Source organism: Methylobacterium sp. E-005, from assembly GCF_022829725.1.
Lineage (GTDB): Bacteria > Pseudomonadota > Alphaproteobacteria > Rhizobiales > Beijerinckiaceae > Methylobacterium.
This window is the reverse complement of the sequence record NZ_JAKSYG010000256.1, coordinates 391,853-448,767: the sequence shown is the minus strand read 5'-3', so window position 1 is coordinate 448,767 and position 56,915 is coordinate 391,853. Positions and strand designations below refer to the sequence as shown.

The 56,915-nt window shown below is 67.5% G+C and carries 51 protein-coding genes and 1 pseudogene (1 of these 52 cut by a window edge); 26 read left to right on the top strand and 26 right to left on the bottom strand.

From position 1 onward, the window contains the following. Positions 1-1,236 precede the first annotated feature (1,236 nt). The gene (locus tag MKK88_RS33105) at positions 1,237-2,166 is read right to left on the bottom strand and encodes an AEC family transporter (protein WP_244007913.1); all 930 of its coding nucleotides are present in this window, start codon (positions 2,164-2,166) and stop codon (positions 1,237-1,239) included. Beyond that, complete coding sequence (locus MKK88_RS33100; RefSeq protein WP_244007911.1) at positions 2,121-3,272, bottom strand: pyridoxal phosphate-dependent aminotransferase; 1,152 nt, start codon at positions 3,270-3,272, stop codon at positions 2,121-2,123. Before MKK88_RS33100 ends, MKK88_RS33105 begins: the two co-directional genes overlap by 46 nt. A gap of 143 nt (positions 3,273-3,415) precedes the next feature. On the opposite strand from MKK88_RS33100, the gene MKK88_RS33095 reads away from it, so the two are divergent. From MKK88_RS33095 to MKK88_RS33070, 6 genes are all read left to right on the top strand, one after another. After that, complete coding sequence (locus MKK88_RS33095) at positions 3,416-4,309, top strand: LysR family transcriptional regulator (RefSeq protein ID WP_244007909.1); 894 nt, start codon at positions 3,416-3,418, stop codon at positions 4,307-4,309. A 690-nt stretch (positions 4,310-4,999) separates the two neighbouring features. After that, on the top strand, positions 5,000-6,064 hold the full coding sequence (locus MKK88_RS33090; RefSeq protein ID WP_244007907.1) for an ABC transporter substrate-binding protein: 1,065 nt from the start codon (positions 5,000-5,002) through the stop codon (positions 6,062-6,064). A 4-nt stretch (positions 6,065-6,068) separates the two neighbouring features. Continuing rightward, positions 6,069-6,995 (top strand): ABC transporter permease, encoded by a 927-nt coding sequence (locus MKK88_RS33085; protein ID WP_244007905.1) that lies wholly within the window; start codon positions 6,069-6,071, stop codon positions 6,993-6,995. Further along, complete coding sequence (locus MKK88_RS33080; protein WP_244007903.1) at positions 6,985-7,791, top strand: ABC transporter ATP-binding protein; 807 nt, start codon at positions 6,985-6,987, stop codon at positions 7,789-7,791. Before MKK88_RS33085 ends, MKK88_RS33080 begins: the two co-directional genes overlap by 11 nt. A gap of 28 nt (positions 7,792-7,819) precedes the next feature. Next, positions 7,820-9,361 carry an amidohydrolase family protein gene (locus tag MKK88_RS33075; protein WP_244007901.1) on the top strand — a complete coding sequence of 514 codons (1,542 nt, stop codon included), beginning with the start codon at positions 7,820-7,822 and terminating at the stop codon, positions 9,359-9,361. A gap of 6 nt (positions 9,362-9,367) precedes the next feature. Continuing rightward, complete coding sequence (locus tag MKK88_RS33070; protein WP_244007899.1) at positions 9,368-10,126, top strand: aspartate/glutamate racemase family protein; 759 nt, start codon at positions 9,368-9,370, stop codon at positions 10,124-10,126. An 11-nt stretch (positions 10,127-10,137) separates the two neighbouring features. On the opposite strand, the gene MKK88_RS33065 is transcribed toward MKK88_RS33070, so the two are convergent. Continuing rightward, entirely contained in the window at positions 10,138-10,839 is a 702-nt protein-coding gene (locus MKK88_RS33065; protein WP_409566740.1) for an aspartate/glutamate racemase family protein, read from the bottom strand. Between the two features lie 275 nt (positions 10,840-11,114). Between MKK88_RS33065 and MKK88_RS33060 the strand changes: the two are divergent. Continuing rightward, positions 11,115-11,648, top strand: a pseudogene (locus MKK88_RS33060) (acetamidase/formamidase family protein); the annotation flags it as partial. Here MKK88_RS33060 and MKK88_RS34360 read toward each other — a convergent pair. The 7 genes from MKK88_RS34360 to MKK88_RS33030 all read right to left on the bottom strand — a co-directional run bounded on the left by MKK88_RS34360 (position 11,600) and on the right by MKK88_RS33030 (position 17,834). Beyond that, positions 11,600-11,983 (bottom strand): SDR family oxidoreductase, encoded by a 384-nt coding sequence (locus MKK88_RS34360; RefSeq protein WP_409566743.1) that lies wholly within the window; start codon positions 11,981-11,983, stop codon positions 11,600-11,602. The pseudogene MKK88_RS33060 and the gene MKK88_RS34360 overlap by 49 nt on opposite strands. 25 nt (positions 11,984-12,008) lie before the next feature. Beyond that, positions 12,009-12,245, bottom strand: a complete 237-nt coding sequence (locus MKK88_RS34020; RefSeq protein WP_279602739.1) for an SDR family NAD(P)-dependent oxidoreductase — start codon at positions 12,243-12,245, stop codon at positions 12,009-12,011. Between the two features lie 34 nt (positions 12,246-12,279). After that, complete coding sequence (locus MKK88_RS33050; protein ID WP_244007895.1) at positions 12,280-13,494, bottom strand: ABC transporter substrate-binding protein; 1,215 nt, start codon at positions 13,492-13,494, stop codon at positions 12,280-12,282. Between the two features lie 486 nt (positions 13,495-13,980). Beyond that, on the bottom strand, positions 13,981-14,901 hold the full coding sequence (locus tag MKK88_RS33045) for an acetamidase/formamidase family protein (RefSeq protein WP_244007893.1): 921 nt from the start codon (positions 14,899-14,901) through the stop codon (positions 13,981-13,983). Positions 14,902-14,948: 47 nt separating this feature from the next. Further along, entirely contained in the window at positions 14,949-15,785 is an 837-nt protein-coding gene (locus MKK88_RS33040) for an ABC transporter permease (RefSeq protein WP_244007891.1), read from the bottom strand. A 1-nt stretch (position 15,786) separates the two neighbouring features. Beyond that, a complete protein-coding gene (locus MKK88_RS33035; protein WP_244007889.1) occupies positions 15,787-16,647 on the bottom strand; it encodes an ABC transporter ATP-binding protein in 861 nt (286 codons plus the stop codon). 11 nt (positions 16,648-16,658) lie between these two features. Further along, a complete protein-coding gene (locus MKK88_RS33030) occupies positions 16,659-17,834 on the bottom strand; it encodes an ABC transporter substrate-binding protein (RefSeq protein WP_244007887.1) in 1,176 nt (391 codons plus the stop codon). A 614-nt stretch (positions 17,835-18,448) separates the two neighbouring features. Here MKK88_RS33030 and MKK88_RS33020 point away from each other — a divergent pair. After that, the gene (locus tag MKK88_RS33020; protein WP_244007885.1) at positions 18,449-19,648 is read left to right on the top strand and encodes a major royal jelly family protein; all 1,200 of its coding nucleotides are present in this window, start codon (positions 18,449-18,451) and stop codon (positions 19,646-19,648) included. A 10-nt stretch (positions 19,649-19,658) separates the two neighbouring features. Here MKK88_RS33020 and MKK88_RS33015 read toward each other — a convergent pair whose 3' ends face one another. Together MKK88_RS33015 and MKK88_RS33010 are read right to left on the bottom strand one after the other, a co-directional pair. Then, a complete protein-coding gene (locus MKK88_RS33015; protein ID WP_244007883.1) occupies positions 19,659-21,158 on the bottom strand; it encodes an alpha/beta hydrolase domain-containing protein in 1,500 nt (499 codons plus the stop codon). 234 nt (positions 21,159-21,392) lie between these two features. Then, a complete protein-coding gene (locus MKK88_RS33010; RefSeq protein WP_244007881.1) occupies positions 21,393-22,088 on the bottom strand; it encodes a VIT family protein in 696 nt (231 codons plus the stop codon). A 521-nt stretch (positions 22,089-22,609) separates the two neighbouring features. On the opposite strand from MKK88_RS33010, the gene MKK88_RS34015 reads away from it, so the two are divergent. The 7 genes from MKK88_RS34015 to MKK88_RS32980 are packed head-to-tail and all read left to right on the top strand — an operon-like array spanning position 22,610 to position 30,284. Next, on the top strand, positions 22,610-22,738 hold the full coding sequence (locus MKK88_RS34015; RefSeq protein WP_279602691.1) for a hypothetical protein: 129 nt from the start codon (positions 22,610-22,612) through the stop codon (positions 22,736-22,738). Between the two features lie 11 nt (positions 22,739-22,749). After that, positions 22,750-22,839, top strand: a complete 90-nt coding sequence (locus MKK88_RS33005) for a K(+)-transporting ATPase subunit F (protein WP_244007879.1) — start codon at positions 22,750-22,752, stop codon at positions 22,837-22,839. Between the two features lie 23 nt (positions 22,840-22,862). After that, on the top strand, positions 22,863-24,578 hold the full coding sequence (gene kdpA / locus MKK88_RS33000; protein WP_244007877.1) for a potassium-transporting ATPase subunit KdpA: 1,716 nt from the start codon (positions 22,863-22,865) through the stop codon (positions 24,576-24,578). Position 24,579: 1 nt separating this feature from the next. After that, positions 24,580-24,771, top strand: a complete 192-nt coding sequence (locus tag MKK88_RS32995; protein WP_244007875.1) for a hypothetical protein — start codon at positions 24,580-24,582, stop codon at positions 24,769-24,771. 56 nt (positions 24,772-24,827) lie between these two features. Continuing rightward, a complete protein-coding gene (gene kdpB, locus MKK88_RS32990; RefSeq protein ID WP_244007873.1) occupies positions 24,828-26,918 on the top strand; it encodes a potassium-transporting ATPase subunit KdpB in 2,091 nt (696 codons plus the stop codon). A gap of 22 nt (positions 26,919-26,940) precedes the next feature. Beyond that, positions 26,941-27,546: a K(+)-transporting ATPase subunit C gene (locus tag MKK88_RS32985; RefSeq protein ID WP_244007871.1), complete on the top strand. Its 606-nt coding sequence runs from the start codon at positions 26,941-26,943 to the stop codon at positions 27,544-27,546. A gap of 20 nt (positions 27,547-27,566) precedes the next feature. After that, a complete protein-coding gene (locus MKK88_RS32980; protein WP_244007869.1) occupies positions 27,567-30,284 on the top strand; it encodes a sensor histidine kinase in 2,718 nt (905 codons plus the stop codon). A 12-nt stretch (positions 30,285-30,296) separates the two neighbouring features. On the opposite strand, the gene MKK88_RS32975 is transcribed toward MKK88_RS32980, so the two are convergent. The 3 genes from MKK88_RS32975 to MKK88_RS32965 are packed head-to-tail and all read right to left on the bottom strand — an operon-like array spanning position 30,297 to position 35,199. After that, positions 30,297-31,637, bottom strand: coding sequence for an NCS2 family permease (locus MKK88_RS32975; RefSeq protein WP_244007867.1), 1,341 nt, complete (start codon positions 31,635-31,637; stop codon positions 30,297-30,299). Continuing rightward, positions 31,634-34,378 carry a molybdopterin-dependent oxidoreductase gene (locus tag MKK88_RS32970; protein ID WP_244007865.1) on the bottom strand — a complete coding sequence of 915 codons (2,745 nt, stop codon included), beginning with the start codon at positions 34,376-34,378 and terminating at the stop codon, positions 31,634-31,636. The genes MKK88_RS32975 and MKK88_RS32970 overlap by 4 nt, the downstream gene beginning before the upstream one ends. Beyond that, the gene (locus MKK88_RS32965) at positions 34,369-35,199 is read right to left on the bottom strand and encodes an FAD binding domain-containing protein (protein ID WP_244007863.1); all 831 of its coding nucleotides are present in this window, start codon (positions 35,197-35,199) and stop codon (positions 34,369-34,371) included. Before MKK88_RS32965 ends, MKK88_RS32970 begins: the two co-directional genes overlap by 10 nt. 154 nt (positions 35,200-35,353) lie before the next feature. Here MKK88_RS32965 and pucL point away from each other — a divergent pair, with 154 nt between their 5' ends. Next, complete coding sequence (gene pucL, locus MKK88_RS32960; RefSeq protein ID WP_244007861.1) at positions 35,354-36,196, top strand: factor-independent urate hydroxylase; 843 nt, start codon at positions 35,354-35,356, stop codon at positions 36,194-36,196. Positions 36,197-36,620: 424 nt separating this feature from the next. Here the strand turns inward: pucL and MKK88_RS32955 are convergent, their stop codons facing one another. Continuing rightward, the gene (locus MKK88_RS32955; protein ID WP_313902369.1) at positions 36,621-37,217 is read right to left on the bottom strand and encodes a sensor histidine kinase; all 597 of its coding nucleotides are present in this window, start codon (positions 37,215-37,217) and stop codon (positions 36,621-36,623) included. A gap of 15 nt (positions 37,218-37,232) precedes the next feature. On the opposite strand from MKK88_RS32955, the gene MKK88_RS32950 reads away from it, so the two are divergent. The 4 genes from MKK88_RS32950 (at position 37,233) to MKK88_RS32935 (ending at position 42,740) form a co-directional block, all read left to right on the top strand. Continuing rightward, positions 37,233-37,649: a hypothetical protein gene (locus tag MKK88_RS32950; protein ID WP_244007987.1), complete on the top strand. Its 417-nt coding sequence runs from the start codon at positions 37,233-37,235 to the stop codon at positions 37,647-37,649. Positions 37,650-37,874: 225 nt separating this feature from the next. Further along, positions 37,875-39,002: a glycosyltransferase gene (locus tag MKK88_RS32945; RefSeq protein ID WP_244007857.1), complete on the top strand. Its 1,128-nt coding sequence runs from the start codon at positions 37,875-37,877 to the stop codon at positions 39,000-39,002. Positions 39,003-40,009: 1,007 nt separating this feature from the next. Beyond that, positions 40,010-41,719: a methyl-accepting chemotaxis protein gene (locus MKK88_RS32940; protein ID WP_279602690.1), complete on the top strand. Its 1,710-nt coding sequence runs from the start codon at positions 40,010-40,012 to the stop codon at positions 41,717-41,719. 34 nt (positions 41,720-41,753) lie between these two features. Next, complete coding sequence (locus MKK88_RS32935) at positions 41,754-42,740, top strand: substrate-binding domain-containing protein (protein WP_244007853.1); 987 nt, start codon at positions 41,754-41,756, stop codon at positions 42,738-42,740. Between the two features lie 70 nt (positions 42,741-42,810). On the opposite strand, the gene MKK88_RS32930 is transcribed toward MKK88_RS32935, so the two are convergent. From MKK88_RS32930 to mdcA, 8 genes are all read right to left on the bottom strand, one after another. Beyond that, the gene (locus tag MKK88_RS32930; protein ID WP_244007852.1) at positions 42,811-44,292 is read right to left on the bottom strand and encodes an aldehyde dehydrogenase; all 1,482 of its coding nucleotides are present in this window, start codon (positions 44,290-44,292) and stop codon (positions 42,811-42,813) included. A gap of 63 nt (positions 44,293-44,355) precedes the next feature. Next, the gene (locus MKK88_RS32925) at positions 44,356-45,339 is read right to left on the bottom strand and encodes a GDP-mannose 4,6-dehydratase (RefSeq protein WP_244007851.1); all 984 of its coding nucleotides are present in this window, start codon (positions 45,337-45,339) and stop codon (positions 44,356-44,358) included. Positions 45,340-45,500: 161 nt separating this feature from the next. Next, the gene (locus MKK88_RS32920) at positions 45,501-46,427 is read right to left on the bottom strand and encodes an acyltransferase domain-containing protein (protein WP_244007849.1); all 927 of its coding nucleotides are present in this window, start codon (positions 46,425-46,427) and stop codon (positions 45,501-45,503) included. After that, the gene (gene mdcG / locus MKK88_RS32915) at positions 46,424-47,083 is read right to left on the bottom strand and encodes a malonate decarboxylase holo-[acyl-carrier-protein] synthase (RefSeq protein ID WP_244007847.1); all 660 of its coding nucleotides are present in this window, start codon (positions 47,081-47,083) and stop codon (positions 46,424-46,426) included. Before mdcG ends, MKK88_RS32920 begins: the two co-directional genes overlap by 4 nt. A gap of 8 nt (positions 47,084-47,091) precedes the next feature. Beyond that, a complete protein-coding gene (gene mdcE, locus MKK88_RS32910) occupies positions 47,092-47,808 on the bottom strand; it encodes a biotin-independent malonate decarboxylase subunit gamma (protein ID WP_244007845.1) in 717 nt (238 codons plus the stop codon). Next, positions 47,795-48,724 carry a biotin-independent malonate decarboxylase subunit beta gene (locus MKK88_RS32905; protein WP_244007842.1) on the bottom strand — a complete coding sequence of 310 codons (930 nt, stop codon included), beginning with the start codon at positions 48,722-48,724 and terminating at the stop codon, positions 47,795-47,797. Before MKK88_RS32905 ends, mdcE begins: the two co-directional genes overlap by 14 nt. Positions 48,725-48,726: 2 nt before the next feature. Beyond that, positions 48,727-49,035 (bottom strand): malonate decarboxylase acyl carrier protein, encoded by a 309-nt coding sequence (gene mdcC, locus MKK88_RS32900; protein ID WP_244007841.1) that lies wholly within the window; start codon positions 49,033-49,035, stop codon positions 48,727-48,729. A gap of 62 nt (positions 49,036-49,097) precedes the next feature. After that, positions 49,098-50,744: a malonate decarboxylase subunit alpha gene (gene mdcA, locus MKK88_RS32895; protein ID WP_244007839.1), complete on the bottom strand. Its 1,647-nt coding sequence runs from the start codon at positions 50,742-50,744 to the stop codon at positions 49,098-49,100. Positions 50,745-50,971: 227 nt separating this feature from the next. Between mdcA and madL the strand changes: the two genes are divergently transcribed. From madL to MKK88_RS32880, 3 genes are all read left to right on the top strand, one after another. Next, positions 50,972-51,430, top strand: a complete 459-nt coding sequence (gene madL / locus MKK88_RS32890) for a malonate transporter subunit MadL (protein WP_244007984.1) — start codon at positions 50,972-50,974, stop codon at positions 51,428-51,430. A 17-nt stretch (positions 51,431-51,447) separates the two neighbouring features. After that, positions 51,448-52,212 (top strand): malonate transporter subunit MadM, encoded by a 765-nt coding sequence (gene madM / locus MKK88_RS32885; RefSeq protein WP_244007982.1) that lies wholly within the window; start codon positions 51,448-51,450, stop codon positions 52,210-52,212. A 112-nt stretch (positions 52,213-52,324) separates the two neighbouring features. Next, complete coding sequence (locus MKK88_RS32880; RefSeq protein WP_244007838.1) at positions 52,325-52,993, top strand: GntR family transcriptional regulator; 669 nt, start codon at positions 52,325-52,327, stop codon at positions 52,991-52,993. A 180-nt stretch (positions 52,994-53,173) separates the two neighbouring features. Here the strand turns inward: MKK88_RS32880 and MKK88_RS32875 are convergent, their stop codons facing one another. Both MKK88_RS32875 and MKK88_RS32870 read right to left on the bottom strand, forming a co-directional pair. Then, positions 53,174-53,542: a cell division protein ZapA gene (locus MKK88_RS32875; RefSeq protein ID WP_244007836.1), complete on the bottom strand. Its 369-nt coding sequence runs from the start codon at positions 53,540-53,542 to the stop codon at positions 53,174-53,176. Positions 53,543-53,580: 38 nt separating this feature from the next. Then, on the bottom strand, positions 53,581-53,865 hold the full coding sequence (locus tag MKK88_RS32870) for a DUF4164 family protein (RefSeq protein ID WP_244007834.1): 285 nt from the start codon (positions 53,863-53,865) through the stop codon (positions 53,581-53,583). A 446-nt stretch (positions 53,866-54,311) separates the two neighbouring features. Between MKK88_RS32870 and gap the strand changes: the two genes are divergently transcribed. From gap to MKK88_RS32855, 3 genes are all read left to right on the top strand, one after another. Further along, entirely contained in the window at positions 54,312-55,316 is a 1,005-nt protein-coding gene (gene gap / locus MKK88_RS32865; RefSeq protein ID WP_244007832.1) for a type I glyceraldehyde-3-phosphate dehydrogenase, read from the top strand. Between the two features lie 90 nt (positions 55,317-55,406). After that, on the top strand, positions 55,407-55,853 hold the full coding sequence (locus MKK88_RS32860; RefSeq protein WP_244007830.1) for a hypothetical protein: 447 nt from the start codon (positions 55,407-55,409) through the stop codon (positions 55,851-55,853). Between the two features lie 23 nt (positions 55,854-55,876). Further along, positions 55,877-56,915 carry the 5' portion of a phosphoglycerate kinase gene (locus MKK88_RS32855; RefSeq protein WP_244007828.1) on the top strand. 164 nt of this gene lie beyond the right edge of the window, so the window shows 1,039 of its 1,203 coding nt (coding positions 1-1,039); it begins with the start codon at positions 55,877-55,879; its stop codon lies beyond the right edge, outside the window.

Genomic DNA, 56,915 nt, shown 5'->3' with positions numbered 1-56,915 from the left:
TTTCGAACCGGCGCCGGATCCGCCCACGCCTTTTCGTGGGCGGGGGAGCGTCCGATCTCAACAGCGTGTGAGCTAAGCAAATACGCGACGTGGCTCTAACGGGACGCACCTGTGGCCGATGGACCGGCGGCGACTGCCACGGGATCGGTTCACTAGTTGGTGCCTTCTACTCATGTGAACCGCTTGGCACTCGTCGGCGTCTTTGCAGCCCTGTTCGCTGGGATCGTCCTGTTGGACAGGGAGCGTGCTTGATGCCGACTGTTCTTGATCCGATCGGCTGTCAGACTCTTAAGGGCGAGAGATCGATACCGTAATCATTCGAACCATCCAGCCGGTAGCGGGCAATCCAACGATGTAGAGGTACAACGAAGACAGAGCCCGGCCGACCATTCGTTGAGTCCTACGTCTATAACAATGCCCAGACGACCCACGTACTACCGCATCTTGATGGAGATGCCTTTGCAACTAAGCGTGGCCATTGAGCGTTCGAATTACAGACCTATAAACCTCGATGCCGCTGCGGAAGCCGACTCGTTCCTCGTCGATCTACCGGAGCGCGCGTTCGCTTTTTCCGTCAGGCGAATTCACGCCGTTGTCCGGCAGGCCCCAGGCTGTGGATCGGCGGTGAAGCGGGACCCCGACCATAGTTAAGGCAGCGCGTTGTCATCACTAGCGAAATCGAATAGGGAGCGGGGTCCCCGTCGGTGCCGATCGGGACCCCGCTCGTAGGCTAAAAACGTTCGTTTGTTGAGGACGTTACCGTACTTTAGAAAAGGATCCCGGTTCGGCGCTTATTCACGTGCTTGGATGCCACGACGTTCCATACCGTCCCCTTATGCGGACGCGCCACCGCGCCCGTCACGGGGAACGTCCGCTATTGAGGAGCGTCCGCGGCTCAATTTATGACGGAGATGGCCGCCAAGCCGAATGTCCGGTCTTGCGCGTTCCGATGAGCCAGCGTGACGTAGTATGGCCGTAAGCGGAATGGCCGCTTCGGAGCAGCCTCGCCGGAAAAGCAGACCTGCTGCTGCCGACCCAACCCAGCCATTCGGACCGCTGCCGGCGCTCCTCCAAAGCGGCCGTTTTGTCAGCCGTTTGAGAACTTCCGGCTTGGGGCGGGGAGCAGCTGTTGGCTGGGCATCAGCAAACGGACGTGGACTGTCGCCTTGGGGAGACGGTGACACCACTGTGCTACATCTACAGGTCGCGCGGGTTAGACCTTCGCCGGCCCTTCCCTCAGAGGGGCACGACCGTTGTCAGACCGGCCAGTACCAATGGGATCACTGCCAGAGCGAGCACGGTCTGGGTCGCCGTGATGCCCGCCATCAACGCGGCGTCGCCACCTAGCTGCCTCGCCATGATGTAGGCCGAGGAGGCGGTCGGTAGCACCTGGAAGAGAAGAGCGGTCGTCAGCGCGGGACCTTTCAGGCCGGTCAGCACGGCCACAAGGACCGTGGCGACGGGCATCGCCAGGAACTTCATCGCAGATGACGAGGCGACCGGCCCCACCCACTGCCGCGCCGAGCGGAACTCCAGTGCGGCGCCGATGCACAAAAGACCGAGAGGCAGTGAGGCCGCGCCCAGCGCCTTCATGGCAGGCTCCAGCCCCGGCGGAAGGCCCAGGCCGAGCATCTGGAATGCGATGCCCCCTGAAGAGCCTACGACGAGTGGGTTCGTCACCAGTTGCTTGATGAGGCCCCGGCCGCTCAGCTTCGCCGAGCCGTGACGGGCGAAGACCAGCACGCAGAGCACGTTGACGGTCGGCACGATTGCGGCGTTGCAGATGGCCGCCAATGCAATGCCCTTCGCTCCGAACAGACCGGCGGCCAGGGTCACGCCGACGTAGTTGTTGAAGCGCACGCTGCCCTGAAACACCGACGTGAAGGCCGGGCCATCCACCTTCATGAGGGGGCGCAGTGCGAGGACGAGCGCGGCGACGCTGACGGTCGAGAGGATCAACGTCAGGGCGATTTCGCCGACGGGCAGCGCCTCAAGCTGCGCGGTCGCCAGCCCGTGGAAGAAGAGGCACGGGAGTAGGACGAAGTAGCCCAGCCGCTCCGCCTGCGGCCAGAAGCCGTCGTCGAGGAAGCGGCGGTGCCGCAGCACCATCCCGAGCGCGATCAAGCCGACAATGGGTAGAAGGGCCAGAAGGACGGCGCCGGACATGCCTGCTCTCCCAGGGCCGCGACGATGCGGCGGCAGCCTTCTTCGAGGCTGGCGGTGCCGGTGGCGAAGGACAGGCGCAGGTGACCCGGGGCACCGAAGGCGCTGCCGGGCACGGTCGCGACACCTGCCTCCAAGAGCCTGTCGGCAACCGCCACGTCGTCAGCGGAGCCGTTGAGTCGCGGGAAGAGGTAGAAGGCACCCTCCGGAACCGGCACGGTCAGGGCCGAGCTTCCTGCAAGGACGGCCACGCCCGCATCACGGCGCTCGCGGTAGACGGTGTTCCGCTCAGCCAGAACGTCCTGCGGGCCGTCCAGCGCGGCAATTGCCGCGATCTGGCTCAGCGTCGCAGTCTGAGTGCAGTTCTGACCCTCGACGGCCGTGATGCGGGCGATCAGCGCCTGTGGTCCGAACCCCCAGCCCACACGCCACCCGGTCATGGCGTAGGCTTTCGAGACACCGTCGACGAGGAGGATGCGGTCACGCAGATCGATCGCGACCGCGGCGATGCTCACGTAGGGCTCCGCGGCGTAGCGGATCGGGGCGTAAATCTCGTCCGACATGACGAGCACGTGCGGATGAAGCCGCAGCACCTCCGCCAGAGCTGTCATCTGGGCATAATCATACAAGGTGCCTGAGGGATTGCCTGGAGCGTTGAGCACGACCCATCGCGTCCTCGGCGTGACGGCCGCGGCAAGCGCAGACGGCGACAGACGAAAGCCCTCTACCATCGGACAGGGTATGATCACGGGCCGTCCGCCGCAGAGCCGGACCATGTCGGGATAGCTGGCCCAGTAGGGCGCCGGGATGATCACCTCGTCCCCTGGCTCTATGGTCGTCAGAAAGGCGTTGAAGATCACCTGCTTGGCACCACAGCCGACCGCGACTTCTGCGTCCGCGTAGTCAAGACCGCGGTTACGTGCGACCGCCTGTCTCGCAGCCCCGCGTAGGGCGGGCATGCCGTTGGACGGGGTGTAGCCCAAAGGTCCTCGTGCGGCCTCGATGGCGGCATCCGCAACATGGCTCGGTGCGGCAAAATCCGGCTCGCCGAGTGTGAGATCCACGATGTCGTGCCCGGCAGCGCGAAGCTCTGCGGCACGGCGCGCCATGGCGAGGATGGGAGACCCCTTCACGGCGGTCGGCTGGTTCGGTGCAGCGGTCTTCATGACTCGCTGCGTAACAGTTTGCTTTGACGAGCAGAAATTCTTAAATATCGTCGTCTCGATGACTTTTTCTCATCGGTCGTTGGACCATGTCACTCCGCGTTCTCAGGACCCTGCAAGCCATCGCCCAGCACGGATCATTCGCTCGGGCCGGTGAAGTGGTGGGACTGACGCAATCGGCCGTCAGCTTGCAGATCAAGGCCCTGGAGGATGAGTTCGGGGCGCAACTCTTCGACCGATCTCGACGGCTGCCTCGGCTGACGCCTGCTGGGCGGATCGTCTTGGAGAAGTCGGCGGAGGTGTTGGAGCTCTACGATCAGATCGCGTCGGCCTTGAGCGATGAACAATCGCTTGCAGGGCGGCTGACACTCGGAGCCATCCAGACCGCCTTATCCGGTGCCGTGCCGGAGGCCCTGGTCGATCTCAACAAAGCCCATCCCCGGGTTCGCGTCCACGTCGCCGCCGGCATGTCAGCAGAACTGGCTCTGCAAGTTTCGAATGGGGATTTGGACGCCGCCATTACGACGGAACCCGTCCGCCCTCATCCTCAGAACCTCGTCTGGACCCCGCTCTACGAAGACCGCTTCTGGCTCGTCGCCCCCACGGGACACGCGGATCTCAGCCCGCGCAAGTTGCTGGAAGAGCTTCCGTTCATCCGCTTCGACAGCCAAGCCTGGGCAGGGCGGGTGATTGACCGGGAGTTGCGGCGGATGCGTCTGACAGTCCGCGAGGAGATGGTGCTGGACAGCCAGGATGTCATTCTGCGGATGGTCGAGCGGGGATTGGGCGTTGCGGTCATCCCGCTCTCCGACGATTTGCGGGCGACCCTCCACCTCACCTGCCTGCCCTTTGGCGAGCCTCAACTGACCCGGCGCGTCGTGCTTCTTGAACGGCAAGATCGCCGCAGTGGGCGTCTTGCCGGAGCCCTGGCCGAGGCGGTGATGAAGATCGCGCGGACCACTTCGAGATCGGAGTCGCGATGAGGTGGTGTGGACGCGCGACCGCGAAGTAGACGTTCCGAGCGTCAGAAACGGATTGTGTTCGTTCGTGCGCGAGGTCCGCTTCGATACATCAGGCGCCCGAAAGCGGAAGGGCAGGAAGCCACCCATCTCAGACGTTCATGCAGGTGAACTGCGGTAACCGGGATTGGTCGGAAGCGGACCGGCCGCTGCGGAGAAGGCGTGCCGCAAAACCGGACGGCCTCCTGCCGACCCGAGCGGGACGTGTGGACCGTGATCAACTCTTCCGGAAAGGTGATGAGATGGACGCCCCCAACGGCATCGAAGCGCTGGAGTGGGGGTCGTGACGCAAGAACGTTAGATTTGACGTTTCGAATGCGCGCATGTCCCGCCGTCTCCAGAAGGCGCGACATCGTTCAAAGATCAAAGACGGTGGCGCGGCGGCCAAGACAATTGGCCAAGACAAATTCCTGGAGGGCTCGACCGGACGCCGGATTCTAGCTGGCATGCTTCTTGTAAGCTGTCCGCCAGCGCAGCGTCGCCCCCCGGCGGCCGCTACAGGTTGGCGTGCCGTCGAGGCCGCGAGGTTCCGGGTGGCCCGATCTCATCGATCGCCATGACCCTGTTTCAGACCTCAAACCCCTGCGTGACCGGTTGGAAGCCGCCACGCGCTGCCTGAGAGATTCCGATATCCGCCTCCTAAGGAGAGTCGATATGTGCGACCGTCACGGCGATTATCGCGTTCCCGATTTCACGCCCGACTTCTCGCGGTTCAAGCCCAACCGCAGGCGCTTCCTCGGCGGCACCGCCGCGGCCCTGACCTTCGCGGTCGGACCCGGCATGATCGGCCGGGCCGCAGCCGCCACCGACATCCGGGCGACCCACGGCACCGGCTTCTGCAACCTGAACTTCTTCCTGGCCGAGGCGATGCAGCTCGCCAAGGATGACGGGCTGACGATCGACTTCGTCAACACGCCGACCTTCTCGGATCAGGTCACCTTCCTCGGGATGGGCCAGGTCGATGCCGGCGTGATGCCCTATACGAGCTTCATGGCGCTCTACGACGCGGGCGCCCCGGTGAAGATCGTGGCCGGCGGCGGCATCGAGGGCTGCGTGCTCGTGGCCCAGCCCGGCCTCGACAGCCCGGAGAAGCTCAAGGGCAAGACGCTCGGCACCTTCCAGCTCGATACGCTGGAGGTCCTGCCCTACGACTGGCTGAAGAAGAACGGCGTCGCCTTCAAGGACATCACGGTCCGCTACATGGGCTCGACCCCGGAGGCCGTGGAGGCGTTCCGCGCCGGGGCGCTGGACATCATCTCGACGATCGAGCCCTACGGCACGGCGCTGCTCACCGACGTGAAGGGCGCGGTGAAGCTCTCCGACGGCACCGACATCTACGGCAAGGGCTACACCGACTGCGTGCTGGCGGTCCGCAACGAGCTGATCGCCAAGAACCCGGGCGCCGTGAAAGCCCTGATCAAGGGGATGATGAAGGCCCAGGCCCTGGCCGAGAGCGATCCCCAGGCCGCCCTGAACAAGCTCGTCGGCTCCTACTACAAGACCTCGATGAGCAACGCCCAGCTCGCCATGGGCCGGCAGCCCTCGGTGGTGGACGCCCGCAACCAGACGCAGTTCATCCTCGACCGGACCGATTCCGTCGCCGAGATGGGCTACATCAAGAAGAAGCCCGGCCGCGACGCGATCGACTGGACCCTTCTGGAACAGGTCATCGCCGAGAACCCGGATCTCTACGGCAAGCTCAAGCTGAAGTCGGCCTGAGCGGATGGCCGTCGATCTCGCCCGCGCCGCCGTCCCGCACGTCCGGCCGCGCCTCCCGTTCGGTCAGCGCCTCGCGCTGCCCGACGGGTTCATCCCGCTCCTGCAGCGGACCGGCTGGATGCTGGTCTCGGTCGGCTGCTTCGCCGGTCTCTGGGAGCTGCTCTGGGCGTTCGGCATCGCCGATGCCAAGCTCCTGCCGCCGCCGCACATCTTCCTCGGCAACCTCGCCGAGCAGGCGCGCTTCTTCAACACCGCGCAGCGCTGGCAGATCGGCACTGGGATGAATGCCGGCCCGAGCCCCGCCATGGCGGTGCTGATCACCGTGCTCGCCTCCACGGGCCGGGTGCTGGCGGGCCTGGCCCTGGCCGCCACCCTGTCGATCCTGGTCGGCGTGGCGATCCGCTACGTGGTGCTGTTCGAGCGGCTGACCCTGCCGACCATCACGCTGCTGGCGCCCGTCTCGCCGATCGCGTGGCTGCCCGTGGCGATCTTCATGTTCGGGATCGGCAACGCCCCGGCGATCTTCATGGTGTTCATCGCCCTGTTCTTCACGATGGTCCTCTCGACTATCCAGCAGATCGACGGGGTCAACCGGAACTACATCAACGTCGCCCGGACCATGGGGGCGTCGAAGCGACAGATCTACGCCCGGGTGATCGTGCCGGCGATCCTGCCGGGGCTCCTCGCGGTGCTGCGCCTCAACCTGTTCGGCGCCTGGATGGTGGTGCTCGTCGCCGAGGCGACCGGCGTCGGCTACGGGCTCGGCCAGGTGATCATGCTGGCGCGCAACACCTTCAATCCGTCGCTCGTGTTCTTCACCATCACGCTGATCGGCCTGCTCGGCTTCGCCTTCGACCTGCTGTTCCGGCTGATCCAGCGGCGGCTGCTGTACTGGCTGCCGCGCGACACGGGGGCCGCCCTTGGCCTTTGATCTCAGCTCCGACGACGCCGTCTCATGCCACGGCGTCGCCAAGGTCTGGTCGGCCGGCACCGCCCGCGCCCACGAGGCCCTGCGCGACATCGACCTCACCGTGCGGCCCGGCGAGTTCGTGGTGTTCCTCGGGCCCTCGGGCTGCGGGAAGAGCACGCTGCTCTACCTGATCGCCGGTCTTGAGGCCGCCTCCGGGGGGACGCTTCTTTCCTTCGGCGAGGCCGTCACCGGGCCGTCTCCGGAGCGCAGCCTGATCTTCCAGGAGACCTCGCTGCTGCCCTGGCTCAGCGTCTGGCAGAATGTCAGCTTCGGCCTGTCGCTCAAGGGCGTGCCGGAGGCCGAGCGCCGGAGCGTCGCCCGGGCCGCGCTCCAGCGGGTCGGCCTCGCCGAGGCCTTCGACAAGCGGCCGGACGAATTGTCCGGCGGCATGCGCCAGCGCGTGGCGGTGGCCCGGGCGCTGGCCATGCGCCCGAAGGTGCTGCTGATGGACGAGCCCTTCGCGGCGCTCGACGTCCAGACGCGCCAGAAGATGCAGGACTTCCTGCTCGACGTCTGGCGCGACAGCGGCGCCTCCGTGCTGTTCGTGACCCACCACATCGACGAGGCGGTGGCGCTCGCCGACCGGGTGGTGGTGTTCACCGCCCGCCCCGGGCGGATCAAGACGATCGTGCGCAACGACCTCGCCCGCCCGCGCGACCCGTTCTCGCCCGAGGCCGAGGCGATGCGGCGGCATCTCACCGAGCTCCTGCGCGACGAGGTCGACCGGGCCTTCGCCGAGCAGGAAGCGCTCGTCTGACCTTTTCCCAATCAAGACGGACCCAACCATGGCCACATCGCTGATCCGCAGCCGGCGGATGATCACCCGTACCCTCGACCACGATCGCTGGGAGGAGATCGCCGACGGCGCGGTGCTCCAGAAGGACGGGATCATCGCGGCGGTCGGCACCTACGCGGACCTGCACGCCCGCTACCCCGACGCCCCGGTGATCGGCTCCGGCCGGGAGATCCTGCTGCCGGGCTTCGTCAACGGCCACCACCATGTCGGCCTGACGCCGGTGCAGCTCGGCTCCCCCGACATGCCCCTGGAGCTGTGGTTCGTCACCCGCATGGTGGCGCGCAACCTGAACCTCTACCTCGACACCCTGTACTCGGCCTTCGAGATGGTCGGCTCCGGGATCACGACGGTCCAGCACATCCACGGCTGGATGCCCGGCAGTCTGGAGGAGGTCGAGGCGCGCTCCAACGAGGTGCTGCGCGCCTATCGCGACATCGGCATGCGGGTCTCGTACTGCTTCGCGGTCCGCGACCAGAACCGCCTCGTCTACCAGGCGGATAAGGACTTCGTGGCGAGCCTGCCGGCTTCGCTTCAGGACCCGATGAAGCGCTGGTTCGAGCGCTTCCAGATGTCCCTGGAGGATAATTTTTCGCTGTTCCGCAGCCTGCACAGCGGACAGGACGGCGCCAGCCGGGCCAAGATCCAGCTCGCGCCCGCCAACCTGCACTGGTGCTCGGACGCGGCCCTCGAAGGGCTCGCCGGCCTGTCCGAATCCTACGACGTGCCGATGCACATGCACCTCGTCGAGACCGCCTACCAGAAGGCCTACGCCGAGAAGCGCGGCGGCGGCACCGCGGTCGAGTACCTCGACCGGTTCGGCATGCTCGGCCCCCGCCTGACGCTCGGCCATGGGGTCTGGCTCAACGAATCCGACATCGACCGGGTCGCGGCGACCGGCACCTGCATCTGCCACAATTGTTCCTCGAACTTCCGGCTGCGCTCGGGCGTGGCGGCGCTCAACCGCTTCGAGGCGAAGGGCATCAACACGGCGATCGGCCTCGACGAGGCCGGCATCAACGACGACCGCGACATGCTGCAGGAGATGCGCCTCGTGCTCCGCGCCCACCGGGTGCCCGGCATGGACGAGGCCGAGGTGCCGAGCATGGCGCAGGTGCTGCGGATGGCGACTGTCGGCGGCGCCCGCACCACCCCCTACGGCGACAGCCTCGGCACGATCGAGGTCGGCAAGGGCGCCGACATGGTCCTGATCGACTGGGACCAGATCGCCTACCCGTATCTCGACCCGGAGACACCTCTCCTCGACGCGGTGGTCCAGCGGGCCAAGACCGGGGGCGTCACGACGGTGCTGTGCGAGGGCGAGGTGCTCTACACGGACGGGCGCTTCACCCGGGTCGACCGCGACGCCGCCCTTAAGGCGCTGCACGATGACCTGTCGCGGGCGCTCTCGGACGACGAGGTCGAGCGGCGCCAGCTCTCCAAGGCGCTGCTGCCGCACGCGAAACGCTTTTACGCCGACTACATCGACCCGTCGCGGCACGAGCCGTTCTACCGCCCGAGCTCCCGCGTCTGAGCAGACGTGCGGCTCCTCCTCCTCAACCCGAACACCTCGGCCGCCATGACGGCCCGGATAGAGGCCGCCGCCGCGGCGTCGCTCGCCCCCGACGCGGCGCTCACCGCGCTCACGGCCGCCCGGGGCCTGCCCTACATCGCGAGCCGCGCGGAGGCGCAGCTCGCGGGCGCCGCGGTGCTGGAGACCCTCGCGGAGCATCAGGCCGGCTTCGACGCCGCCGTGATCGCGGCCTTCGGCGATCCCGGGCTCATCGCGGCGCGCGAGCTGTTCGATCTGCCGGTGGTCGGCATGGCCGAGGCGGCGATGCTCACCGCCTGCCAGCTCGGCCAGCGTTTCGGCATCGTGACCTTCTCGGGCACGCTGTTGCCCTGGTACGAGGATGCGGTTGCCCTCGCTGGCCTGTCGGCCCGGTGCGCCTGCGTCCGGGCGGTGGCGGCCGGCTTCCGCTCGGTCACGGAAGTCCAGCACGAGCTGGAGGCCGAGATCGTCGCCCTGGCCAACCGGGTCGTTGCCGGGGACGGGGCCGACGCGGTGATCCTGGCCGGGGCTCCGCTCACCGGCCTCGCCGCGCGGGTCGTCGACGCGGTGCCGGTGCCGCTGATCGATCCGCTGGCGGCCGCCCTCGGCCAGGCGCAGGCCCTGGTCCGCCTCGGCGCGCGGCCGCCGCGTGCGGGCCGCTTCGCCCGGCCGCCGGCCAAGCCCGCCACCGGGCTCGCGCCGGCCCTCAGGCGCTGGATCGAGCGGGCCGACGGGGACGACGCCTGACAGACGCCGCGTCAGGCGCCCGCGAACACGCTGCCCCAGCCGGTGATCGCCGCGGTGTCCAGTCCGGCGAGGTCCATCGCCTTCCAGAGACTGACCGCCACGGAATCGTAGACCGGGATTCCGAGCTCCGCCTCCAGGGCGGGCGCCAAAGCGGCGCCTGGGAGGTTGGTGCAGACGATGGCAGCCGCCTCGACGCCCGCGGCGGCGACGGCGCGAACCATCCCGGCAATCTCGGCCTCATCCGCCTCCGCGAAGGAAAAGTTTTCCGACAGACCGAGATGCCGTTCGGCCGAGCAATCGAGCCCGTCGGCCTGCCAATTCGCCTGGATCCGCGCCTGGACGTCGCCCGTATAGGGCGTCACGAGCCCGACACGCCGGATCCTGCGCCGCCGGAACAGGTCGCGGAAGGCCAGCGTCGAGGTTGAGGCCGGCACGCCGGTCCGCTGCGTGATCGCCGCGGACAGGGCCGTATCGTTCGCGAAGCCGAGCCACGCGCCCGCCGTGCCGTTCCAGACGATCGCGGCGACGCGGGCATCGGCCAGCAACGCGGCGGCGTCCAGCATGGGTGCCTGATCGAACTGGTCGAGGGCGGCCGTCGACAGCCCGATCTGCGTCACCCGCAGGCGGGCGAAATGGGCGCTGATCCTGGGCTGGTTCGCCAGCAGGCGCGCTGTCACGGGTTCGAGAACGCTGTTCGACGACGGCGTCAGCATCCCGAGTCGGACTGTTGGCTGTGTGTTTACCATCGACACCCTCACCGCTGCGGCTCGGCGCGCGCCCGGCCCACCCCCGTGGCAAGGATCGTTCCGGCGCGGGCGCGACATGGAACTGGCAGGATGGCATCGGCGCGGTCCGCCCCGGAGCCGCGCGCCGGGAGCATCGGGTGAACAGAATCTCGGCGATCGCCACGGCGGTCCCCGCGCAGCGTGACCGGGTCGAGGCGCGGTTCGATGACCGCGCGCGGTGCGGCCGGGCGGATCCGGGCGTCATGCGGGACTCCTACAGACCGGAGGAGCGTGTGGCGCACGCGGTGGCGTCGCGCTGCTCCGCCGATCTCGGCCTTGCGATCGCGCGGAACGCGGCCGCCAACACCACGCAGCCGCTGCCCGGACGGGACCGGGGCCTGCCGCCGATCCTGATCGGCTCCCACCTCGATACCGCGGCCCATGGCGGTAATCTCGACGGGGCTGCCGGGGGTGATGGCCGGCCTCATCACCGCCAGCGACACCGCGCTCCTCAACCCGTCTCTACCCGAGCGGGTGCGCAAGCTCGAAGTCACGGCCGAGACCGGCATGCGCCGGAACGATCGGATCACGCTGCCCTACCAGCCCTTCATCGGCACGATCGGTACCGCGCGGAGAGTGAGGCAATCTCCGCGCTGCAGCCCGACTATGATGGCGGCAACATGGACCTGTCGGATGTCAGGGTCGACGCGGCGATCTACCTGCCGATCAATGCCAAGGGGGCGATCCTCTACCTCGGCGAATGCCTCGCCGCGCAAGGGGACGGCGAACTCTGCGGCGTCGGGGTGCAGCATCCGACCCACGCGATGGTGCAGATCGACTTGATCCAGGACCGGATGCCGTGTCCGCATTCCTCCTGGTTCAAACTCTCCAACAGCGCTACAAGCCCATGCCTGTCCGCAGAATACGCAGGTCCCGTCAGCTTGGACACGTAACGGCCGGCCCACGAGGAGACGTGGATGATCAGGCCGTCTCGCTGGGCGCGCATCGTCGGCAGCACCGCCCGAGACGCGTAGAAGGGTCCGTTGAGGTTGGCGCCGACCACGGCGTCGATGCCCGATGGCGTGATCTCGCTCCAGCCTCGTTGCGGCATGTTAAGGCCCGCCGAGTTCACCAGCACATCGCAGCGCCCGCAGGCGTCATAAACGGCCTCCCAGGCACGCTGCACGTCGTCGGCCACGCCCCATGTCGGCAGGAGCGACCAGTGCCTCGCCACCCGCCGCACGGACGAGATCCGCTGTGTGCTCGAGATTGTCCCGTCCCCGACCCGTGACTGCAACGCGCATCCCCGCTTGTGCCAGTGCCAGAGCGGCCGCCTGTCCGATACCGGATCCGGCCCCCGTGACCCAAGCGACCTGCCCCGTGATATCGCGCATCATGTCAGCCGATCCTGCACTTGAGACTTGATCCCTACGGCTTGCTGACGAGCGGGCAGCCGCCCTCTGCCAGGGGGCGGAAGGCCTGGTCGGCGGGGATTGTGTCAAGGAGCTTGTACAGATCCCACGGTCCCTTCGACTCGGCCGGCGCCTTCACCTCGAACAGGTACATCGGGTGGATCTTGCGTCCGTCCGCGCGAACCATGCCCTTGCCGAACAGCGGGTCGTCGGTCGGGTTGGCCTTCATCCAGGCCATCGTCGCCTGCGGATCCGTCGACTTCGTCGCCGCCACCGCCTTCAGGTAGTGCAGGAGCCCGGCATACACGCCCGCATGGTTCATCGTCGGCATGCTGTTGCCGTTGCGCTTGTAGAAGCGTTCGGAGAACGCCCGGGTGTCGGGGTTGAGATCCCAGTAGAACGACTCCGTCAGGACCAAGCCCCGCGCGGTCTGCAGGCCGATCGCGTGGACATCGACGGCATAGATCAGCAGGGCGGCGAGCTTCTGGCCGCTGTCGGTGAGCCCGAACTCGTTCGCCTGCTTGACGGCATTAACCGTGTCACCGCCCGCATTGGCCAGACCCACCACCTTCGCGCCGGAAGCTTGGGCCTGCAGAAGGAACGATGAGAAATCGGTGGCGGGGAACGGGACCCGGGCAGCGCCAAGAACCCGACCGCCGCCTTTTTCGATCACCGCCGTGGCCTGGCTCTGCAGGGAAAGGCCAAACGCGTAGTCGGCCGTGAGAAAGTACCACGTGTCCCCGCCCCGCTTGAGCATGGCGCCGGCCGTCCCGTGCGCCAGCGCGTAGGTGTCGTAGGTCCATTGAATCGTGTTCGGCGAGCATTGCTTGCCGGTCAGCTCCGTGGTCCCGGCGCCTGAATCGATGAAGATCTTGTTCTTCTCGCGCGTGACTTGGCTGACCGCAAGCGCCACCGAGGAGGTCGGCACGTCGAAGATTGCGTCGACGCCGTCGCGGTCATACCATTGGCGAGCCACGGCCGCGCCGACATCCGGCTTGTTCTGGTGATCGGCCGAGACGATCTCGACTTGGACATCGGGGTTTGTCTTGGCGAAATCCTCAACCGCCATCTGTGCGGCAACAACAGAGCCTTTGCCGCCGGTATCCGCGTAGACGCCGGACATGTCGTTGAGCACGCCGATCTTGACGCGGATCGGCTGGGCTGCAGCCGGCCCGACGATGGCGGCGAGGCTGATCGCGGCGGTCAGTATGCAGCACCGGAACAACGCCATGTGGACCGTCCTCCGCGGTATATTATGTTCAGGACAGGAGGCACGCCCGGTATTCCAGCGTCAAGCGCTGTTCTGCGGTGCGGCCCGCTTCTCATCGGGGGGTGGGGGCATTTTCGGGTCCTTGAGACATGCAGGCAGGTTCGGGTGCAGCTGCCGTCGAATCCGGCGGAGCCTGCGACCGTCATGTTAGCTCACGCCATTCGGCTGGCGGAGTTTGGCCAAAAGCCGCTTCGGGGAAGAACAGCCGGGCAAGCGGACAGGCTTCGACTCGCTTGATCTGGTTGTCGAAGTCAATGTACGCCGCCTCTGTTAAGCTTTACCACGATATCCCGGCGGTTCACCGTCGCGTCCTTCAACCTCCAGGGCGACCGCTATGCGGGTCAGGTCGAGGCTGACACCGCGCGCACCGATGATCTACAGGCCGAACTGCCTGGTTGAGTCAGGCCGCATCTGGCACGCGACTGGATCACAGCTCTTCAATACAGCTCACCCGAAAGCGGCGAGCACGGCCTTCGGCACCTTGCAAATGTACGTGTATTTCGGATTGACCATCTGCGTGCATCGCGCCTCGGCAATCTGTGCGAGCAGCAAGTAACCCTCCGGCTCGGGGATGTTCCACTCGTCCGCGAGCCAGTAGATCATATCGGCGAACGCGATGCGCATCGCATCCTCGAGCGGGCGGGCACAGCCGAGCGTACACAGATGCGTGGGCGTCTCGATCCGCGGATGGCCGAGCCGCACCGGCGCCGGCACGAGGCTCACCCGCAGGGTCACGTTCGCTCCAATCTCGATCGCCCCCATTCCCACCGCTTCACCGTCACCTTGGAGCGCGTGACAGTCGCCGATGAAGAAATGCGCGCCGGGCTTCTCGACCCGCAGCATCACAGTGTTGCCTGTAGTGACCTCTTGAACGTCGAGATTGCCGCCATGCGTACCGTTGTCGACGGTCAGGACCGCACCATGGACGGGGGCGACGCCGATGACGCCGGCCATCGGCTTCACCGGTAGCCGGAGCCGGTCGTTCCAGATGACATGACCATCATGCACATCGACGACCTTGGTGCGGATGCCCCATTCCTTGCGGCGCACCCAATCCGGGAACATACCGTGCCCGGGCCATAGGGAGCTGTAGCCGCGCTGGCCGAGTTCCATGTCGAGGATCTCGACCTTAAGCATGTCGCCCGGCTTCGCGCCCGCGATCTCGATCGGGCCGGTCGCCCCGTTCACGAACGGGAAGGTGACGTCGGCCTCGGTCAGGTTCTGCCCAAGCTCCTTGATGACGCCGTCGCCGATGTTGATCACACACTCGACCGTGACGATCTCGCCCGGTGCGATCGTGGCGACGAAGGGCTCGTCGCCCGAGAGGGCGTACTTGATCGTTCCTTGTTTGCTGATGCGCTGCGTCACATGGAACTCCTGATGGCGAGGTCGGTGGTATCGCGGTCTAGCGTGGGTCAGAGATGATCCCGCCAGGGCATGAGCGCCCGTTCGGCCCGGCCGACCAGGAAGGTCAGGACGAGGGCCAGCGCGATCGTGCCGACCAGCGCGGCGAAGACCTTCGGGATCGCGTAGAGGGAGCCCGCCTGGAAGATGGCGTGGCCCAGCCCCACAGACGACGACATGAACTCACCGACGATGGCGCCGATCAGGGCGAAGCCGACGGTGAGCTTTAGGCCGGCGAAGATATCGGCGAGGCTCGACGGCACGACAAGCTTGGCAAAAATCTGGGGTTTCCGCGCCCCGAGAGTCCGCAGGAGATTGATCTGGTCCGGATCGACGCCGAGCGCGCCCTTGTAGGAGGTCACGAGGGCAACCACGACGACCGAGAGGGTCGACATCGCCACCTTCGAGGCGAGTCCCGTGCCGAACCAGATGATGATGATCGGGGCGAGTGCGATGATCGGGATCGAGCCGATCGCGACGATGAAGGGTTGGAAGACCCGCGAGACGAAAGTCGAGTACCAGAGCGACAGGCCGGCGAGCGTGCCCACGACGTTGCCGATCAGGAACCCGAGCCCCGTCTCGAGGGCGGTGACGCCCGCGTCGCGCAAGAGCGTGCCGTCGGTTAGACCCGTCCAGAGGAACCGGCCGATCGCGGAGGGTGAGCCGAACAGGAAGGACGCTTGCGGGCTTTGGTATGTCTGCCACTCCCAGACTGCCAGCAGGGCCGCAAGAAGCGCAACCTGCACCAGCAGGACGAGCGCGCCCGCGCGCAGGCGCGCCTTGTCCCGCGGAGGAGCATCGCGGCTCTTTCCAGCGATAGTTGCCAGCCCGGTCACGGCGTCCGACATCTCAGGACCTCGCTGCAGCACGACTAGTGATACGCCCAGCGTGGTCGAACGTGGAGCGTGGGATGTCGAGGTCAGCCCAGATCTGGCGGACGTAGTCGCTGAAACCGGCGCTCTCCCGGGCCCCGATCATGTCATCGGGGGCGCAGTCGAGGTCGATCGTGTAGCTGGCCTTGACGGCGGTCGGCCGCCCGCTCAGCACCAGGACACGATCAGCAATCGAGACGGCTTCCTCGATATCGTGCGTGATTAGAAGCGCGGACCTGGCGCCGTCGCGCGCGAGCCGAACCGTGTCGGCCTCGATCAGGAGCTTTGTCTGGAAGTCGAGCGCCGCGAAGGGTTCATCGAACAGCAGGACGTCCGGATCGTTGATCAGGGTGCGGGCGAGCGCCACGCGCTGGCGCATGCCGCCCGACAGGGTCGCGGGATAGGCGGCGTCGAACCCGTGCAGGCCGAGCTGGTCCAGGAGCGCCCGCGCCCGCTCGTCGGCTCGCCCACGCGGCATTCCGCGCAGTTCGGTGCCAAGCTTCACGTTGTCGAGGGCCGTGCGCCAGGGCAGCAGGAGGTCTTTCTGCAGCATGTAGCCGATTCCACCGGGCGTGCGACCGCGCCGGTCGAGGGGCACGCCGTTCCAGAGGATACGGCCCGAGTCCGCCGGCGTCAGACCGCAGACCGCGTTGAGGAGCGTGGTCTTCCCGCAGCCCGAGGGCCCGACGATCGCGACGATCTCTCCGCGGAGAAGCGCGAAGGTGAGATCGCCGACAACGGACAGGATGCGACCGCCTGTCCGATATGACTTGGCGAGGTGCTCGACGGCGAGCGGAGGCGCGGGGTGATGCGCGGCGTGCGGCACGCCTTCGGACACGGGCGCGCCACTCAACCGGCGCGCTTTGCGGCCTTGTCGGCAAACGTATTGTCGACGACCTGATCGAAGATGAGCGTGCCCTTGATGTTTCCAAGATATTTTTGCATGCCCATCAGACTTTCCCAGGCATCTTTCTCGGTCACGACGCTGGAAGCCGGGATCTTGTATTGCAGCTCGGCGTCGATCGCCGCGTCCACGACGTCACCCGGTAAATCTGGGAATTCGAGCCGCGCGACCTTCTTGGCGTAGTCTGGATCGCTGTAGGTCCTACGCCCGGCCTCCTCGAAGGCCGTTATCAGCGCCTGCACGGTCGCGGGATCCTTCTGGATCGTCCCGGGCAGCACCATGATCCCGGTATTACAGAAGGGCCCGACATAGTTCGAAAAATCGAAGACGATTTGTGCGCCCTGCGCCACCGCTTGCGCCACGCCGGGCTGGTAGGCGACGGCGATGTCGGCCGCGCCGGCGAGCATGGCGGCGATCTCGGTTCCAGGGCTGACCGGGACGATCGTCGCATCGACGCCGAGCTTCATCCCGTTGCTCTCGACGAGGCGCTTGGTGACGCTGAAATTGGTGTTGGGCTCGGGCGATGTGGCGATCCGCTTGCCCTTGAAGTTCTTCGGGTCAGTGAAGGGCTTGACCGTCTTCGAGACTGCAAAGTAGTGGGCCCGCTGAACGACGGTGCCGACGACCATCCCGGGGCCGCCGTTCTCGCGCGAGATCACCACCATCGTGGGATCGCCGATGGCAAAATCTGCCGAGCCGCCCAGTACGGCCGCGAAGCTCTGCGTGTCCCCTCCGGCGGCACTGACCTGCATGTCGAGGCCGTTCTTCCCAAAGATGCCGGCGTGCATTCCGACGTAGAGGTTGATGTAGCCGAGGTTGTGGACGGCCTCGCTGAAGCGGACGGTCTTGAGACCAGCAGCGCGCGCGCCCTTCGGCGCCAGCGGCGCACCGACCGCCAGTCCGGCCAGACCTTTCAGGATCGAGCGCCTACGAAGCAGGGGCGACCAGGATTGAGGCATACGAACTCCGCGAGACGCGAGCAGGCGACCGGTCCATTGCCGCAGACGTGTGATCGCTTTGCTATACGATCGTACGATTACCGCTGTCGGCCATCCTGAGATGCAAATTAGTGGCCAGATCGAGCGGGTGCTCCGGGCAATAGGGACGCCAAGCTGCTCCATAAGCTGCCCACGGCTCTGTCTTACTCATCTGCCGGTCGCGGCCTTTCTCGTGACCGGCATCGTGATGGGTGTCCTTCTGTTCTGCTGCATCACCAGTCAGAATCAGGTGTTCCTGGCGATCGCCGTCAACACCGCGTTCGTGACCGTGGTGATAGTGCGCGTCGCCACGAACAATTTTCGGGCCTTCATCCAGTTAGTCGCGTCGCTCGGACGAGACTGCGCGCCTCGCCCATACAGACAGTCTCACCGAGTTGCTCAACCGACGCTATTTCGTTCAGGAATTCGGTGAGCTCATCTTCGGGGATGGTCCGCGGGAACGGGCCGGCTGCCGTCTCGGTTCGCCCCGTTGCAACACCGACCGCCATCCCAGTGATCGCTCAGCCCGGACGGGCTGCACCGCCAGGATCCGGCCCTCGCCCCTCATCCGATGGAAGGTGAGGTCGTCAGCCATACGAAGGCCGGCCCCTTACGGAACTACACTAGACCTTCGAGACGATTCTGAACCGCACCACCGCCCCGTCCGGCCACGCTGTCCGGTCGGTCCACGTTAGGGCCCGCGGGACCCCAGCCGCCCCCTGACGCGTTGGCCCGCCGAATCCCTCGGAGTGCGCACCATGAAGTTCCCCGTCGACTTTCGTCCCGGGCTCGCTCTCGCGTTGCTATCGGGCGTGGCGCTTCTACCGGTGCCTGCCTCGTCCCAGCAGACCGCTGGACAGGCGACACTCTCGCAGGTGGCGCACTTCGACCATCAGGTCACGGGCATCACCGTGAGCAAGGATGGGCGCATCTTCGTCAACTTCCCGCGCTGGAGCGAGGATGCCCCGGTCTCGGTTGCCGAGCTGAAGGACGGCAAACCCGTGCCCTTCCCGAACGAGGACTGGAACGGCTGGCGCAACGCGAAATCCGACACGGTCGACCCCAAGACCCACTTCGTCTGCGTGCAGAGTGTCGTGGCCGATCAGCAGGACAGACTCTGGGTGGTCGACGCGGCCGCCCCCGCGATGGCGCATGTCATCAAGGACGGCCCCAAGCTCGTCGGCATCGACCTGAAGACCAACCAAGTCGTGAAGACCATCCCGTTCGACACCAGCACCGTCCTGCAGGCCTCCTACATCAACGACGTGCGCATCGCCCCCGACGGGAAGACCGCTTACCTGACCGATTCCGGCGCGGAGGGCGCGCTGATCGTCGTCGATCTCGACAGCGGCTCGGCCAAGCGCGTGCTGTCGGGCCATGCCTCGACCATGCCGGACAAGGGCGTTACCGTTCAGTACGACGGCAAGCCGCTGCGCCGCCCCGACGGGCGCGGCGTGAACTTCGCGGCGGACGGCATCGCCCTCTCGCCCGACGGCAAGACGCTGTACTGGCAGGCGATCAAGGGCAAGACGCTCTACAGCCTGCCGACCGACGCGCTCACCGGCTGGGCCACCTCCTCCTTCGTACCCGAAATGCTGAGCGACCGGACGCTGAGCGGGAAGATCACGACGGTCGGCGAGAACGGCCCCGCTGACGGCCTGCTGATCGCCCGCAAGGATGGGCGGATGTACGTGACCTCCCCGCAGGACAACGCCGTGAAGGTGCGCGACCTGTCGCAGACGGGAGCGAGCCTCACCACCCTGGTCCAGGATTCACGGCTGCGCTGGCCCGACACGTTCAGCGAGGGGCCGGACGGCACGATCTACGTGACCACCTCGCACATCCAGGATTCGGCCGATTACAAGCCCGGCGCGCCGATCAGCCTGCCGACGGAGCTCTGGGCGATCAAGGCCGGCCCGGGGGATGTGACGGGTTCGACCGGAGGAGCGCCGCGCTGAAGCGCGGCGCTCAGCGCGGCGGTGCCGTTTCCCCGTGGTGGCCGAACAGCGGGGTTTCGGCGGCTGCGTTGACGATCACCGCGACATCCGCAGGCAGCAGAAACCCCTCGACCTGCGCGGTACGGGCGGCGGCGCGGACGCGATTCTCGTAGTCCTGCTGATTGCTGTACCGCTCGGCCAGCGACGGCCGGCCGGTATCGTTGCCGTCACTGTTCCGCGCGAACGGTTGATACGCGCCGACCAGAGAGCAGGTGAATTGGGTGAGCGGCGCGTTTTGACCGCCATGAACCCCCAGCGGGACCGCGATGTCCGGTAGCCGCACGCCGCCGATCGGGTTACCGTCAGCGTCGCGCTGCGGCACCTGCACGACCGCCTCGGCGAGCGCCCTCGGCGCCTGCAGGACGTTCGGATCCCCCGGAGCGGGTTGCAACGGCATCAGCCGCGTCGCGGGCGGTGGCGCATTGCGCGCCACCCATCCATCGAGCCGCTGGAGTGTCGCCCGGGCCACGGGCACCCAATCGAGGCGCCCGGGTGGGAGCGAGCAACTCTCCGACTTCACCACCGTGACGTGCGAAGCCCCGGCAACGTCGTACATCCGCACATTCGCTGGCAGCGGAAGATCGGCGGTGCCGTGCGCGCCGGTCCGGCCCAATGAAGCACGCAGTGAGGCGTAATCGACGGTTGAGTTAAGCAGCATCATCTTGGGCGACACTTCCCCCCGCGCCTCGACTGTCTTGACGATCTCGCCGATCGTCAGCGGCCCGTCGTTGACGCCGGGGAATTCGGGATCCGCGAAGTTCGGTGTCTTGTCGCCGCTCGAATGCGGACCGGTGCCGGATTGCAGAATCGGCAGCAACCCTGCGCCTGACACGAAGACGTGCAGGCCGTCGAACACACGCCGCCCCTGCACGACGTTGAAGCCGTGCAACAAGAACGTCTTGAGGAACCGGCCGTCCTGGGATTTGCCGGTGCCGATCGTCCGGTTGATCGCTCCGGTGAGCGGGTTGCGTGTCCCGGCCGAGTCGGCCGCTGCGTGGGCCAGGAAATCGGCAGCATCGCGCACGATCGCGAAGCCGACGCCCTCGACGAAACGCCGCTTGCCGTCCCCGTCGGTAAAGGCCGGGAGATCAGCCCCGCGGCCGAGCTCCCAATAGACCTCTGCGACTGCATAGCCGCGATCCTCCAGGAAGCCGGTGCCGGGCTCGAGGTTGCCGGATTGCATCGGACGGGTGCGGGGGCTGTTGTAGAGCGCGTTCGCGTAGGCGTTACCGCGATTGGGCACGTCGACCAGCAGCGCGCCGTTGCCGGCGGCCGGATCGGACGGGATGAACAGGATGATGCGCGCCGCGTAAGCGACCTTGCCGTCCGGGGTGCGCTCCGCCTTGTCGAGGTCGGGAATGCCCGCCTCATCCGGCGCGAGTTCCCCATGCACCGTACCGTCGAGACGGACGTAGTCCCCCGCCCCGAACGTGCCGTAGGGCTGCCGGTCGGTGATCTCGAGCCGGGCCACCGCGGCTTGCGCGGCATTCCCGCCGAGCGCGACGACCAGTAGCGCGACGGCGCCTGGAAAGCGTCCCATGGCGATCCCTGTGGCGGTCCGGCCTCCTCCGAGCCGGATCCGCCCGCGACCATTGCCGCAGCCGGACGCCCACGCAAGAGAACGAGGAAGCCGCGTTGTTACGTCCGGTTGTCCATCGTCGCCCGCAATTCTCAGCCGTCGGGGGCGCGCGGCCTCTCGGCTTCGTCAGACGGCCTTGCCGACGAGGCTTCCGATCCCGGCGGTGACCGCCATGGCGAGCGCCCCCCAGAAGGTCACGCGCGCCGTGGCCCGCACCAGCGGGGCGCCGCCCGCCTTCGCGCCCAGGGCGCCGAGCACGGCCAGGAACAGTAGCGAGGCCCCCGATACCGTGTAGACCGCGATCGGTCCCGGCGACGCAGCCGCCACGATCAGCGGCATGGCGGCGCCGGCCGAGAAGGTGGCGGCCGACGTCAGGGCCGCCTGGACGGGACGGGCCGCCGTGATCTCCGAGATGCCAAGCTCGTCGCGTGCATGGGCGCCGAGGGCATCCTTCGCCATGAGCTGATCGGCGACTTGGAGGGCCAAAGCGTGGTCGAGGCCCCGGTCAACATAGATCCGGGCGAGTTCCTCCCGTTCGGCCGCGGGATCGCTCGCGAGTTCGCCGCGCTCCCGCTCGAGATCGGCTCGCTCGGTGTCGGCCTGCGAGCTGACCGAAACGTACTCGCCCGCAGCCATCGACATGGCTCCCGCCACGAGCCCGGCGCAACCGGCGACCAGAACCTCGCCGGGCCCGGCCGCGGATGCCGCGACGCCAACGATCAGGCTCGCAGTGGAGACGAGGCCGTCATTGGCGCCGAGCACCGCGGCACGCAGCCAGCCGATCCGGTCGATCAGGTGCCGCTCGATATGGACGGGGCGCATCGTGGTCAGGGGCTCGGCGAGAATGGGATGCGGACCTGGCCTGAGGCATCGGTGTCCCGCGGCAGGATACGGCTGCCCTTCGCGCTCAGGAACCAGAGGCCCGCGGTTTCGTCTCCGGGCCGTCTGGGTCTTACCAGCCCGCGGGCGAGGAGGGACCGGACGGTGCGCATCTCCCAGGGGCCGGGCGACGGCAGGGAGCCCTCACGATCCAACCGGCGCAGCATCATCTGCTGCCCCAGTGTCAGAGCGCGCCAAGCCGGTGATGATTCCGCATCGAACATCGTAGATTGGAACTAATCCAATCTGAGCCCTTCTTGCAAGGTCGACTGCCCTGCGGCTCCCGGCGAAGTGATCGCGTCGCGGATTGCCGCGAGATAGTTGCAATCAGAAGTCGGTGTCGGCCTGCGCGTCCGGCGCACGCCACGGTCGCAAATCCTAATGCGATCCTGAGACCGACGCCCCCGGTCCGCGCTCGAACCCTAACGCGATTTCCGATCATCCTCCGACTTGGCCAAGGCCGGTTGCGGAGCCTCCGCGGCCGGTCCGCCGAACCGGATCAGACCACCATGTTCGACATCGTCTTCATCGCCGGAGGGCTCGCCTTCTTCGCGGCCTCGGCCGGCTACGCCGCCCTGTGCGACCGGCTCTGAGGGAGGCCGCGATGACCCTCGACCTCGCCTTCGGCGCCTGCGTGACTGCGGGCCTCCTCGTCTACCTCACCTACGCCCTCGTCCGCCCCGAGCGGTTCTGAGTGGCCCCGCAGGACTCCCTCCCATGAACCTCAACGGCTGGATCCAGATCGCGCTCTATTGCGCGGTCGTTCTGGCGCTCGTGAAGCCCCTCGGGTCTTACATGACCCGCGTCTTCACCGGAGAGCGCACCTTTCTCTCGCCCGTTCTCGGACCCATCGAGCGCGGGCTCTACCGCGTTTCGGGCATCGATGCCCGCCAGGAGCAGCACTGGCTCGCCTATACGGGGGCGGTCATCCTGTTCCACGTACTGGGCTTCGCGGTGCTCTACGCGATCCTGCGGCTGCAGGCTGTCCTGCCCTTGAACCCGGCCGATCAGACCGCGGTGGCGCCGGACCTCGCGTTCAATACGTCGACCAGCTTCATCACCAATACCAACTGGCAGTCCTACGGGGGCGAGACCACGCTCTCGTACCTGTCGCAGATGCTGGGCCTGACGCACCAGAACTTCCTGTCGGCGGCGACCGGCATCGCGGTGGCGATCGCGCTGATCCGCGGCTTCAGTCGCGCCTCCGCCGGCACGATCGGCTCGTTCTGGGTCGATGTGACCCGCGCCACCCTCTACGTGCTGCTGCCGATCTGCATCCCCTACACGCTGTTTCTCGTGTGGCAGGGCATACCGCAGACGCTGTCGCCCTATGCCGACGCCACGACACTGGAGGGGGCCAAGCAGACGATCGCGCTGGGCCCGGTCGCAAGCCAGGTGGCAATCAAGATGCTCGGCACCAATGGCGGCGGCTTCTTCAACGCCAACGCCGCGCATCCGTTCGAGAACCCCACGGCGCTGTCGAACTTCGTCCAGATGGTCTCGATCTTCGCGATCGGCGCCGCGCTCACCAACGTCTTCGGCCGCATGGTCGGCGACGAGCGCCAGGGCTGGGCGATCCTCGGCGCCATGGGGCTCCTGTTCCTTGCGGGCGTCCTCATCACCTACTGGGCCGAGGCCAACGGCAGCTCCGTCCTGAACAGTTTCGGGCTGACCGGCGGCAACATGGAGGGCAAGGAGACCCGCTTCGGCATTGCAGCCTCGGCGCTGTTCGCGGTGATCACCACCGCGGCCTCCTGCGGCGCCGTCAACGCCATGCACGACTCGTTCACGGCGCTCGGCGGCCTGATCCCGCTGGTGAACATGCAACTCGGCGAGGTCATCATCGGCGGTGTCGGCGCCGGACTCTACGGCATGCTGATCTTCGTCATCGTGGCAATCTTCGTGGCGGGCCTGATGGTCGGCCGCACCCCCGAATACCTCGGCAAGAAGATCGAGGCGAAGGAGGTGAAGATGGCGATGCTCGGCATCCTCTGCCTGCCGCTGATGATGCTGGGCTTCACCGCGCTCGCGACGGTGCTGCCCGCGGGCCTCTCAGGCCCGGCCAATGCCGGGCCGCACGGCTTCTCGGAGATCCTCTACGCCTACACGTCGGCGGCGGCCAATAACGGCTCGGCCTTCGGCGGCCTGACGGCCAACACGGTGTTCTACAACAGCACGCTGGCCATCGGCATGCTGGTTGGCCGGTTCTTCGTGAAGATCCCGGTGCTCGCCATCGCGGGCTCGCTCGCGGCGAAGAAGCGGGTACCGGCCTCGGCCGGGACGCTCCCGACCCATGGCGGCCTGTTCATCGGGCTGCTCGTCGGCGTGATCCTGATCATCGGCGGCCTGACCTTCTTCCCCTCGTTGGCGCTCGGTCCCGTGGTCGAGCACCTCGCGGGCGCGGCCGGCCAGACCTTCGCCACGGGGGGCTGAGATGCCGCGCGCCCTCCCCTCCCGGCGCATGCCGCGCCACCACCTCGTGCTGCATCGGCCGCCGCCCCGGCGCGGCCGAGCGCAGCCGGTGCGGACCTCCGATCTCGTGCTCGCACTCTCGGGCGTCGTGCTGCTCGGCGGCTTCGCGCTGCTCGCGGCCTACGCCGTGAGCAGCGGCCTGCTGGCCCCCTGATCCCCACCACGCCCGGCGCGCCGCGCCGGGCTCCCCCACCCCCTCGGGCATTCTCCATGTCGCGTCAGACATCCTCCCTGTTCAGCGCCGCCCTGGTCGGGCCGGCCCTCCTCGGCTCCATCCGAAAACTCGATCCGCGGGCGATGATCCGAAACCCGGTCATGTTCGTGGTCGAGGTCGTGGCCGCTCTCACGACGGTCCTGTTCGCCCGCGACCTCGCCACCGGCGGCAACGACCTCGCCTTCTCTGGCCAGATCATTCTCTGGCTGTGGTTCACCCTGATCTTCGCCAACTTCGCCGAGGCGCTGGCGGAGGGCCGTGGCAAGGCGCAGGCCGAGAGCCTGCGGCGTACCCGCACCGAGATGACGGCCAAGCGGCTGAGCGGCCTGGGCCACAACTACGAGCGTGTGTCCGGCACCTCGCTCAAGGTCGGCGACGTCGTCCTCGTGGAGGCCGGCGACCTGATCCCCTCCGACGGCGAGGTGATCGAGGGGGTCGCTTCCGTGAACGAAGCCGCCATCACGGGTGAATCCGCCCCGGTGATCCGTGAATCCGGCGGCGACCGCTCGGCGGTGACCGGCGGGACGCAGGTGCTCTCCGACGCGATCAAGGTCCGCATCACCGCGGCTGCCGGTTCGACCTTCGTCGACCGCATGATCGCGCTGGTCGAAGGCGCCTCGCGGCAGAAGACGCCGAACGAGATTGCGCTCAACATCCTGCTCGCCGGCCTGACCCTCGTATTCGTCTTTGCAGTGGCCTCGATCCCGAGCTTCGCGAGCTACGCGGGCGGGTCGATACCCGTGATCGTGCTGGTCGCGCTTTTCGTGACCCTGATCCCAACCACGATCGGCGCCCTGCTCTCGGCCATCGGCATCGCCGGCATGGACCGGCTGGTCCGGTTCAACGTGCTCGCCATGTCGGGCCGGGCGGTCGAGGCCGCGGGCGACGTCGACACGCTGCTCCTCGACAAGACCGGCACCATCACCCTCGGCAACCGGCAGGCCACGGAGTTCCGGCCGGTCCGGGGCGTCACCGAGCAGGAACTGGCCGATGCCGCCCAACTCGCCTCGCTGGCCGACGAGACGCCGGAAGGCCGCTCCATCGTGGTGCTCGCCAAGGAGACGTACGGCATCCGCGCCCGCGATATGGCGGGACTTAACGCCACCTTCGTTCCCTTCACCGCGCAGTCGCGCATGTCGGGCGTCGACCTGGAGGGCGCGTCCATCCGCAAGGGCGCCGTCGACGCGGTGATCGCCTCGCTGTCCGGCCAGCCCGTGCCGAGCCGGGGCTCGAATGCGGCGCTCGCCTTCCAGACGGCGGCCGACAGCCAAGCGGCGATCGAGATCCGGACCATCGCGGAGACGATCGCCAAGGCCGGCGGCACGCCGCTCGCGGTGGCCCGCGACGGGCGGCTGCTCGGCGTCGTCACCCTGAAGGACATCGTGAAGGGCGGCATCCGCGAACGCTTCGCGGAGCTGCGCCGGATGGGCATCCGCACGGTGATGATCACCGGCGACAATCCGATGACCGCAGCCGCCATCGCGGCGGAAGCCGGCGTCGACGATTTCCTCGCCCAGGCCACACCGGAGGACAAGCTGGCGCTGATCCGCAAGGAGCAGGCGGACGGCAAGCTCGTCGCCATGTGCGGCGATGGCACCAATGACGCCCCGGCCTTGGCTCAGGCCGATGTCGGCGTCGCCATGAACACCGGCACGGTGGCGGCCCGCGAAGCCGGCAACATGGTCGACCTCGACAGCGATCCGACGAAGCTCATCGAGATCGTCGGCATCGGCAAGCAGCTGCTGATGACCCGCGGTGCGCTGACGACCTTCTCGATCGCCAACGACGTCGCCAAGTATTTCGCCATCATCCCGGCGATGTTTCTCGGGCTGTACCCGCAACTCCAGGCCCTCAACGTCATGCATCTGGCCTCGCTGCAGAGCGCGATCCTGTCGGCGATCATCTTCAACGCGCTGATCATCGTGGCGCTGATCCCGCTCGCCCTGCGCGGCGTGACCTATCGCGCCGTCGGTGCCGCCGCGCTGCTGCGCCGAAACCTGCTGATCTACGGGCTCGGCGGCGTCCTCGTGCCGTTCGTCGCCATCAAGGCGATCGACCTCGCCGTCAGTGCCCTCCACCTCGCCTGAACCGGTCCCTCGGAGACCTTCCATGCCCACACACTTTCGCCCCGCCCTGGTCCTGCTCACCGCGCTGACGGTGATCACCGGTCTCGCCTACCCCCTCGCGATGACGAGCCTTGCCGGCGTCATCTTCCCCGCAAAGGCCGCCGGCAGCCTGATCGAGCGCAACGGTACGATCGTCGGCTCCAGCCTGATCGGGCAAAACTTCACGGGGGCCGGCTATTTTCACGGCCGGCCCTCGGCGACCACCGCGCCCGACCCTGCAGACGCCTCCAAGTCGGTGCCGGCACCCTACAACGCCGCGAACTCCTCGGGCTCAAATTTGGGGCCGACCAGCGCGGCTTTGGCCGAGCGGGTGAAAGGTGATGTCGACGCCCTGAAAGCCGAAAACGCCGCAGCGCCGGTGCCGGTCGATCTCGTCACCACCAGCGGATCGGGCCTCGATCCCGACATCTCGCCCGCCGCCGCCGACTTCCAGGTCCCCCGCATCGCCAAGAACCGCAAGATCGCCGAGGCTCAGCTGCGCGATCTCGTGGCGTCCCACACCGAGGGCCGCGCGCTCGGCCTTCTCGGCGAGCCAAGCGTGAACGTCCTGGCGCTGAACCTTGCTCTGGACGGTCTCCCCAAGCGCTGAGCGACGCTATGTAGAAACCGATGCCCGAACCCGGCCGCGATCCGAACCGCCCCACGCCCGACGCGCTCCTCGAAGCGGCGCGCCGGGAGGAGCGGACACGCGGCCAGCTCAAGGTCTTCCTCGGGGCGGCGCCCGGTGTCGGAAAGACCTACGAGATGCTCACCATCGGGCGCGCCCGTCTCAAGGCCGGGGCCGACGTGGTGGTGGGCGTGGTCGAGACCCATGGCCGCGCCGAGACCGAGGCCCTGCTCGGCGGATTCGAGACGATCCCCCGCCGGGACGTCCCGTATCACGGCACCGTCCTGCAGGAGATGGATCTCGACGCGCTGCTCGCCCGCCGGCCCGCCCTGGCGCTCGTCGACGAACTCGCCCACACTAACGCTCCGTTCTCGCGTCACCCGAAGCGCTACCAGGACGTGGAGGAACTGCTCGACGCGGGCATCGACGTCCTCACCACGCTCAACATTCAGCACGTCGAGAGCCTGAACGACGTGGTGGCTTCGATCACCCGGATTCGCGTCCGCGAGACGGTGCCGGACGGCGTTCTCGACCGGGCTGACGATATCGAGGTCGTCGACCTCAACCCCGACGACCTGATCCAGCGTCTGAAGGACGGCAAGGTCTACGTTCCGACCAATGCCGAGCGCGCCCTGAGGCACTACTTCTCCCGGGGTAACCTGACGGCCCTCCGGGAGTTGGCGCTCCGGCGCACGGCCGACCGGGTCGACGACGAACTCCTCGGCCACATGCGGGCCAACGCCATCGCGGGCCCCTGGGCGGCGGGCGAGCGCGTGCTGGTCTGCGTGAACGAGGATCCGAGCGCGTCGGGCCTCGTGCGCTACGCCAAGCGACTCGCCGACCGCCTGCATGCGCCCTGGACGGCGCTCGTGATCGAGGGCGCCCGCGCAGCCTCCCTGCGGGAGGTCGAGCGCGACCGGATCGCCGAATGTCTGCGATTGGCCGACAGGCTCGGCGGCGACGCCGTCACGCTGCCGGGGGGCCGGCGCATCGCCGACGACGTGCTCGACTACGCCCGCTCGGCCAACGTGAACCACATCGTGGTGGGCAAGGCGACGCGGTCGTGGCTGTTCGAACGCGTCAACGGCTCCGTGGTGCACGATCTCATCCGCCGCAGCGGGAATATCAGCGTGCACGTCGTCCGCGGCGAGGCCGTTCCGGACGAGCGTCAGCCCCGCCGCCCCATCACGGTGGCCGCCCCGCGCTCCGGCCTCGACATCCGCCCCTACGGCGTTGCCATGGCGGTGATCGCGGCGGGACTCGGCTCAGCGATTCTCGCCCAGCCCTACGCGGGCGTGGAGAATGCCGACCTGTTCCTGCTCACCGCGGTCGTGGCGGTGGCGGTGCGCTCAGGGCTCGGACCGGCGCTCGCCGCAGTCGTGGCGGCCTCACTCGCCTACAACTTCTTCTTCCTGCCGCCGGTCTACACCCTGACCATCGCCGATCCGACCAACGTCGCGGCCTTCCTGCTCTTCACCGTGGTGGCCGTGCTGGTCTCGAATCTGGCGGCCCGCGCCCGGCGGGTCGCGGTGGTCAGCCAGAGTCGGGCGCGGGCGACGGAGCGGCTGTTCGGATTCTCGCGGAAACTGGCAGCCTGCGGGACGCTCGACGATGTGCTGTGGGCCACCTGCGCCCAGGTGGCGGCGATGCTCAAGGTTCGCGTCGTCCTGCTCCTGCCGGCGGGCAAGGCCGTTACCGTCCAGGCCGGCTACCCACCCGAGGACAGGCTGGATGCGGCCGATTTGGCGGCGGCGCAGTGGGCGTTCGACAACGACCGCCCGGCCGGCCGTGGCGCTGACACGCTGCCGGGCGCCAAGCGCCTGTTCCTGCCGATGCGCACGGGGCGCGGCACGATCGGCGTGATCGGCCTCGACGCGGACGGGTCCGGGCCGATCCTGACGCCGGAGGGCCGCCGCCTCCTCGACGCCCTGGCCGATATGGGCGCGCTCGCCATCGAGCGGGTACGCCTCGTGGAGGATCTCGACCGGGCCGAGCGCGCGGCCGAGACGGACCGACTGCGGCAGGCACTCCTCACCTCGATCAGCCACGACCTGCGCACGCCGCTCGCTTCTGTGCTGGGGGCAGCCAGCACTCTGCGCGACCTCGAACAGGCCCTGCCGCTGGAGGCGAAGGCGGAGTTGCTCGGCACCATCATCGAGGAGGCGGAGCGGCTGAACCGCTTCATCGCCAACCTGCTCGACATGACCCGCCTGGAGGCCGGCGCGGTGGCGCCGAATATTTCACCCCAGGATGTCGGAGAGACTGTCGATACCGCCCTTCGGCGAACCCAGAAGGTGTTGGCCGGTCACCGCGTCGCAGTGGAGGAGGCCCCCGACCTGCCGACGCTGGCCCTCGATCCGGTGCTGTTCGAACAGGTTCTGGTCAATCTCCTCGACAACGCTGCGAAATACGCCCCGGAGGGTTCCACCGTGACGGTCCGGACGCAGCGTGCGGGCGACGAAGTGCGCCTCACCGTGCTCGATGAGGGCGACGGCCTGCCGGACGCCGACACCGAGCGGGTGTTCGATAAGTTCTACCGCGCTCGCAAGGGCGACCGGGTTCGCGCCGGGACCGGTCTGGGGCTCGCCATCGCCCGGGGGTTCGTCGAGGCGATGGGTGGGACGGTCACCGCTGCGAACCGACGCGATCGCAGCGGGGCCTGCTTCACCATCACGCTGCCGGTCGGGGCACCCGTTGCGCCGCGGGACATCGCCGCCTGATCGTCGCTGCCGTCAATGCGCTTCGCCCAAGACGATGAATTTGAACAGGAAGATCACGGCGATCACCCACACGACCGGCTTCACATCCCGCGCACGGCCAGCGAGCAGCTTGAGCGCCGCGTAGGTGATGAAGCCGCACGAGATTCCGGTGGCGATCGAGTAGGTGTACGGCATGAGCAGCGCCGTCACGCAGGCCGGGATCACCTCGGTGCGGTCGTCCCAGTCGAGATCTGCGAGGTCGCGCAGCATCAGACAGGCGACGTAGAATAAGGCCGGTGCTGTGGCGTAGGCCGGTACCGCGGCGGCCAGCGGGGCGAAGAACAGGCAAGCCAGGAACAAGGCGCCCACCGTCACGGCGGTGAGGCCGGTCCGCCCGCCCGCCTCCACCCCGGAGGCACTTTCGAGATACGCGGTGGTGCTCGACGTTCCGAGCAGCGAGCCCGCGAAGACCGAAACGGAATCGGCCATCAGCGCCCGGTCGAGGCGGCGCATCCGGCCCTCCGTCAGCAGACCGGCGCGGTTGGCGACGCCCATCAGCGTGCCGGTGGCGTCGAACAGCTCGACCAGGAACTGGACCAGGATCACGTTCAGCAGACCGCCCGACAGGGCGCCCGGGATATCGAGGGCGAACAGCGTCGGAGCGATCGAGGGCGGCGCAGAGACGAGGCCGTGAAAGGTGTTGCCCGCGAAAGCGAAGCTCATCACCGTGACCGCGAGGATGCTGAAGAGCAGTGCCGCCCGCACCCTCCGGGCCGACAGGACCGCAACCATCAGGAAGCCGATCACCGCCAGCACAACCTCAGGCTTGTGCAGGTCGCCGAGGGTGACGAAGGTGGCCGGGCTCGCCGCGACGACACCGGCGTTCTTCAGGGCGATGATCGCCAGGAACAGCCCGATCCCCACCGTGATGGCGATCCGCAGGGTGCGCGGAATTCCGTCGACGATGACCGCCCGCAGCCCTGTCAGCGTGACGAACAGGAAGCACAGGCCGGAGATGAACACCGCCCCGAGGGCGGCCGGCCAGGAGAAGCCGAGACCCTGCACCACCACGTAGGTGAAATAGGCGTTGAGCCCCATCCCGGGCGCGAGGGCGATCGGATAATTGGCGTAGAGCCCCATGATGGCCGACCCAAGCGCCGCCACGAGGCACGTCGCCACGAACACGGCGCCTCGGGGCATGCCGGCATCCGCCAGGATACTAGGGTTGACGAAGACGATGTAGGCCATCGTCAGGAAGGTGGTCAGGCCAGCCAGCAACTCGGTGCGGACGTTGGTCCCGTGCTCGGCGAGCCGGAACGTGCGTTCGAGGAGTCCGCCGGGGTTTGGCGCGGGCGAGACCGCGTCCCGCTTCATGTCCTTGCCGCATCCTCGCTCAGGCACGCCGCGACAGCCCGATAGATCCGGTCGGGCGCGAACGGCGTCGCCGTGAGCCGGACCCCGGTCGCATCGCGGATCGCATTGCCAAGCGCCGCCGCGACCGGATTGTAGGGTGATTCACTCATCGACTTCGCGCCGAGCGGCCCGACGCTATCCTCGGTCTCGGCGAACAGGACCTGCGTGTCCGGCACGTCGGCGCAGGTGGGGATGTGGTAGTCGCGGAAGGTCTGCGTGACGACCCGCCCCTCATCGTCGATGCGGAAATCCTCATAGAGCGCGGCGCCGATCGCCTGCGCGACGCCGCCCTCCACCTGGCCGCGGCACTGCATCGGATTGATGACCCGCCCGGCATCGGCGGCATGGACGCTGCGGAGGATGCGTACCTCGCCGGTCTCGGGGCGGACCGCCACCCGGAACGCCTGGACGTTGAACGACACCGAGCGCGGGCTTCCATCGGCGCGTCCCTCGGCTTCGAGGGGCCCGAGAGCCTCGAGCATGAATGATCCGCCCGGCGTTTCGACTGTATCGGCGGTGATCCGGCAGGCTTCGGCCGCCGAGCCGGCCAGCTCGCCCGCCCGCGCGCGGATCCGGTGCGCGAGCGCTTCGGCGGCCCGCAGCACCGCAAGCCCGCCGACCACAGTCCCGGTGCTGCCATAGGCGCCGGTGTCGTGACCGACCGCGTCGGTGTCGGCCCCGACGATCCGCACCCGCCCGGGATCGGCCCGCAACGCCGAGGACGCGATCTGGCGATGCACCGTGCTGGTGCCGTTGCCGAATTCCGCGGTGCCCACGCGGACGCTGTAGGTGCCATCCGCGTCAAGGCTTACCCGAGCGTCGGCGAAGTGGCCGCGCGGCGGGATCGTATCGATCATCGCCATCGCCATGCCAGTGCCGACCCGCCAGCCGGGCTCAGACTCGGGTCCGGGATCGGCGTGCAGCGCCGCCTCGACCAGATCCAGGCACTGGTCGAGCCCGTAGCTGCCGAACACGACGTCGTGCGGCTCCAGGCTGTTCGACACCATGGCGTCGCCCGGCCTCACGGCGTTGCGGCGGCGTAGGTCGAACGGATCCAGGTCGAGGCGCCGGGCGACCTCGTCGAGCGCCGATTCGACGGCGAAGATCGTCTGGCTGAGACCGTAGCCCCGGAAGGCGCCGGACGGCACGGTGTGGGTATGGACCGCACGGCCCGCGACCCGCTTGTTCGGGCAGGCATAGGCGGCCAGAACCTCATTGCAGCCGTGGTGGATCACCCCGCCCGCATGATTGCCGTAGGCGCCCGTGTCCGAGAGCACATCGAGGTCGATCGCCGTGAGCGTCCCGTCCCGGCATGCGCCGATCGTGACGGCGACCCGCATCGGATGGCGGGTCGTCGTCGCGGCGAATTGTTCCTCCCGGGTCAGCTCCCAGCGCACCGGGCGGCCGGTGCGCAGCACCGCCAGGGCGACGAGATCCTCCGTCAGCATCTCCTGCTTGCCGCCGAACCCGCCGCCGACCCGCGCGCAGACGACGCGCACGGCGTCCCGCTCCAAGCCGAACAGGTCGCAGAGGGCATCGCGCGTCAGGAACGGCACTTGGCTGCTGGTGCGAAGCGTGAGGCGGCCTTCGGAGTCCCGCCAGCCGAGGCAGCCATGGGTTTCCATCGCCGCATGCTGGACGCGCTGCGACAGGAAGGTCTCGGCGTAGACGAGATCGGCCGAGTGGAGCCCCGCCGCGACGTCGCCGACCTCCCCGCGGACCTCTGCGGCGAGGTTCGGGTGGTGTCCGAGCGGCGGCGCGTCGGCGTCGGGATTGTCGCGGGGATCGTGGACCCGCGGGGCGCCTGCTTCAAGGGCGCGGTTCGGGTCGAGCAGCGCTGGTCGGACTTCATAGGTGACGACCAGCGCCCGGCAGCCGGCCTCGGCGGCCGCCTCGGTCTCGGCGATCACGGCGGCCACCCGCTGGCCGACGAAGCGCAGAACCGGATCGAGGACGCGCGTGTCAGCGGCGTCGTCTCGGGGATCTTGGTGGCGGCCGGTGGAAAAGCGCCTCGGTGGCGCGTCCGCATGGGAGAGGATGGCGACAATGCCGGGAATCGCGCGCGCAGCCGTCGCGTCGATCGACAGGACGCGGGCATTGGCGTGCGGCGAGCGCAGAACCTTCATGTGCAGCGCGTCGCCGGGTGGGAGATCGAGGGTGAACCGGGCCTGCCCCGAGACGACGAGGGACGCGGCCGGTGCGGCCAAGTTCCGCCCCACCGGATCGCCGCCTTCGCGGCCGCCCGTCACGTGGCCGATCCCGGCGATGGCATCGCGGATGGCCCGGTATCCGGTGCACCGGCAGAGATTGCCCTTGAGGGCGGTGCCCAGATCCCGCCGCTTGGCCTGATCCAGGGCCGCCGCCGTCATGATCATGCCCGGCGTGCAGAAGCCGCACTGGAAACCCTGCGCGGCGAGGAAGGCGTCCTGCATCGGATGGATCGTGCCGGGCGCATGATCATTCGACCGGCAGGGACCTGCGAGCCCTTCGATGGTCGTCACAGTCCGGCCTTCGGCGCGGAAGGACGGGATCAGGCAGCTATGGACTGGCTCGCCGTCGAGATGGACCGTGCAGGCGCCGCAATCGCCCGCATCACAACCCTTCTTGACGCCGAACCAGCCGGCCTCGCGCAGGACGGTACGCAGGCACTGGCCCGGCCGCGGCTCGGCGTCATGCGGGGCGCCGTTGATCATCAGGTGCATCGGCCAGCCTCCCTCAAGGTGTCGCGGATCTCCCGGGCGAGGAGACCGGTGACGTGACGGCGCCAGTCGGGCCGGCCATGAACGTCGTCATGGTAAAGCGCATCGGGGATCGCGGCGCCGAGGCGATCGGCCAGGGTCGCGTCATCGGGCAGGGCGTCGAAGGTGAGGCGGACCGGTTTGCGGACCGCGGCCGTCACCGTGAGGGCGACGGCGCCGTCCACGTCGCGCGTACCGATCAGGAGCGCCCCGGACCGGCCCGCCGGGCTCAGGCTGATGCGCCGGAAAGCCGTTCGCCGGGTCAGGGCCGCCAATGGGAATCGGAGGCTGCGCAAAATCTCGCCCGGGTGCAGGGCATTGTGCTGGGGCCCGAGGACGAAATCCGCTGCGGGCAGGTCCCGCTCGGTCCCGTCCGCGGACCAGATCGTGCATCGCGCGTCCAGCGCCACGGCCAGCGCGATCATCGGCCCGGCCGGAAGCGCGAGGCACAGATTGCCGCCGACGGTCGCCGTGTTCCAGATCTTGAACGACCCGAGGAGCGCCCGACAGCATTCGCCGATCAGGGACGCCGCGCTCCACGTGGGCGGTCGTTCGAGCCGATCGAGTTGCGCCAGCGTGCAGGTCGCCGCGAGGGTCAAGCCCTCGGGTCCGATCGTATGGGGCGGCCAACCGAGACTCGCGAGGTCGACAAGGCGGCGGGTCCGCGGCTGCGGTTCGGAGAAGAGCCACGTCCCACCCGCAAGGCAGGCATCCCCTTCCCGCCAAGCGGGCAACTGGCACCGGCTCCGGGGCCGGAGAACGGTCTCGATGGTGTTGAGATCCATGCCGAATCCCGGCTCTGTCAGCGGAAGCTCCAACCACGCACTATGCGTGCCGGTCCGCGGTCGCGGTCAAGTCGGGTTGGCGCGTGCCGGGCTTGGCCCTGGGCCGGTTCCCACCCTAAGCTCGGTGCCCGTCCCAGCTCGACCGGAGATCGCCATGCCGCTGACCGCCGCGCGTTACGGAAAGGAACGTGTCCGCGTCCTGCGCCTCGCGCGCGATGGCGATCACCACGTCCCGCGCGAGCTGACGGTGTCGGTGATGCTGACCGGGGCGTTCGACGCCGCTTGGACTGACGGCGACAACCGGGCCTGCATCGCCACCGACAGCGTGAAGAACATCGTCCAAGTGACCGCAGCCAGGCATCCCATCGCCGAAGCCGAAGGGTTCGTGACCGCGCTGGCGGCGGTTCTCCTCGAGACTTACCCGCAGATCGCTGCGGTCGCGATCGAGGCTGAAGAAACGCGGTGGCTGCGCCACGCTGTCGACGGTGTTCCGCACGGCTACACCTTCACCCGGGACGGCAACGGTTTCGGTTATGTCGGTCTGGCCGCCGACCGCACCGTTTCGACGCTGCATTCGGGCCTGCGGGGCTTCACATTCATGAAGACGACTCAATCGGGCTGGAGCGATTTCGTCGATGACCGGTACCGCACCCTGCCCGACACGTCCGACCGGATCGCCGCCACCAGCATGGATGCCACGTGGTCGTGGTCGTCGACGCCGGACGATTACAGCCTCGTGAACGCCCGCATCCTCGCCTGCCTGCTCAAGATCTTTGGGACGACGTACAGCCGGGGCATCCAGGACAGCATGTACCGGATGGGCGAGGCCGCGCTCGCAGAGTTTCCGGAGCTGGCCGAGATCACCTTCGTAATGCCGAACAAACATTATCTGCCGATCGATCTCACGTCGTTCGGCCTCGACCACGCAGGTGTGGTCTTCCAGCCTACCGACGAGCCGTACGGCCGGATCGAGGCGACGATCAGCCGACGCGGCTGACCGGCTACAGCGCCACCGGCCGGGACACGTTATCCGGACACGAACGGGTTTTCTCCCGAGCCCCGCGTTGGGCCATGATTCTGCGGTGGGGTTACTGACGATTGTGCCGCCTGAACTCGAGTCTTTCACTCAGCATGGTCAGTTCAACGTGCGCTGACGAAATCCCAAACGAAGAAATTCTTTGCAAGCGGGCACGACCGACCGCATCCGAGCCGGATCGGCACAGGCCGTTTCAGAGGGCCCATCCTTCGCGATGGCGGAGGCGCAGCGGGAGATCAGCCTCCACTTGCGGCGACCGGTGTTTCATCACCCGACGGGCCGACTTGATCGCCCCGGTGGGATCGTGGCCTCGCGTCGGCCGCTACTTCAGATGACGAAGCCGGACCAAGAGTCGGAGAGCGGCGCGTATCCAATTGTGGCACCGTCAGGCCGATTCACCGATCTCGGTTGGACCGGCGTCGCTCAACGCGTGGCCGATCCGCGGCACGAGGGGCAGACGCACCGCGCACCGAAGGCCGTCTGGCTCGAAGGCGATGTCGACATGGGCGTTCAGTTCATAGCGCAGCATGTCGTTCAGGACCTGCATGCCGAAGCCACGTCGTGTCGGCGGCGCGATGTTGCGTCCGCCGGACTCCTTCCAGACCAACGTCAGATCGCTCGGTTGCGACGCGCCGTCGCCCGCGACCAGCCAGCCGACCGCAACCCTGCCTTCGGCCAGCCCGAAGACGCCGTGCTCGACGGCGTTGCAGCAGAGCTCGTGCACCGCGAGCGCCAGGACCTGTCCGGCCTTGGGCCGGAAGCGGACTGTTGGGCCTGACAATTCCGCCTGATCGCCCTCGCGAATGAGATGGATCATCAACTCGTCCGAGATCAGGGAATGAAGATTGATCTCGCCGAAGATGTCGAGGTTCACGCGCGCCCGCGCGATCGCATCGAGGCGGCCTTCGAGATGGGTTGCATAACCCTCGACCGTCTCTGCGGTATCGGCCGAGAGGCGCAGCACTGCGCGCAGCATGGCCATCGTATCGCGCAGGCCATGCCGGAGCCCGTCGGGAGCGCCGCCCGCATTCAGGAGCTGACGCAGGTGCGCATTGTCCTCTTCGAGCTTGGCCAGTCGCGCGTCGTTCTCATAGTCCTCTGTCATGCAGACCCTTTCCGGGCGAAAAGCCGCGATGACTTGTTTGCCTCAGAACACGAGCGCGATGCTGAGACGACCATCACGCGTTCGAAAAACGCGGTCAATCATTTCCACCCCATGGTCGGACGCTCCGCCTTCAATGGCAACGCGGCATCAGTTGGGCAGGTGCGCGGCCTGTCGTCGCCGCGGCGACAGCGGTTCTTTCGGAATGCCAACGCCCTTGCTCTGGTCCGCAGCACAGAAGGTCGCCGACCAGCGCGCGGCAGTGATTTTGCCTTATTGACTCGTCAATCGGCAACATATCCGGGCCAATAATATTGGAATCATCGATCTATCTAGAAATAAAACAGCGTTGCTTATGGAATATATTGGTTCTTATTGACCATCAACCGGATGCTGTGTCGTGTAAATGCCAGCTGCGGCTTTTGCCAATCCGAAAAATCTGCGCTAAGGGCGGAATCGACTGCCGCGACATATTATCACGTCGCAGACTAAGGTAACCGCAGCATGAAATTGCCCGGACAGACGATCGTTCTCTCGATGATCGTCAAGAATGAGGCGCATGTCATCGAGCGATGTCTCAAATCTGTAAGGCCGATTATCGATCATTGGGTCATCGTCGATACCGGTTCCACCGACGGCACCCAGGATATCATCCGTGCAGCGATGTCGGACCTACCCGGTTTCCTGGTAGAGCGACCGTGGGTCGACTTCGCCCATAACCGGAGTGAGGCGCTGCAACTGGCCCGCCCACATGCGAACTTCTCGCTGATCATTGATGCTGACGACGAACTGGTCATCCCCCTGGGCTTCGCTATGCCGAAGCTCGATGCGCCAGCCTATGATCTGACCATTCTGGACGCCCACACACGTTATCCGCGCACGCAACTGGTCAACAATGCGCATCCCTGGCGCTACTTTGGCGTAGTACACGAATACATTGACTGCCCGCAGGTTACGTCGCGAGGCTCTCTTCCGCTGGCCATGCGCCGCGGCGAGGACGGAGCACGACATCAGGACGGCAAAACCTACGCGCGGGATGCAGAGGTTCTTGAGAAAGCACTGACGACGGAGACGGACCCCTTCCTCATCGTACGCTACACTTTTTATCTGGCGCAGAGTTATCGTGACATTGGTGACTACGAAAAAGCTCTAAAATATTACCATAAGCGCGCGGAGTTTGGGCTTTGGGATGAAGAAGTTTATATCAGTCTCCTCAATGCCGCCTACATCATGGAAGCATTCGACGAACCGGTCGACAAGACGCTGGCCGTGTACGATCGCGCCATCGCGACGCGTCCGAACCGGGCCGAAGCGCGCCACGGGGCCAGTCGGTTATGCAGGAGGAAACACAGGTACGTGGATGGATTTCATTACGCCAAGGCTGGACTACCTCCAAAATTAGATAGTAACGGTTTGTTCATCCAGGATTGGGTCTATCAATTTGGATTGCAAGATGAGCACGCCGTCAACGCTTACAATACGGGTCAGTACCGTGCCTGCCTGTCCAGTTGTTTAGACATACTTGGGAAGCCGGATATCCCTGCCGAGGTGCGGGAGCGGATTGCGCGATTGGCGCGCGAGGCGCTCATCAAAATGGTGGATCCTGTCTGGGGCTTTGCCAACTCGTCCTATCGCACGCAGTTCAGGCCGCTGTGGCAGATGTGATGACCGGTTGCGTCACCGGACGGTAAACACAACACGTCCCGGCCCTTCATAGGGGCGATGATGGTGCTGTCGTCTTAACCATCACCATCGGAGGATCGCGCGCTCGAGCTCCCGAGAGGAGATTGCTGAGGGCGAAGCAGTCGATCCTTGCCGTCCTCGCACTGCGACATGCTGCGTTAGGTCAAGCGCTGAGCCAATCTCGCGACGAAATTGTGCGCCTCATCAGCGTTAGGGACCGCCCACGCCCACGCCCACGCTTTCGACCTGATCACCCGTCAACCAGTTTTCGCCCAAGCGTGGCCGCCTGCGATGTCGAGGAGCTGCAGGCGTGGTGGATCGAACCATGCGCGAGGCAGATCGGATGAAGCGGCTCTGGCCGGTTCACGCCGCGCCCCTCCACCCGCGCTGCGCTGACGCGCGGGGCTGCTAAGGCTCGTCCGCTCCCACGCAGGACCCGCACTGCGCGACCTGAATGCGATGGCTCGTTACGCCCCGGCCCGGGCCGGTGCCGGGGATCCGCCGCGTCCCAGCGACGTTTTTGGATGGGGGATCCGCTTTGCCGGGAGTTTGGCTGTGGGGCTGCTCGCGTTCATCGTCTTCGTCTGTCCGTGGATGGGCCTTGCGGCGCTGCTGTGGTTGAGGCAGCGGCAGTCCCGGCCGCTTTGAGTGTGAAGACTCGGCTCCCGCTCAGGACAACTGGAGGAAAGCATCAGGGGCGCTGGCCTGATCGGCACGCGTTCTTTCAACTGCAGCCTTCCCGCCGGTTTTTTGAAGCCAGACGCAGAGCGCTCGGAGGATCTGCGTTACAGGACCGGCGCCAGACCGTTGACGGATCTCGGAAGCAATAGTGCCAGCTAATAGTAGTATCGGGAGCCGGTCTTTCGGTCTGAGGAATTCAAATATTTTGGGCACTAAGCGCCGGTTTTTCGAGGCATCTGCACGAAGAGTTTGATTTCGTCAGAGCATCGCGATAAGCGCAAGCCACGATAGACGTGGAATCATTTCGAATGGCGTCCTCCGAACGCAGTCGCGTGCGACATGCTTCGATCAATTTACGGTCAATTATTATCGCTTCTGCGGTCGCGCTGTTTCTGATCTCCATGGGGATCGGAACATTTTCGGTTTTCCGCATTGGTGTCATCAACGAAGCCAACCGGTCGATTGCCGGCGAGGTCCGAGCGGTGACGATCCTCGGGACCATGAAGCAGCTCAGCCAGGAACTGCGCGCCCTCGATGTCTTGGCCCATCATGCGCCAACCGACGCCGCACGGCTCGATCATCGGGCCCGGATCGCCAAGGCACATGAGGCCTTTTCGGGCGCCTGGAGCGCCTATGCAACCACGGTGGCTGGCCAGGACGAGCGGCGGCTCGCCCATAGCCTGCGGGAGGCGTGGCAGCACTTCCTTGCGGTCGAGGCTGAAGCGGCGGCCCTCGACCGGGCCGGCGAACGCGAACTGGCCGACACGGTGTTCGCCGACGCCCTACAGACCGATGCCGCAGCTTTTTCGCAGGCGGTCGATACCGTGCTCGGGTACCGTCAGGCCCGCGCATTCGAACAGACCGCGATGGCCGATTCGATCGGCGACACATCCCGCGCGGCGGTGATGGCGGTGGTCGCGCTGGCGGCGGTTCTGACGCTTGGAATCGGCTGGTTCATCCTGCGCCGTGTCGCGGCTCCGATTGCCCGGATGACCCGCGCCATGGAGCGGCTTGCCGAGAACGACCTCGCCGTCGCCGTCCCGTCCGATGCACGCGGCGACGAACTCGGTGCCATGGCGGGCGCCCTACGGGTCTTCAGGGACAACATGCTGCGCACGCAGACCGTGGAAGCCGAGGCGACGCGGCTGCGCGCGGAGGCAGAGGACCAGCGCCGGACGGTGATGCGCGAGATGGCGCAAAGCTTCGAAGCGTCGATCGGCGGCATCGTCGGCGCGGTGGCTGCGTCGGCCGTCGAACTCCGCGGGTCTGCGGACCAGATGAGTCAGGTGGCCGGGGAAACCGCGAGCCAGTCCACCAGCGTGGCAGGCGCCGCCGAGCAGGCACAATCCAACGTTCGGATGATCGCCGCGGCCGCCGACGAACTCGGGACGTCGGTTCAGGAGATCGGACGTCAGGCCGAGCAGACCGCCGCGATGGCCAACGGCGCCGCCGCCGAGGCGGCCCAGACCACGGAACTGGTCCGGGCGCTCGACGGCGCCGCCGACCAAATCGGCGATGTCGTCCGGATGATCGCTAAGATTGCTGCCCAGACCAATCTACTGGCCCTCAACGCAGCCATCGAGGCTGCGCGGGCCGGCGAGGCGGGTCGGGGCTTCGCCGTCGTGGCCGCCGAGGTAAAGGTTTTGGCGGGGCAGACCAAGCAGGCGACCGACGCCATCAGGCGGCATGTGGACGTCATTCAGGGCTCCACCGCGGCTGCGGTCGCCGCGATCGCCGGGATCGCCACCCGGATCGAGGACATGAGCCGGGCCGCCGCCTCCATCGCGGCGGCCGTCGAAGAGCAGGGTGCTGCCACGCAGGAGATCGTGCACAACATCACGCAGGCCGCGCATGGCACCGGCGAGGTGACCGCGCACATCGCCGGGGTTGCCGGCACCGCCGTGAGCGCGGGGAATACGGCCGACACGGTGCTCACCGCCGCCGGCGCCCTGTCGCGCGATGCCGAGCGCCTGAGCGCCGAGGTCGCCCGTTTCCTCGAGACCTTCCGCGCCGCCTAGGCCGCGCCGGACCAGACACGCCGGATCCGACATCATGAACCGATCACGCACGACACGGGACAACCATCGGGTCCGCGCAGCCCTTGCAGCCGCGTGCCGCCAAGCCCGGTGGGTGTCGGCCGCCCTCCTCGTCGTCTTCGCCACGGGAACCACGCGGGCGGTGGCGGTGACCCTCGGCGTGACGATGATCCCCCCGGTCGCGTTCACCCAGCTCCTGCACGACCGGCTCGAGGACCACGCCAAGGCCCGCGGTGTCGTCGTGCAGTTCGCCTACGCGCCGGAGGGGGCGGGCGAGAAGCAGATCGCGCAGGTTCGCTCCTTCATCGACGCGAAGGTGGATGCGCTGCTGGTCATGCCGGTCGACGCGACGGCGAACGCCACCATCACGCGCCTCGCGCAGGAGGCTGACATTCCGTTGATCTACTTCAACAATGGGCCGCGGGAGGACTGGTTTCCCGGATGCGTCGCCTTCGTGTTGCCCAATGATCTGGTGGCCGGACGGCTTCAGATGCGCAAGCTGGCCCAGATGCTGGACGGCGCCGGCTCCGTCGCGATCCTGTCGGGCCATCCGGCTCACCCCGGAGCCGCGCTTCGCACGCAGGGCGTCAAGGAGGTGATGCGAGAGTTTCCAAACCTTCGCCTCATCGCCGAGGCGGCGGCGGATTGGGATCGCGCCAAGGCCCGCGCCATCGTTGCCGGATGGCTCGCCCAGGGCCAACCCATCGGGGCGATTGCCGCCAACAACGACGAGATGGCGCTCGGGGCTGCCGAGGCGGTGGACGCAGCGGGCATCCCCGCGGGTCGCATCCTGATCGGCGGCGTCGATGCCATTCCGGACGCCATCGCGGCAATGCAGCAGAAGCGCATGGCGGTGACCGTTCATCAGGATGCGGCGATCCAGGGCGGAAAGGCCGTGGACGATGCCCTCGCGCTGATCCGCCACGAATCCGTCCAGCAATACGATTGGGCGCCGTTCGAGCTGGTCACCGACCGCATGTCCACCGCGCACTTCGCACAGTAAACGGCGAAGTCGCCGACCCGGTAGCCGGCACGGCGTTCGATCGTCGTCGTCCTGCGCTATCGCGCATACTTCAGCGCATGACGAACGGATTCTCCGGCGCGTCGCGACTGGTCGAGATCCAGACGCTCTTGGTCTCCAGGAATTCCCGGATCGACTCAACGCCGCTCTCGCGGCCGATGCCCGAGCGCTTCATACCGCCGAACGGCATCATGTAGCTGACAGCCCGGTAGGTGTTCACCCAGACCGTGCCGGCGCGCAGGCCCTTCGACATGCGCATGGCCCGTCCGATATCCTGGGTCCAGACGCCCGCGGCGAGCCCGTAGATCACATCGTTTCCGATCCGGAGCGCCTCTGCCTCGTCCTCGAAGCCGATGATTGACAGGACCGGGCCGAACACCTCCTCCTGGGCGATGCGCATGTCGTTCGTGACGCCGGTGAAGATCGTCGGCTCGACGAACTGGCCGCCGATCACGCCGGGACCGGTGGCGGGATTGCCGCCGAAGACGCAGCGCGCACCCTCGCTTTTGGCAAGCGCGATATAATCGAGCACCTTCGCGTATTGCGGCGGCGTCGTGATCGGGCCGATATTGGTCTCGGCCTGCATCGGATCGCCGAGCTTGGCGGTACGGGCAAGTTCAATTAAGCGTTCGGTGAAATCCCGACGAATGCTGTTCTGCAGGAGGAGCCGCGAGCCGGCGATGCAGGTCTGCCCGGTGGCGGCGAAGATGCCCGAGATCGCCCCCGCGGCGGCCGCCTTCAGGTCGGCATCGGCGAACACGATGTTGGGCGACTTGCCGCCGAGTTCGAGGGATACGCGCTTGATCTGGCGCGCGGCCGCCTCGTAGACCCTGGCCCCGGTGACGTCCGAGCCCGTGAAGGTGATCTTGGCGACGTCCGGATGCTCGACGATCGCGGCGCCAGCCTCGCCGCCGAAGCCTGTCACGACATTGAACATCCCGTCCGGGAGCCCCGCTTCCTGGGTCAGCCTGGCGAATTCCAGGGTGCTGGCGGAGGCGAACTCTGAGGGCTTCACCACGACCGCGCAGCCGGCCGCCAACGCCGGGGCGCATTTCCACGCCACGAACAGGAGCGGTGAGTTCCAGGCGGTCAGCGCGCCGACCACGCCGACCGGCTCGTGCCGGGTGAACGCGAAGGTCTCGGGCTTGTCGATCGGGATCTGCGCGCCCTCAACCTTGTCGGCGAGGCCCGCGTAATACCACCACCATTCCGGCTGGTAACGGGTCTGACCGACCATCTCGGCGAACAGCTTGCCATTGTCGCGGACCTCGATCTCGGCCAGCGCCTTCGCGTCACGCTCGGCGAGATCGCCGATCCGCCGCAGGACCTTGCCGCGGGCCGAGGCCGTCATGGTGGCCCAGGGGCCGTCCCACATGGCGCGTTTGGCAGCTGCCACCGCCCGGTCGACATCGGCCCGGGAGGCCCGCGGAATACGGGCCCAGGGCTCGCCGCGATAGGGATCGATCGACTCGAACCACGAGCCCTCGACCGGATCAACGGACCGACCGTCGATGTAGAGCTGATAGGTCTTCATGGCGCGCATCTCCGTCGACGGATGCGCGCCATATGGACCGGATGCGGACGGCGACGAGGCCCGTCACGCGTTGGCGCTGAGGCGCTTGAGGTCGGCGTCGACCATCTCGGTGATCAGCGCTTCCAGGCTGGTCTGGGCCTCCCAGCCGAAGGTCGCCTTCGCCTTGGCCGGGTTGCCCAGCAGAACCTCCACCTCCGCCGGCCGGAACAGGGCCGGGTCGATGACGAGGTGCTCGTCGATGTTCAGGCCGACATGCTTGAACGCGATCGCGCACAGGTCCCGCACCGTCGTGGTCCGCCCCGTGGCGATCACGTAGTCGTCCGGCCGGTCCTGCTGCAGCATCCGCCACATCGCCTCGACGTAGTCCCGGGCATGGCCCCAGTCGCGCTTGGCGTCGATGTTGCCCAGCCGCAGTTCCTTCTGCTTGCCCAGCTTGATCCGCGCCACCGCGTCCGTGACCTTGCGGGTCACGAACTCCACGCCGCGCAGCGGGCTCTCGTGGTTGAACAGGATGCCGTTCGAGGCGTGCAGCCCGAAGCTCTCCCGGTAGTTGATGGTCATCCAGTGGGCGTAGAGCTTGGCCACGCCGTAGGGCGAGCGCGGGTAGAACGGCGTCGTCTCGCTCTGACGCTCCTCCTGGATCAGCCCGAACATCTCCGAGGTCGAGGCTTGGTAGTAGCGCGCGTCGGGCGCGACCGTGCGCAGGCATTCCAGCATGTGCGCGGCGCCCAGACCCGTGACCTGCCCGGTCAGCAGCGGCTGCTGCCAGGACGAGGTCACGAAGGACTGCGCGGCGAGGTTGTAGATCTCGTCGGGCTTGGCGGTCTGAACGATCCGCATGAGCGCGGCGAGGTCGAGCAGGTTGCCGTCGACCAGCTCGACATCGTCGAGGATGCCGAGCCACTTCAGCCGGTGGTCGAACACCCCGGCATGGCTCGAGCGGCGCACGATGCCGGTGACCGCGTAGCCCTTCTGCAGCAGAAGCTGCGCCAGATACGCCCCGTCCTGGCCCGTCACACCCGTGATCAGCGCGCGCTTGCCCGTCATATCTCGTCCCGTCGCAACATATGCCCGGCTGCTACGACCCGGGCGACCCGCACGTCAAGGCGAGCGCCGTTCGCAATACTGCGCCGGGCCGCCATGCGCTGCCGGGAAGTCGAAAAAATTCTCGGGCTCGTGCCGCCTCATCCGGGTGCGACCCAACAGATCTATGGACGGCCGAGCCAGTCGGCGACCCCGGCGATCGATCTGAACTCCTCGAGCGCGTGAACCTTGGCGCCCGGCAGAGCCGATCTGGCCATGGTGGCAAGGGCGTGTCCGGGGCCGAGTTCCAGCACGTGGTCCGCCCCGTACTCGCGGCAGGCCTCCAGGCAGGCGGCCCAGTCGATGCAGTGCGAGATCTGCTTCGCCAGCTTGTCCAGCCCGTCGTCGCTGCGGAACACGACCGCGCCGTCCAGCCCGCTCACGAGGCGCGGCGCTCCGGGCGGCGGGCGCTGGGTGGGCATCTGGCCCAGGGCGTCTCGAAACGCGTCCGAGGCCGCCGCCAGCATGGGCGTGTGCGACGGGGTGTGAACCGGAAGCACAACCGCCCGCTGCGCCCCCCGCTCGTGTGCTGCGCGACACAGCGCCTCCAGATCGTCGCGTGCACCGCCGACGACGCCGCTATCGGCGGCATTGCGGATGGCGAGGTGGCACGCGTGTCGAACCGCCAGCGCTTGCAGCGCATCGAGTCCGAGACCACGGATTCCCGCGAGCCCGAACCCGGTGCCCGAGGCCTTGTCCATGGCCTCCGCCCGCCGCGCCGCGAGCTTCAAAACGTCCGCCGGAGCGAGCCGACCGGTGACGCCCCAGGCCGCCAGATCGCCGATGCTGTAGCCCGCCACGATCGTGCGGCCGGTCACGGCGCCGCCCAACGCTCGCCAGGAGGCCAGGGCCGCCAAGCAGCACAGGATCTGGCCGGTTCGATTCGCGTGCAGGGCCTCGCCGCCCTGCCGGACGAGGTCGCGCGGATCGACGCCCCCGAGGAGCGGCTTGGCGGATGCGAAGATCGCCTGCGTCTCCGGATGGTCGGCCGTCCGGTCGAACATGCCAGGATGCTGGCCGCCCTGGCCGGAGAGGAGGAGTGCCAGCGTCATGCGGTGACCGGTTCGCGCAGGGTGGCGACGGATCTGAGCGTCACGCCCTCAGGCGTCTTGGCCAGGATCGAACCGCCCTCCGGTGCCTCACGCAGCTCACGCCAGTGCAAGCCCGTGCCGTCCGGAAGCAGGATCTCCCCGTCGATGCGCATCGGGGCGTGTCGGGCGATCGCGTCAAGGCTGGCGAGAAATCCAGACGGGATTGGCTCCGGGCAGGGCCAGAGCAGATCGAGATCCGAGGTCGGGCTGAGATAGGTCAGGCCGGTGACGGCCTGCCAGAGCAGGCTGCCGAACGGCCGCGGCGCAAGACCGTGATCGTGGCTGAGTGCGCGAAGGGCCATGAGGGTCGGACGCCAAGCCGCCGGAGCATGGCTCCCAGCCTCGGACAGATCGGGGGCCGGCATCGATGTCAGCGCGGCGGCCGGCAGGGCGAGACCGATCCGGCGCTTGCCGTCTGCCGGTGGCATCGGCAGGCCGAGGGGTATCGCGGGGCCGGTTTCCCCCGGCACGCGCCGCCGCACGATCAGCGGGCGGCCCGCACCGGCCCAACGGTCGAGATGGCGAAGACCCGCGAGATCCAGACGGGTCCCGAGCCATGCGGCCCAGATCTCGGGATCGATCCGGACGAGATCGTGGCGCCGAAAGGGCCCAGCCACGACCGGCCTCAGCCGCGACGCGCCTGATCGATCACCGCCCGGGCGACGTCCCGCGCCACCGGGCGGCCGCCACGCTCCGCGCCGAGGCGGTCGCGCGCATCGCCCGGTTCCCTATCGGCGATGAGGTCGCGGATTTGATCGACGAGGGGTTTGTCCGGGTCGAGGACGACGTGGACAGCGCCCGTCGCCACCATGTTGTCGAGGCCGGGGGCGAAGACCGGTGTCGATTTCGCCATGTCCTCGAGCTTGTCGAGGGGCAGCTTGGTCACCCGGGCGACCGAGGGCAGGTCCATCACGCTCGGGTTGGCCCCCGGCAGAGCCGCCAGGATCCGCGTGGCCAGCGCCGTCGCGATGAACGCGCCTGCGGCCGAGTGGCCGTAAATCAGCCCGATCGTCGGATGGCCCGAACGGTCCGCCAACAGCAGCGCCTTGGCAAGGTGGGCAAGGCATTCGTTGAGCCCGAGCAGCTCGTCCCGCCGGCTCATGCGCTGGCTGTCGGAATCGACCGCAACCAGGATCGGCGCTCCGTCGCCAGCCCGGATCGCGTCGAGCACGCACCGCGACAGCTGGAGCGCGCCGTCGACCCCGAGCGGGGTATCGCCGTCGATGCCGATGACGGTGATGCGGCCGCCCGAAAGGGGCCCGGCCCCGCTCACCAGCCCATCCCTGACCGTGACGTCGTGCCCCTCGGGGAACAGCGAAGCCAGGATCTCAGCGAGCGTCATGGTCCGCCTCCCTCACCCGGGCCACGGTCGCGTCGAAGGCGTCCGTATCCATCGCCGGTACCGCCTCCGGGTCGTTGACGCCGAGCCGCCGCCACACATCCGTCGCGTCACGGCAATCGCCGAAGCGCGCGAGCCGGTCTTCGAGCCGTGCCTGCTCGGCCTCCAGGGTGTCGCGATCGAAGGCCGGGGCCCGGCCGATCAGCGCCAGGGCCGCCTGTCGGAAGGCCGGGACCGTGTCCGCGCAGAAGGCGTCGGCGCCGCCGGTCAGCCGCCGATGCTTGCCGCCCATTGTCCGCCAGACGAGCGCGCGGTCGCGGGAATCGAATTCCTCGGCCCCCTTGTTGGTCTCGATCACCTCCGGCCCCGAGACCGAGATGCGTCCACCCTCCGAGACGGCGAGCCGCGAGCAGGTGCCGGCGATGAGGCCGCCGCCGCCGTAGCACCCGGCTCGCCCGCCGATCAGTCCGATCACCGGGATGCCGGCCGCGCGGACATCGACGATCGCCCGCATGGTCTCGGCGATGGCGGTCTCGCCGGCATTGGCCTCCTGCAGGCGCACGCCGCCGGTGTCGAACAGGATCAGCACCGCCCGGGGCTTCAGCTCCAATGCGGCGCGCAGCAGGCCGACCAGCTTGGCCCCGTGGATCTCGCCGAAGGCACCACCCATGAAGCGGCCCTCCTGGGCGGCGATCAGGATGCGGCTGCCGTCGAGGGTCGCGCGGCCGACCACGATGCCGTCGTCGAAGGCGCGGGGCAGGTCGAACAGCGGCAGATGTGGGCTCATCCGCCGTTCGGCCGGCGGCAGGATCTCCTGAAACGTGCCCGGGTCGACGAGCGCCACCACGCGCTGGCGGGCAGACGCCTCGTACCAGCTCAGGGCGTTCGGATCGATGCTCGCGGCGCGGTCGCCAGCCATGCTCAGGCCTCCATCAGCCGGGCGCCCTGAAGCAGGCGCAGCGACACCGTATCGGGGCGGGCACCGCCGTCATTGATGCTGATTCGGATGCCGCCGGGCTGCGCCCGGGCCACGAAATCCGCCACCACAGCCGCCCAGACGTCGCCGTAGCCTGCGATCGGCGTCTCGATGGCGACCTCGCAGGCATCCGGTGGCAGAACCCGTTCCAGCAAAATCTCCAGATTGCCGGACGCGACAACGCCGGTGATCGCGTCCGGCACCGAGCCGGGCAGCGGCTTCCGGGTGGTGTGGCGGAAGGTCAGGGATTCCATCCGACTGTTCCTCGAAGGGCAACCCGCCTTCCGCTGTAGGGAGGGGGGTCTTACGGTCTAAACTACCAGTTCCGGAACTTCGCCGGCGGTTCGTAGAGGCCACCGGACCAGTGAACCAGATCCTTGATCGACTTCGCGGCCAGTAAGGCCCGGTCGGCGTCCAGCGGCTCGATGCCGAGATCCTCCGGCCGACGGATGATGCCCCGGGCGCGCAGTTCCTCGACCTTCGCCCGGTCGCGGCCGCGTCCCACCTCGGTGTAACCGGCTACCCCTCGGATCGCCTGTTCGCGCTCGTCGGCATCCCGGCAGAGCAGAAGGTTGGCGATGCCCTCCTCGGTGACGATATGGGTCACGTCGTCCGCGTAGATCATGACCGGCGCCAGTTCGAGGCCGATCTTTTTGGCGAGCTCCAGGGCGTCGAGCTTCTCCACGAAGGTCGGCACCAGCTTGTCGCCGAAGGTCTCGACCAGCTGCACGACCACCTTGCGCCCGCGCATCAAAGCCGGATCGCCGACGATCTGCCCCTCGCGACCCGCCTTCATCCAGGCATCGGATGGGTGGCGGCGGCCGTGGGGATCGGAGCCCATGTTGGGCGCGCCGCCGAAGCCCGCGACCCGCGACTGCGTCACCGTCGAGGAATGGCCCATCAGGTCGATCTGAAGCGTCGCCCCGATGAACATGTCACAGGCGTAGAGCCCGGCCGTCTGACAGAAGGCCCGATTCGACCGCAGACTCCCGTCCAAACCTGTGAAAAAGATGTCGGGCCGCTCGCGGATGTAGCGGTCCATGCCGACTTCGGAGCCGAAGCAGTGGATCTGCTTCACCCAGCCGGACTCGATCGCGGGGATCAGCGTCGGGTGCGGGTTGAGCGCCCAATGGGTCGCGATCTTCCCCTTGAGCCCGAGCTTCTCGCCGTAGGTCGGCAGCAGCAGCTCGATCGCCGCCGTGCCGAACCCGATCCCGTGGTTGAGGCGGCGGATGCCGTACTCGGCGTAGATCCCCTTGATCGCCATCATGGCGATGAGGATCTGGGTCTCGGTCATGGCCGCCGGATCGCGGGTGAACAGCGGCTCCACGTAGAAGGGGGTATCGGCCTCGACCACGAAGTCCACGCGGTCGCCGGGTATATCGACCCGGGGGACGGTGTCGACGATCTCGTTCACCTGCGCGACCACGACGCCGTTCTTGAAGGCCGTGGCCTCCACGACGGTCGGCGTGTCCTCGGTGTTGGGGCCCGTGTAGAGGTTTCCGTGGCGGTCGGCCGAGACGCCGGCGATCAACGCGACGTTGGGCGTCAGATCGATGAAGTAGCGGGCGAACAGTTCGAGGTAGGTATGCACCGCCCCGAGCTGAATCTGGCCGCCGTACAACATCTTGGCGATGCGGGCGCCCTGCGGGCCGGAATAGGAATAGTCGAGCCGCTTGGCGATGCCGGTTTCGAACACGTCGAGATGCTCCGGCAGCACCACCCCCGACTGGACCATATGGAGATCGTGGATCTTGCCGGGATCGCAGGCGCTGAGGCCGCGGGCGAGACAGTCGGCCTGCTTCTGGTTGTCGCCCTCGAGGCAGACGCGATCGCCGGGTCGCAGGATTGCTTCAAGCAAGTCGACGACTGCGCTGGCCGGCACGACCTTGCCGTCGGCGAAGGTGCGCCCCGCCTCGAGGCGGGCATCGCGGGCCTGCCTCTCGCCGCGCCACTCGGTCATCCGTGCGCCCTTTCTCCGTATGCCACCATGCAGATAACCCAGGCGCAAGTATTTTCAAACCGCTTTCGATCACGGTTCCGTATGCGGGATTGCCAGCCTGTCAACATCCTGCATAATTTGTGGAACGTCCGACGAGCCGGATCGGGAAGGAGACGCTTGATGCCCTGCGCGTCGAGACTGGGGCCGTCATGCGCCCGAATGCCGGCCGTACCGGCTGGACAACGCCGATGATCGTCCTCGGTGTCGCGCTGCTCGCCGCCTGTACGCTGATCGGCGTCTATCTCGGCGATCTCCTCGGTCTCCTTATCGGCGTGAAAGCCAATGTCGGCGGCGTCGGCATCGCGATGATTCTGCTCATCGCGGCGCGCCTCTGGCTGTCCCGGCGGGGCCAGCTGACCAGGGGCGTCCAGTTCGGCGTCGAGTTCTGGGCCGGCATGTACATCCCGATCGTGGTCGCCATGGCGGCCCAGCAGAACGTGGTCGCCGCGATGAGCGGCGGCCCGATCGTGCTGATCGCTGCCACGGGCTCGCTGGTCCTGTGCTTCGGCGCGGTGGCGCTGCTCAGCCGGATCGGCCGCCGCGATCCCGGCAGCGCCACGGTCGAGCAGGGTGGATCGGTGATCGAGGGCGATGCCGAACCGGCCGCGCTCGGTCGGCCTGCCGCCTCCCTTGCCGGTAAGGAGTGAGCGCGATGGATCACAGGATCTGGCACGGCATCGAGCACGTCTTAGTCGAGCAGAGCCTCGTGGCCGCCTTCGCGGTGATCGGGGCGCTGATCCTCGTCTCGAACTACGCCGCCAAGTATCTCACCAATGGGCGGGTTCATGGCTCCGCCATCGCCATCGTGCTGGGTCTGGTGCTGGCCTATGTCGGCGGGCTCTACACCGGTGGAAAGAAGGGGCTCGCCGACATCCCGGCGCTCGCCGGCATCGGTGTCATGGGCGGGGCGATGCTCCGCGATTTCGCCATCGTGGCCACGGCTTTCGAGGTGGACGTCATCGAGGCCCGGCGGGCCGGACTGCTGGGTGTGCTCGCCCTCGCCCTCGGGACGATCCTGCCCTTCATCGTCGGCACCCTGACGGCGGTGGCGTTCGGGTATCACGATGCGGTCTCGATCACGACGATCGGCGCCGGGGCGATCACCTACATCGTGGGGCCCGTGACCGGCGCGGCAATCGGCGCCGATTCGACGGTCATGGCCCTCTCGATCGCGACGGGTGTGACCAAGGCAGTGATGGTCATGGTCGGCACGCCGCTGGTGGCGCGGTTGATCGGCCTCGACAATCCGCGCTCCGCCATGGCGTATGGCGGCTTGATGGGAACGGTCAGCGGCGTCGCCGGGGGCCTTGCCGCGACCGATCCCAAGCTGGTGCCCTACGGCGCCCTGACGGCAACCTTCCATACCGGCATCGGCTGTCTGGTCGGGCCCTCGATCCTGTTCCTGGCCGTGCGAGCCCTGGTTGGCTGACCGGAGTTCCGGATGACTGGAAGCGTATGATCCGGTGGATGGGAAGTGAGGACTGCTTCGTTTGCCCCATGGTCTTGAAGCCGCGGCGCGCGGATTGGTTTAGGATCAGCGGATGCACGGCGACTTTCAAAAGATCGACACGGGACTGCTTTCGGACCGGATCCGCGATGCGCTCACCGATGCCATCACGTCGGGCTCGATCGCGGCGGGCACGGCCCTCGACGAGCAGAATCTGGCGCAGCGCTACGGGGCCTCGCGCACGCCCGTGCGGGAGGCGCTGCGGCAACTCGCGGCCTCGGGGCTGGTGGAAATTCGGCCGCGCCGGGGCGTCGTCGTCGCGCGGCTGACGCCGCAGCGCATCGCCGATATGTTCGAGACCACCGCCGAGATCGAAGCGATGTGTGCGCGTCTCGCCACCTATCGGATGACCCCCCTCGAGCGGGGGGACTTGATGGAACTCCACGCTCAATCCGCCGACGCAGTCCGGGACGGGGACATCGACGCCTACGACCGCTTCAACCGTGCCTTTCACGAGGCGCTCTATACGGCGACCCACAACGGCTTCATGGCCGAGCAGGCTCTGGCGATCCGTGAGCGCCTTGCCGCCTTTCGCCGGACGCAGCTGCGCCACGCCGATCGCATTCGCCGCTCGCATGACGAGCACGGCGAGATCCTGGCGGCCATCGCCGAGGGCGATGGCGAGACGGCCGCCCGGCGCATGAGGGCGCACATGCTGCGGGCGGCTGTGGCATTGGGGCGGTATATCGCGGAGACGGGGTGACGATGGATGACCGGTGGTCGTCGCACGCCTGCTTCGGAGCGGGGCGGTCGGCCTGCTCAGATGTGGCGATGCGAGGGTCACGGTCACCGTAATTGCTGCGCCGCTTGTGGCCGGCGGTCATGCATACGGTGGGACAGCTCGATCGAGTGGAACGCGACGGTCAGGGGGCAGGCCGGCCTGTCAGCCCCGCGACATTCCACCCAGCGCCTCCGCCATCTTGCCGATCCGGTCGGCCGCGCGGCCCATGCCCGCCGCGGCCCGTTCTGCATCCTCCGTGCGCGCCCGCTCGGCCGCCGCAGCGGCGGTACGCAGCGTTGCGACTTCCGCTTCCAGCCCGGCCAACCGCCGGCGCAGCTCCGCCAGTTCATCCGCGATCGTCAGCGACGCCATCACCTGCAGGCGCATATCGCCGATCTCGCCGAAACTCTTGCGCATCTCGCCGATGCGCCCGTCGAGGCTCGCGGCGAGCTCGGTGAGATGCGCCTCCTCGCCCTCACCGCAGGCCATGCGGTAATTGCGGCCGTCGATGGTCACGTTGATCTGCGGCAAGGGCGGCTCCGGAAAGCTCCGAGGGATGGACGACCCGATCAGGCCCGCCCGAGGACGTCCTGGACGGTCTCGATCGCACGATCGAGACGGTGCCCGACCTCGCCGGTCGTGGCGGTGACCTCCGCGAGCCGGGCGCTGGCCGCGTCGAGGGCGGCGGCGAGCCGGGCGCGATCCTCGTCCATCAAGGCGAGTTCGGCGTCGCGGTCATCCGGCTGGGCGGCGACATCCAGGCGATGCTGCACGACGGCATCCATGCGGTTCACCGCCGCCTCCAGACGGGCGAGCGCCTCGTCGATCACGCTGGGTTCGGTCTCGTCGGCCATGATCTTTCGTCCGTTCCGAGCGCCAAGCTTTCCGTCGAATGCTGGCGGAATTCCAGCGCAAAATAACCTCCGATGCCCGGATCGCGCACCCCGGCAAATCAAGCGCGACGTTCCCTGTTTATTGGTCGATGAATCGAAGGTCTTTGTCACCGCAATGCGTTTGACAGGTCGGGGCGCCATGCTAGACAGCCGCGCGCTCCCGAAAAGGGGCTGCGCGCGACTAGCCGGGATCGCCGGCTCGTGACGGTTCTAAGGCCTCGGCCCGCACCGATGGTCGCGGGTCGCGAGGCCCGGACTCTCCGAGCCCGGTTCATCGCTGGTTCAAGCCGGCCCGACCAAATCCGCATGATCGAAATCTGCGCGCCATGGGGTCGGGACGTCGGGATCCGCCGCAAGCCTTGCGCGGTGATGCGCGGTTGTAGGCCGCATCAGGAAGGAGTGACGCCGTGACGAAGGTTGCCATCAACGGGTTCGGACGCATCGGCCGCAATGTCCTGCGCGCGATCGCGGAAGCTGGCCGCAGCGATATCGAGGTCGTGGCGATCAACGATCTCGGTCCGGTGGAGACCAACGCCCACCTGCTCCGCTACGACTCCGTGCATGGCCGGTTCCCCGGTGAGGTCGCGGTCGACGGCGAGTTCCTGGTGGTGAATGGCAAGCGCATCAAGGTCACCGCCGTGCGCAACCCGGCCGAGCTGCCGCACCGCGATCTCGGCGTCGACATCGCGCTCGAATGCACCGGTATCTTCACCTCGAAGGACAAGGCCAAGGCCCATCTCGACGCCGGCGCCAAGCGTGTCCTCGTCTCGGCGCCCGCCGACGGGGCCGACCTCACGGTGGTCTACGGCGTGAATCACGACAAGCTGACGGCCGAGCACCTCGTTGTCTCGAACGCCTCGTGCACCACCAACTGCCTCGCCCCGGTGGCGAAGGTGCTGAACGAGGCCGTGGGTATCGAGCGCGGCTTCATGACCACGATCCATTCCTACACCAACGACCAGCCGTCGCTGGACCAGATGCACAAGGATCTCTACCGGGCCCGCGCCGCGGCGCTCTCGATGATCCCGACCACGACGGGCGCCGCCAAGGCCGTGGGCCTCGTGCTGCCGGAGTTGAAGGGTAAGCTCGACGGGACGTCGATCCGCGTGCCGACCCCGAATGTCTCGGCGGTGGACCTCGTGTTCACGGCCAAGCGCGCGACCTCGGTCCAGGAGATCAACGACGCCATCAAGGCCGCCGCTTCCGGCCCGCTCAAGGGCGTGCTCGGCGTGACCGACCAGCCGAACGTCTCGATCGACTTCAACCACGACCCGCATTCGTCGACCTTCCACCTCGACCAGACCAAGGTCATGGACGGCACCTTCGTGCGCATCCTGGCTTGGTACGACAACGAGTGGGGCTTCTCGAACCGCATGGCCGACACCGCCGTGGCGATGGCCAAACTCATCTGAATCGGGTTGCGGAGGGCCGCCGTCCCGTGACAGGACGGCGGCCGTTCGCCCGATCGGGCGGCCTCACCACGAACCGGGAACTCGCCAGGGATGACCGACGCTTCGCAGGCCCCGTCGACCGCACCGAATACCGTGCCGCCCGCTCCGCTTCCGGCTCCGCAGCCGGCCGCCGCTAACCCGTCCCACGCACTTCCGGCCAACCAGCTCTTCGATCAGCTTGCGCGGATCGAGGACAAGTGTTCTCGGATCGAAGACAAGTATGCCCGCTCCGAGGCACTACTGTCTCGGGTCGAGGACAAGGTCGAGAACGCCACCAGCCGGATGAACGAATCCGCTCGGCAGTCCGATCTGGCGGCCCTGCGGGCGGAGATGCGCGGGATCTCGGAGCGGACACGTCGGCTTCCGGGGACCGGCGCTTTGGTCCTGACGGCCGTGATCACCGCCATTCTGACCGTCGTGCTGATGGTCGCGGTTGAGCGGCTGAATCTCGTTCGGCTCCTGCCGCAGCCGGCCGCGATCGGAACGACCGTCCAATAATCCACCGACCGATACAGGACCGCATGAGCGCCTTCCGCACCCTCGACGATGCCGGCTCCCTGAAGGGTAAGCGGGTTCTGATGCGCGTCGATCTCAACGTGCCCATGGAGAGTGGGCGCGTCACCGACGCGACCCGCATCGCGCGCGTGGCGCCGACGATCCGCGAAGTCGCCGAGCAGGGCGCGAAGGTGATCCTGCTGGCGCATTTCGGGCGACCGAAGGGCAAGCGCGAGCCGAAGGACTCCCTGGCGCCGGTGGTGCCGGCGCTCGGGCAGGCGCTCGGGCGCCCGGTCGCGTTCGCGCCCGACTGCATCGGCGAGGAGGCCGCGAAGGCGGTGGCGGCGCTGACGGACGGCGACGTTCTCCTCTTGGAGAACACCCGCTTCCACGCCGGCGAGGAGAAGAACGAGGCAGCCTTCGCCGACGCCCTCGCGGCGAACGGCGACGTCTATGTCAACGAAGCCTTCTCGGCGGCACACCGCGCCCACGCCTCCACGGAGGGTCTGGCGCACCGCCTGCCGGCCTATGCCGGACGCGAGATGCAGGCCGAACTCGACGCCCTGACCAAGGGGCTGGAATCGCCGCAGCGCCCGGTTATCGCGCTGGTCGGCGGCGCCAAGGTGTCGTCCAAGATCGACCTCCTCGAAAACCTCGTCGCCAAGGTCGACATGCTGGTGATCGGCGGCGGCATGGCCAACACCTTCTTGCACGCGCAGGGTAAGGCCGTCGGCAAGTCGCTGTGCGAGAAGGACCTCGCCGAGACCGCCACCCGCATCCTGTCCGCCGCCGAGAAGGCCGGCTGCCGGATCATTCTGCCGGTGGACGCGGTGGCGGCAACCGAGTTCAGGGCGCAGGCGCCGCACGAGACCGTGCCGGTGGATTCCGTACCGGATACCAGCCTGATCCTCGATGCCGGGCCGCGCTCGGTCGCCGAGATCAACGGGGCCATTGATGGTGCGAAGACGCTGGTCTGGAACGGCCCGCTGGGTGCGTTCGAGCTGGCCCCGTTCGACGCCGCCACGGTTGCCGCCGCCAAGCACGCGGCGTCGCGGACGAAGGCCG

Coding starts and splice junctions, on each gene's coding strand:
- MKK88_RS33105 (WP_244007913.1), bottom strand. CDS start 2,166: ATGTCCGGCGCCGTCCTTCTGGCCCTTCTACCCATTGTCGGCTTGATC.
- MKK88_RS33100 (WP_244007911.1), bottom strand. CDS start 3,272: ATGGCGCGCCGTGCCGCAGAGCTTCGCGCTGCCGGGCACGACATCGTG.
- MKK88_RS33095 (WP_244007909.1), top strand. CDS start 3,416: ATGTCACTCCGCGTTCTCAGGACCCTGCAAGCCATCGCCCAGCACGGA.
- MKK88_RS33090 (WP_244007907.1), top strand. CDS start 5,000: ATGTGCGACCGTCACGGCGATTATCGCGTTCCCGATTTCACGCCCGAC.
- MKK88_RS33085 (WP_244007905.1), top strand. CDS start 6,069: ATGGCCGTCGATCTCGCCCGCGCCGCCGTCCCGCACGTCCGGCCGCGC.
- MKK88_RS33075 (WP_244007901.1), top strand. CDS start 7,820: ATGGCCACATCGCTGATCCGCAGCCGGCGGATGATCACCCGTACCCTC.
- MKK88_RS33065 (WP_409566740.1), bottom strand. CDS start 10,839: ATGCTGACGCCGTCGTCGAACAGCGTTCTCGAACCCGTGACAGCGCGC.
- MKK88_RS34020 (WP_279602739.1), bottom strand. CDS start 12,245: ATGCGCGATATCACGGGGCAGGTCGCTTGGGTCACGGGGGCCGGATCC.
- MKK88_RS33050 (WP_244007895.1), bottom strand. CDS start 13,494: ATGGCGTTGTTCCGGTGCTGCATACTGACCGCCGCGATCAGCCTCGCC.
- MKK88_RS33040 (WP_244007891.1), bottom strand. CDS start 15,785: ATGTCGGACGCCGTGACCGGGCTGGCAACTATCGCTGGAAAGAGCCGC.
- MKK88_RS33030 (WP_244007887.1), bottom strand. CDS start 17,834: ATGGAGCAGCTTGGCGTCCCTATTGCCCGGAGCACCCGCTCGATCTGG.
- MKK88_RS33020 (WP_244007885.1), top strand. CDS start 18,449: ATGAAGTTCCCCGTCGACTTTCGTCCCGGGCTCGCTCTCGCGTTGCTA.
- MKK88_RS33010 (WP_244007881.1), bottom strand. CDS start 22,088: ATGCGCCCCGTCCATATCGAGCGGCACCTGATCGACCGGATCGGCTGG.
- MKK88_RS33005 (WP_244007879.1), top strand. CDS start 22,750: ATGACCCTCGACCTCGCCTTCGGCGCCTGCGTGACTGCGGGCCTCCTC.
- kdpA (WP_244007877.1), top strand. CDS start 22,863: ATGAACCTCAACGGCTGGATCCAGATCGCGCTCTATTGCGCGGTCGTT.
- MKK88_RS32995 (WP_244007875.1), top strand. CDS start 24,580: ATGCCGCGCGCCCTCCCCTCCCGGCGCATGCCGCGCCACCACCTCGTG.
- kdpB (WP_244007873.1), top strand. CDS start 24,828: ATGTCGCGTCAGACATCCTCCCTGTTCAGCGCCGCCCTGGTCGGGCCG.
- MKK88_RS32985 (WP_244007871.1), top strand. CDS start 26,941: ATGCCCACACACTTTCGCCCCGCCCTGGTCCTGCTCACCGCGCTGACG.
- MKK88_RS32980 (WP_244007869.1), top strand. CDS start 27,567: ATGCCCGAACCCGGCCGCGATCCGAACCGCCCCACGCCCGACGCGCTC.
- MKK88_RS32975 (WP_244007867.1), bottom strand. CDS start 31,637: ATGAAGCGGGACGCGGTCTCGCCCGCGCCAAACCCCGGCGGACTCCTC.
- MKK88_RS32970 (WP_244007865.1), bottom strand. CDS start 34,378: ATGCACCTGATGATCAACGGCGCCCCGCATGACGCCGAGCCGCGGCCG.
- MKK88_RS32965 (WP_244007863.1), bottom strand. CDS start 35,199: ATGGATCTCAACACCATCGAGACCGTTCTCCGGCCCCGGAGCCGGTGC.
- pucL (WP_244007861.1), top strand. CDS start 35,354: ATGCCGCTGACCGCCGCGCGTTACGGAAAGGAACGTGTCCGCGTCCTG.
- MKK88_RS32955 (WP_313902369.1), bottom strand. CDS start 37,217: ATGGCCATGCTGCGCGCAGTGCTGCGCCTCTCGGCCGATACCGCAGAG.
- MKK88_RS32950 (WP_244007987.1), top strand. CDS start 37,233: ATGCCGGAGCCCGTCGGGAGCGCCGCCCGCATTCAGGAGCTGACGCAG.
- MKK88_RS32945 (WP_244007857.1), top strand. CDS start 37,875: ATGATCGTCAAGAATGAGGCGCATGTCATCGAGCGATGTCTCAAATCT.
- MKK88_RS32940 (WP_279602690.1), top strand. CDS start 40,010: ATGGCGTCCTCCGAACGCAGTCGCGTGCGACATGCTTCGATCAATTTA.
- MKK88_RS32935 (WP_244007853.1), top strand. CDS start 41,754: ATGAACCGATCACGCACGACACGGGACAACCATCGGGTCCGCGCAGCC.
- MKK88_RS32930 (WP_244007852.1), bottom strand. CDS start 44,292: ATGAAGACCTATCAGCTCTACATCGACGGTCGGTCCGTTGATCCGGTC.
- MKK88_RS32925 (WP_244007851.1), bottom strand. CDS start 45,339: ATGACGGGCAAGCGCGCGCTGATCACGGGTGTGACGGGCCAGGACGGG.
- MKK88_RS32920 (WP_244007849.1), bottom strand. CDS start 46,427: ATGACGCTGGCACTCCTCCTCTCCGGCCAGGGCGGCCAGCATCCTGGC.
- mdcE (WP_244007845.1), bottom strand. CDS start 47,808: ATGACGCTCGCTGAGATCCTGGCTTCGCTGTTCCCCGAGGGGCACGAC.
- MKK88_RS32905 (WP_244007842.1), bottom strand. CDS start 48,724: ATGGCTGGCGACCGCGCCGCGAGCATCGATCCGAACGCCCTGAGCTGG.
- mdcC (WP_244007841.1), bottom strand. CDS start 49,035: ATGGAATCCCTGACCTTCCGCCACACCACCCGGAAGCCGCTGCCCGGC.
- mdcA (WP_244007839.1), bottom strand. CDS start 50,744: ATGACCGAGTGGCGCGGCGAGAGGCAGGCCCGCGATGCCCGCCTCGAG.
- madL (WP_244007984.1), top strand. CDS start 50,972: ATGATCGTCCTCGGTGTCGCGCTGCTCGCCGCCTGTACGCTGATCGGC.
- MKK88_RS32880 (WP_244007838.1), top strand. CDS start 52,325: ATGCACGGCGACTTTCAAAAGATCGACACGGGACTGCTTTCGGACCGG.
- MKK88_RS32870 (WP_244007834.1), bottom strand. CDS start 53,865: ATGGCCGACGAGACCGAACCCAGCGTGATCGACGAGGCGCTCGCCCGT.
- MKK88_RS32860 (WP_244007830.1), top strand. CDS start 55,407: ATGACCGACGCTTCGCAGGCCCCGTCGACCGCACCGAATACCGTGCCG.